The sequence below is a fragment of the Actinoplanes hulinensis genome (assembly GCF_019429605.1).
Taxonomy (GTDB): domain Bacteria; phylum Actinomycetota; class Actinomycetes; order Mycobacteriales; family Micromonosporaceae; genus Actinoplanes; species Actinoplanes campanulatus.
This window is the reverse complement of the sequence record NZ_JAHXZI010000022.1, coordinates 1-57,671: the sequence shown is the minus strand read 5'-3', so window position 1 is coordinate 57,671 and position 57,671 is coordinate 1. Positions and strand designations below refer to the sequence as shown.

At 71.5% G+C, this 57,671-nt stretch carries 47 protein-coding genes (1 of these 47 running past the window's edge); 27 read left to right on the top strand and 20 right to left on the bottom strand.

Annotated elements, in window-relative coordinates:
* Positions 1 to 528, bottom strand: the 5' portion of a protein-coding gene (locus tag KZ829_RS34185) for a hypothetical protein (RefSeq protein ID WP_220147981.1). It extends 306 nt beyond the left edge of the window; 528 of the gene's 834 nt are visible here — the first part of the coding sequence; its start codon is at positions 526 to 528; the stop codon falls past the left edge of the window.
* A 195-nt stretch (positions 529 to 723) separates the two neighbouring features.
* Here KZ829_RS34185 and KZ829_RS34180 point away from each other — a divergent pair, with 195 nt between their 5' ends.
* Entirely contained in the window at positions 724 to 1,083 is a 360-nt protein-coding gene (locus KZ829_RS34180; protein WP_220147980.1) for a response regulator, read from the top strand.
* Complete coding sequence (locus KZ829_RS34175) at positions 1,080 to 2,513, top strand: DUF7125 family protein (RefSeq protein ID WP_220147979.1); 1,434 nt, start codon at positions 1,080 to 1,082, stop codon at positions 2,511 to 2,513. Before KZ829_RS34180 ends, KZ829_RS34175 begins: the two co-directional genes overlap by 4 nt.
* An 11-nt stretch (positions 2,514 to 2,524) precedes the next feature.
* Here the strand turns inward: KZ829_RS34175 and KZ829_RS34170 are convergent, their stop codons facing one another.
* The gene (locus KZ829_RS34170) at positions 2,525 to 3,604 is read right to left on the bottom strand and encodes a peptidoglycan-binding domain-containing protein (protein WP_220147978.1); all 1,080 of its coding nucleotides are present in this window, start codon (positions 3,602 to 3,604) and stop codon (positions 2,525 to 2,527) included.
* 316 nt (positions 3,605 to 3,920) lie between these two features.
* On the opposite strand from KZ829_RS34170, the gene KZ829_RS34165 reads away from it, so the two are divergent.
* Both KZ829_RS34165 and KZ829_RS34160 read left to right on the top strand, forming a co-directional pair.
* Complete coding sequence (locus tag KZ829_RS34165; protein ID WP_308285776.1) at positions 3,921 to 5,699, top strand: ATP-binding protein; 1,779 nt, start codon at positions 3,921 to 3,923, stop codon at positions 5,697 to 5,699.
* 83 nt (positions 5,700 to 5,782) lie between these two features.
* Positions 5,783 to 6,070, top strand: a complete 288-nt coding sequence (locus tag KZ829_RS34160; RefSeq protein ID WP_220147976.1) for a hypothetical protein — start codon at positions 5,783 to 5,785, stop codon at positions 6,068 to 6,070.
* Between the two features lie 51 nt (positions 6,071 to 6,121).
* Here KZ829_RS34160 and KZ829_RS34155 read toward each other — a convergent pair whose 3' ends face one another.
* The 4 genes from KZ829_RS34155 to KZ829_RS34140 all read right to left on the bottom strand — a co-directional run bounded on the left by KZ829_RS34155 (position 6,122) and on the right by KZ829_RS34140 (position 11,758).
* Entirely contained in the window at positions 6,122 to 6,667 is a 546-nt protein-coding gene (locus tag KZ829_RS34155; RefSeq protein WP_220147975.1) for a chorismate mutase, read from the bottom strand.
* 93 nt (positions 6,668 to 6,760) lie between these two features.
* The gene (locus KZ829_RS34150; protein WP_220147974.1) at positions 6,761 to 7,723 is read right to left on the bottom strand and encodes a helix-turn-helix domain-containing protein; all 963 of its coding nucleotides are present in this window, start codon (positions 7,721 to 7,723) and stop codon (positions 6,761 to 6,763) included.
* 86 nt (positions 7,724 to 7,809) lie between these two features.
* Positions 7,810 to 11,442, bottom strand: a complete 3,633-nt coding sequence (locus tag KZ829_RS34145) for a S8 family peptidase (protein WP_220147973.1) — start codon at positions 11,440 to 11,442, stop codon at positions 7,810 to 7,812.
* Positions 11,443 to 11,524: 82 nt separating this feature from the next.
* Entirely contained in the window at positions 11,525 to 11,758 is a 234-nt protein-coding gene (locus tag KZ829_RS34140) for an alpha/beta fold hydrolase (protein ID WP_220147972.1), read from the bottom strand.
* Positions 11,759 to 12,893: 1,135 nt separating this feature from the next.
* Between KZ829_RS34140 and KZ829_RS34135 the strand changes: the two genes are divergently transcribed.
* Complete coding sequence (locus KZ829_RS34135) at positions 12,894 to 18,317, top strand: ATP-binding protein (RefSeq protein WP_220147971.1); 5,424 nt, start codon at positions 12,894 to 12,896, stop codon at positions 18,315 to 18,317.
* Positions 18,318 to 18,378: 61 nt separating this feature from the next.
* Here KZ829_RS34135 and KZ829_RS34130 read toward each other — a convergent pair whose 3' ends face one another.
* Both KZ829_RS34130 and KZ829_RS34125 read right to left on the bottom strand, forming a co-directional pair.
* Positions 18,379 to 19,023 carry a response regulator transcription factor gene (locus KZ829_RS34130; RefSeq protein WP_220147970.1) on the bottom strand — a complete coding sequence of 215 codons (645 nt, stop codon included), beginning with the start codon at positions 19,021 to 19,023 and terminating at the stop codon, positions 18,379 to 18,381.
* 6 nt (positions 19,024 to 19,029) lie between these two features.
* Complete coding sequence (locus KZ829_RS34125; RefSeq protein ID WP_220147969.1) at positions 19,030 to 20,250, bottom strand: sensor histidine kinase; 1,221 nt, start codon at positions 20,248 to 20,250, stop codon at positions 19,030 to 19,032.
* A 134-nt stretch (positions 20,251 to 20,384) separates the two neighbouring features.
* Here KZ829_RS34125 and KZ829_RS34120 point away from each other — a divergent pair, with 134 nt between their 5' ends.
* On the top strand, positions 20,385 to 21,437 hold the full coding sequence (locus KZ829_RS34120; RefSeq protein WP_220147968.1) for an alpha/beta hydrolase: 1,053 nt from the start codon (positions 20,385 to 20,387) through the stop codon (positions 21,435 to 21,437).
* Between the two features lie 504 nt (positions 21,438 to 21,941).
* Here KZ829_RS34120 and KZ829_RS34115 read toward each other — a convergent pair.
* On the bottom strand, positions 21,942 to 23,108 hold the full coding sequence (locus tag KZ829_RS34115) for an SUKH-3 domain-containing protein (RefSeq protein WP_220147967.1): 1,167 nt from the start codon (positions 23,106 to 23,108) through the stop codon (positions 21,942 to 21,944).
* A gap of 114 nt (positions 23,109 to 23,222) precedes the next feature.
* On the bottom strand, positions 23,223 to 23,915 hold the full coding sequence (locus KZ829_RS34110; protein WP_220147966.1) for an SDR family oxidoreductase: 693 nt from the start codon (positions 23,913 to 23,915) through the stop codon (positions 23,223 to 23,225).
* Positions 23,916 to 23,978: 63 nt separating this feature from the next.
* Between KZ829_RS34110 and KZ829_RS34105 the strand changes: the two genes are divergently transcribed.
* The 4 genes from KZ829_RS34105 to KZ829_RS34090 all read left to right on the top strand — a co-directional run bounded on the left by KZ829_RS34105 (position 23,979) and on the right by KZ829_RS34090 (position 27,421).
* The gene (locus KZ829_RS34105; RefSeq protein WP_220147965.1) at positions 23,979 to 24,638 is read left to right on the top strand and encodes an alpha/beta fold hydrolase; all 660 of its coding nucleotides are present in this window, start codon (positions 23,979 to 23,981) and stop codon (positions 24,636 to 24,638) included.
* A gap of 11 nt (positions 24,639 to 24,649) precedes the next feature.
* Entirely contained in the window at positions 24,650 to 25,384 is a 735-nt protein-coding gene (locus KZ829_RS34100; RefSeq protein ID WP_220147964.1) for a phytanoyl-CoA dioxygenase family protein, read from the top strand.
* Positions 25,384 to 25,698, top strand: a complete 315-nt coding sequence (locus KZ829_RS34095; RefSeq protein WP_220147963.1) for a hypothetical protein — start codon at positions 25,384 to 25,386, stop codon at positions 25,696 to 25,698. The genes KZ829_RS34100 and KZ829_RS34095 overlap by 1 nt, the downstream gene beginning before the upstream one ends.
* A 214-nt stretch (positions 25,699 to 25,912) precedes the next feature.
* Positions 25,913 to 27,421, top strand: coding sequence for a hypothetical protein (locus tag KZ829_RS34090; RefSeq protein WP_220147962.1), 1,509 nt, complete (start codon positions 25,913 to 25,915; stop codon positions 27,419 to 27,421).
* 248 nt (positions 27,422 to 27,669) lie between these two features.
* Here KZ829_RS34090 and KZ829_RS34085 read toward each other — a convergent pair whose 3' ends face one another.
* Positions 27,670 to 28,809 (bottom strand): hypothetical protein, encoded by a 1,140-nt coding sequence (locus KZ829_RS34085; protein ID WP_246636756.1) that lies wholly within the window; start codon positions 28,807 to 28,809, stop codon positions 27,670 to 27,672.
* Between the two features lie 241 nt (positions 28,810 to 29,050).
* Here KZ829_RS34085 and KZ829_RS34080 point away from each other — a divergent pair, with 241 nt between their 5' ends.
* The 5 genes from KZ829_RS34080 (at position 29,051) to KZ829_RS34060 (ending at position 36,453) form a co-directional block, all read left to right on the top strand.
* On the top strand, positions 29,051 to 30,322 hold the full coding sequence (locus tag KZ829_RS34080; RefSeq protein ID WP_220147961.1) for an ABC transporter substrate-binding protein: 1,272 nt from the start codon (positions 29,051 to 29,053) through the stop codon (positions 30,320 to 30,322).
* Complete coding sequence (locus KZ829_RS34075; RefSeq protein ID WP_220147960.1) at positions 30,319 to 31,215, top strand: carbohydrate ABC transporter permease; 897 nt, start codon at positions 30,319 to 30,321, stop codon at positions 31,213 to 31,215. Before KZ829_RS34080 ends, KZ829_RS34075 begins: the two co-directional genes overlap by 4 nt.
* Positions 31,212 to 32,036, top strand: coding sequence for a carbohydrate ABC transporter permease (locus KZ829_RS34070; RefSeq protein WP_220147959.1), 825 nt, complete (start codon positions 31,212 to 31,214; stop codon positions 32,034 to 32,036). Before KZ829_RS34075 ends, KZ829_RS34070 begins: the two co-directional genes overlap by 4 nt.
* A 27-nt stretch (positions 32,037 to 32,063) precedes the next feature.
* A complete protein-coding gene (locus KZ829_RS34065; protein ID WP_220147958.1) occupies positions 32,064 to 34,781 on the top strand; it encodes an exo-rhamnogalacturonan lyase family protein in 2,718 nt (905 codons plus the stop codon).
* 349 nt (positions 34,782 to 35,130) lie between these two features.
* On the top strand, positions 35,131 to 36,453 hold the full coding sequence (locus KZ829_RS34060) for a hypothetical protein (RefSeq protein ID WP_220147957.1): 1,323 nt from the start codon (positions 35,131 to 35,133) through the stop codon (positions 36,451 to 36,453).
* Between the two features lie 838 nt (positions 36,454 to 37,291).
* On the opposite strand, the gene KZ829_RS34055 is transcribed toward KZ829_RS34060, so the two are convergent.
* The gene (locus KZ829_RS34055; protein WP_220147956.1) at positions 37,292 to 38,485 is read right to left on the bottom strand and encodes an MFS transporter; all 1,194 of its coding nucleotides are present in this window, start codon (positions 38,483 to 38,485) and stop codon (positions 37,292 to 37,294) included.
* A 169-nt stretch (positions 38,486 to 38,654) separates the two neighbouring features.
* Between KZ829_RS34055 and KZ829_RS34050 the strand changes: the two genes are divergently transcribed.
* Positions 38,655 to 39,131, top strand: coding sequence for a SigE family RNA polymerase sigma factor (locus KZ829_RS34050; RefSeq protein ID WP_220147955.1), 477 nt, complete (start codon positions 38,655 to 38,657; stop codon positions 39,129 to 39,131).
* Between the two features lie 5 nt (positions 39,132 to 39,136).
* On the top strand, positions 39,137 to 39,802 hold the full coding sequence (locus KZ829_RS34045; RefSeq protein WP_220147954.1) for a hypothetical protein: 666 nt from the start codon (positions 39,137 to 39,139) through the stop codon (positions 39,800 to 39,802).
* Here the strand turns inward: KZ829_RS34045 and KZ829_RS34040 are convergent.
* The 4 genes from KZ829_RS34040 to KZ829_RS34025 form a co-directional block, all read right to left on the bottom strand.
* Complete coding sequence (locus KZ829_RS34040; RefSeq protein WP_308285775.1) at positions 39,789 to 40,661, bottom strand: phosphotransferase family protein; 873 nt, start codon at positions 40,659 to 40,661, stop codon at positions 39,789 to 39,791. The genes KZ829_RS34045 and KZ829_RS34040 overlap by 14 nt on opposite strands.
* Before the next feature lie 274 nt (positions 40,662 to 40,935).
* Entirely contained in the window at positions 40,936 to 41,400 is a 465-nt protein-coding gene (locus KZ829_RS34035; RefSeq protein WP_220147952.1) for an ATP-binding protein, read from the bottom strand.
* 43 nt (positions 41,401 to 41,443) lie between these two features.
* A complete protein-coding gene (locus KZ829_RS34030) occupies positions 41,444 to 42,610 on the bottom strand; it encodes a helix-turn-helix domain-containing protein (RefSeq protein WP_220147951.1) in 1,167 nt (388 codons plus the stop codon).
* 197 nt (positions 42,611 to 42,807) lie between these two features.
* A complete protein-coding gene (locus tag KZ829_RS34025) occupies positions 42,808 to 43,662 on the bottom strand; it encodes a LysR family transcriptional regulator (protein ID WP_220147950.1) in 855 nt (284 codons plus the stop codon).
* 69 nt (positions 43,663 to 43,731) lie between these two features.
* Between KZ829_RS34025 and KZ829_RS34020 the strand changes: the two genes are divergently transcribed.
* The 4 genes from KZ829_RS34020 to KZ829_RS34010 all read left to right on the top strand — a co-directional run bounded on the left by KZ829_RS34020 (position 43,732) and on the right by KZ829_RS34010 (position 46,805).
* Positions 43,732 to 44,601, top strand: a complete 870-nt coding sequence (locus KZ829_RS34020) for an EamA family transporter (protein ID WP_220147949.1) — start codon at positions 43,732 to 43,734, stop codon at positions 44,599 to 44,601.
* Positions 44,602 to 44,755: 154 nt separating this feature from the next.
* Positions 44,756 to 44,884 carry a hypothetical protein gene (locus KZ829_RS44240; RefSeq protein ID WP_281428309.1) on the top strand — a complete coding sequence of 43 codons (129 nt, stop codon included), beginning with the start codon at positions 44,756 to 44,758 and terminating at the stop codon, positions 44,882 to 44,884.
* A 172-nt stretch (positions 44,885 to 45,056) separates the two neighbouring features.
* Positions 45,057 to 45,395, top strand: coding sequence for a hypothetical protein (locus KZ829_RS34015; RefSeq protein WP_220147948.1), 339 nt, complete (start codon positions 45,057 to 45,059; stop codon positions 45,393 to 45,395).
* Positions 45,396 to 45,581: 186 nt separating this feature from the next.
* Positions 45,582 to 46,805, top strand: a complete 1,224-nt coding sequence (locus KZ829_RS34010) for a vanadium-dependent haloperoxidase (protein ID WP_220147947.1) — start codon at positions 45,582 to 45,584, stop codon at positions 46,803 to 46,805.
* Between the two features lie 130 nt (positions 46,806 to 46,935).
* Here KZ829_RS34010 and KZ829_RS34005 read toward each other — a convergent pair whose 3' ends face one another.
* On the bottom strand, positions 46,936 to 47,931 hold the full coding sequence (locus KZ829_RS34005) for a hypothetical protein (RefSeq protein WP_220147946.1): 996 nt from the start codon (positions 47,929 to 47,931) through the stop codon (positions 46,936 to 46,938).
* Positions 47,932 to 48,001: 70 nt separating this feature from the next.
* On the opposite strand from KZ829_RS34005, the gene KZ829_RS34000 reads away from it, so the two are divergent.
* From KZ829_RS34000 to KZ829_RS33980, 5 genes are all read left to right on the top strand, one after another.
* Positions 48,002 to 48,877, top strand: a complete 876-nt coding sequence (locus KZ829_RS34000; protein WP_220147945.1) for an oxidoreductase — start codon at positions 48,002 to 48,004, stop codon at positions 48,875 to 48,877.
* 18 nt (positions 48,878 to 48,895) lie between these two features.
* A complete protein-coding gene (locus KZ829_RS33995) occupies positions 48,896 to 49,483 on the top strand; it encodes a TetR/AcrR family transcriptional regulator (RefSeq protein WP_220147944.1) in 588 nt (195 codons plus the stop codon).
* 16 nt (positions 49,484 to 49,499) lie between these two features.
* On the top strand, positions 49,500 to 49,931 hold the full coding sequence (locus tag KZ829_RS33990) for a hypothetical protein (RefSeq protein WP_220147943.1): 432 nt from the start codon (positions 49,500 to 49,502) through the stop codon (positions 49,929 to 49,931).
* Positions 49,932 to 50,135: 204 nt separating this feature from the next.
* Positions 50,136 to 50,459, top strand: coding sequence for a DUF6223 family protein (locus KZ829_RS33985; RefSeq protein WP_220147942.1), 324 nt, complete (start codon positions 50,136 to 50,138; stop codon positions 50,457 to 50,459).
* A gap of 43 nt (positions 50,460 to 50,502) precedes the next feature.
* Entirely contained in the window at positions 50,503 to 51,528 is a 1,026-nt protein-coding gene (locus KZ829_RS33980; RefSeq protein WP_220147941.1) for a pectin acetylesterase-family hydrolase, read from the top strand.
* Here KZ829_RS33980 and KZ829_RS33975 read toward each other — a convergent pair.
* The gene (locus KZ829_RS33975) at positions 51,479 to 52,174 is read right to left on the bottom strand and encodes a response regulator transcription factor (RefSeq protein WP_220147940.1); all 696 of its coding nucleotides are present in this window, start codon (positions 52,172 to 52,174) and stop codon (positions 51,479 to 51,481) included. The genes KZ829_RS33980 and KZ829_RS33975 overlap by 50 nt on opposite strands.
* A complete protein-coding gene (locus KZ829_RS33970; RefSeq protein WP_220147939.1) occupies positions 52,171 to 53,298 on the bottom strand; it encodes a sensor histidine kinase in 1,128 nt (375 codons plus the stop codon). The genes KZ829_RS33975 and KZ829_RS33970 overlap by 4 nt, the downstream gene beginning before the upstream one ends.
* Before the next feature lie 246 nt (positions 53,299 to 53,544).
* Here KZ829_RS33970 and KZ829_RS33965 point away from each other — a divergent pair, with 246 nt between their 5' ends.
* Positions 53,545 to 54,822, top strand: a complete 1,278-nt coding sequence (locus KZ829_RS33965) for an MFS transporter (RefSeq protein WP_246636755.1) — start codon at positions 53,545 to 53,547, stop codon at positions 54,820 to 54,822.
* A 331-nt stretch (positions 54,823 to 55,153) separates the two neighbouring features.
* Here the strand turns inward: KZ829_RS33965 and KZ829_RS33960 are convergent, their stop codons facing one another.
* Positions 55,154 to 57,331 carry a HoxN/HupN/NixA family nickel/cobalt transporter gene (locus KZ829_RS33960; RefSeq protein ID WP_220147937.1) on the bottom strand — a complete coding sequence of 726 codons (2,178 nt, stop codon included), beginning with the start codon at positions 57,329 to 57,331 and terminating at the stop codon, positions 55,154 to 55,156.
* Positions 57,332 to 57,671 lie beyond the last annotated feature (340 nt).

The window sequence follows — 57,671 nt, the reverse complement described above, 5'->3', positions numbered from 1 at the left end:
ACGGACCGGCTCAGCGACGGCGGGCGCCGGACGGCCCGGGGTCGGCTTGATGACGACCACCGGCTGACTCGTGCCGGGCCTGTGCGGCTTCGGAGCACCCGGGCCGGGTTTGATGACGATCACCGAACGGCTCGGCGTGGCGACAGCAATCGGGCGCACCGGGCTCAGGTCGGCGATGGCCGGGCGGGTGACGGTGGGCGCGGGGGAACTCGTGACCGGCAACGGCTGAGTGACGGCCGGGGTGGAGAAACTCGGGACCGGCGGCTGGGTGACGGCGGGCGCGGGGGAACTCGCGACCGGCGACGGTTGAGTGACGGTGGGCGCGGGAGAGGTCGCGGGCGGCGCCGCCTGGGTGACGGTCGGCGCGGGCCTGACCGGGTTGCCCCGCGCATCGAGGATGCGCAACACGAACGCGTCGGCGTCGGGTGACGGGGTCGGGACGGGGAAGGGACCGCCACTGCGGGCGATGGGCGGCGGTAGCAGCGTCGTGATGACGGCGACCCCGGCGAAGGTGACGATCCTGCGCATCCGGGTGACCTCCTCGGGCTGGTGGGACGCAACCACCCGAGGCTAAGCCCTAATATCCGACAAAACGGTCATTACTCGCGTAAGTGCACTCCATGTGGGTGGCCCGGCCGTGACGCCCGTGCTCGATCGGCCCTGCTCCACGCGTACAAAAGGATAGGTTTCATCAGGCGAAACGCCTTTGAGAACGGGTGTGCGATGGCCAATGTCCTCGTCGTCGACGACGAGCCGGATCTGCGGTTCCTCCATCGCCGCATCCTGGGCCGCGCCGGTCACGAGGTGACGGAGGCGAGTGACGGCTCGGCCGCGCTGGACTCCGTGCACGCCACACCCCCGGACCTGGTGGTCACCGACGTGATGATGCCGATCATGGACGGGATCGAGCTGATCCACCGGCTGCGAACCGACCCGGCGACCGCGTCCATCCCCATCCTGGCGATCAGCGGCGACTGGCACCTGGTCACCGAGGCCGACATCGCGCTGGCCAAACCGTGCCTCGGCCGCGACCTGCTCGCCGCGGCCGACGAACTGCTGCAGAAGGGGCGTGAGAGGCGGTGACCCGACTGTCGACCGGGCAGAACGACCTGGACCTGGTGCTGGGCGGCGGCGGCTTCGAACCGGGATCGATGGTGGTCGTCTCCGGGCCGCCCGGATCCGGCAAGACCATCCTGGCGCAGCAGATCTGCTTCGCCGCCGCCACCGCCGAACACCGGGCCGTCTACTACACGACCCTGTCCGAACCGCACTCCAAGATGATCGAGCACCTGCGGGACTTCACGTTCTTCGATCTCGACCGGCTCGGCCCGCAGGTCGAGTACGTGCACCTGGGCGACATGCTGCGTGACTGTGCCGCCAACGCCCTCGCGCCGATGATCGACGAGGTGGTCCGCAAGGCCTTCGACGACCATCCGGCCGTGGTCGTCCTCGACAGCGTGAGGGTGCTGCGCGACTTCGTCAGCGGCCAGGACCTGCGCCGGGCCCTCTACGACCTGACCAGCCGGGTCGCGCACAGCGGGGCGGTGCTGCTGCTGCTGGGCGAGTACACCCCCGAGGAGGCGCAGACGTGCGCCGAGTTCGCCATGGCCGACGGGATCCTGGAGCTGTCCTACGTCTCCCGGGAGCCGATCGACCGGCGTGGGCTGCGGGTGGTCAAGATGCGCGGCGCCCCGCAACTGCAGGGCCGGCACACCGTCCACATCACCCACGACGGCGTGCAGGTGTACCCGCGGATCGAGTCGCTGCTGCCTGACGAGTTCACGCCGGCCGATGAGCGGATCCGCACCGGGATCACCGGGCTCGACGAACTGATGGGCGGCGGGGTGCCCCGAAGCGACGCCACCCTCGTGCTCGGGCCGTCCGGTGTCGGCAAGACCATCGGCTGCCTGCAGTTCGTCGCCGAAGGTCTCGCCCACGGAGAGCGCTGCCTCTACATCAGCTTCCAGGACACCGCCGAGGAACTGATCGGCATGACCGCCCGGCTCGGCTGGGACTTCGGCTCGGCCCGGCAGGACGGGCGGCTGGAGATCTCACACGTACCGGTGGGGAATCTCGATCTGGACGGGCTCGCCGCGGTGGCCCGCCGCAACCTGGCCGAGGGACCCACCACCCGGATCGTGATCGACAGCCTGGCCGAGATGGCGAACACCGCCCGCGAGGTCGAACGGTTCCCCGCCTACCTGCGCAGCCTGCTCGGCATCATCCGGACGGCCGGCGCGTCGCTGTGGGTCACCAGCGAGACCCGCAGCATCGGGCCGATCGAGGAACCCCTGGCCGGGCTCATGTTCCTGTTCCACAACGTGATCCAGATCCGCTACATCGAGCACTGCTCCGAGATCGGCCGCGCCATCAACATCCTCAAGATGCACAACAGCGACCACGAGCACGCCATCCACGCGTACCGGGTCACCGGCGCCGGTGTCGCGGTCGGCGACCGGCTCGAGCGGGTGACCGGCATGCTCGGCTGGAGCGCCCTGAACGACTGCCGTTAGGCGACGACCGGTCAGGGCGGCGACACCGACGGAGCCGGGGAGGGTTTCGTCGCGAGGGCGTGCTCGACGGCCGCGATGGTGGCCGCGTCCACGGTTCCGGTGGGCTCGACCCCCAGGTCCTTCTGGAACGCCTTGAGCGCCTCCGTCAGCTCGTCGGTCCAGGTGCCGTCGACCGGCCCGGTCCAGAACCCGGCCAGCTTCAAGGTCTGCTGCACGGCCGCGGTGGACGCGATCGCCTCGTCGGCGGCCGCACCGCCCTTGGCCCGCAGATCGCTCTGCAACGCCGCGTCGGTGGCCTTGTCGACGGTGCCGGTCTCGGTCAGGCCGTGCGTTCTCTGGAGGGCCCGCACCGCGTCGACCGTGGTCGGACCGTAGACGCCGTCCACCTCGGCCCTGTAGTAGCCGGCCGTGGACAGCGCCTTCTGCACGGCCAGGGTGTAGTCGCGGGCCCGGCCTCGCTGCTCCCCGGTGGCGCAGCCGGCCTCGCCCAGCAGGTCCAGCCAGGACATCTCCAGCGCGACGGCCGCCGAGTTGAACCGCTCCGACGCCTGCCGCAGCGGTGTCTGGTCGGCGATGCCCTCCTGCGCAGCGGTGAAGTCGGCGTCGGCCTGCTTCACCCGGCCGGCCGTGGCGTCGGCGACGGACGCCCGCGGCTCGGGCGTCTTCGACGGCGACGGGGCGGGCGGCAGCGACGCGCCGGCGCGGGCGGACGCCAGAGCCGCGGCCGCCTCGGCCAGCTCCTTCTCGGCGTCCGCGACCGCCTGGCGGGCCTCGGCCAGCTTCTCGGCCGAGGTGACCACCTGCGACCGGGGTTCGGCCAGGTCCGCGCCGGCCTCCTTCACGTCGCCGACGGTCGGTGCGGTGCCGGTGATCAGGTCGCCGTACCGGTCCAGGGCGGTCACGTAGGAGGAGGTGGTCCGGCAGAAGGCCTCGCTCTGGCCGGCCAGTTCGGCCTGCGCCCCGGCGAGGGCCTCCTGCGCGTCGGCGAGCTGCCGTTCGGCGATCGTCACCCGGGCGTCGCCGTCGCCGCTGCCGCATCCGGGTACCGCGAGAATCCCGGCGAGGAGCAGGATCGGTACGCGGGCCCGCATGTCAGCGGCGGTCGTTGCGCTTGCGGATGATGACCACGACGCCCGCGACGACCAGCAAAAGGGGTAGGACCAGTCCCCACATCAGCATTCCGTTCATGCGCCGATCGTCGCAGTCCGCCGACCGTTCCCGGATCATCCCGGCGGGATGAGGAGGCGCAATGACACGATCGGCCGTTTCCCGGCGGGTGCGATGAGGCGGGAATAGTCTTCCGGTATCCGGCGAGACTGGGGGCGGAGGGCTGCCGACATGAGGCCTCTGAGACCGGCGTCCGAGGCATCGGCCGGGCCGCGTTCGCCGCACCTCATGGTGGCCTTCGTGACGGTCACCGTGCTCGCCGTCGTCTCCGCGCTGTCCCCGCCGCACATGCTCCTCTTCGGCATGGTGGCCATCGGGACCGCCTTCGCCGCCGCCTCGGCGAGCCCGCGCGGGGTGCTGGCCGTCGGCTGTTACGCGTTCGCCGCGGCCTTCGCCGTCTCGACCTGGCAGGGGATGCTCGGCACCACCGATCAGATCCTGCGGCTGCTGCTGGTCGCCGCGATCATCCCGATCAGCTGGGTGATCGCCGCCCACCTGCGGCTGCTGCTGCGGGAGACCGCGGAGGCGGCCGGCGAACGGGGCATGCTGGCCGCGATCGTGGAGCAGGCCACCGACGCGATCATCGTGCTGCACCTCGACGGCACGGTGCTGAAGTGGAACGCCGGCGCGGAGAATCTCTACGGCTACCGGGCCGCCGAGATGGTCGGTGAGAAGTTCAGCCGCGTGCTGCCCCCGGAGCGGCTGCCCTACTACGAGCGATCGCTGGCCGAGGTGACCGGCGGGGAGAACACGATCGTCGACGAGGCGCCGCGGATACGCAGCGATGGCACGACGTTCCTGGTGTCGATCGCGTCGGCGCCGATCCGCGACGAATCCGGTGAGGTGATCGCTGTGGCGGCCACCGAACGCGACATCACCGCCACGAAACGGCGCGAGACCGAGGAACGGCAGGCCCTGGAACGGACCGCCCAGGCGGTCCGGATGGAGAGCCTGGGACAGCTGGCCGGCGGGGTGGCGCACGACTTCAACAACCTGCTCGCCATCATCCTCAACTACGCCGACTTCCTCACCGAGGAGGTCACCGCCGACGGCCGCCGGGATCTCGACCGCATCCGCGACGCCGCCGGCCGGGCCCGTTCCCTGACCAGCCAGCTTCTGCTGTTCGCCAGGCAGGAGCCGACCCAGGTCGAGAACGTCGACCTCAACGAGGTCGTCAGCAGCTCCAGCGAACTGCTCAGCCGCAGTATCGGCACGAACATCCGGCTCGTCTGCCGCACCCACGGCCAGCCCCTCCCGGTACGCGCGAACCGCGGCCGCCTCGACCAGATCCTGCTCAATCTGGTCATCAACGCCCGCGACGCGATGCCCGACGGCGGCCTGGTCGTCGTCGGGACCGACCGGACGGCCGACGGCGGCGCCCGGCTGTCGGTCACCGACACCGGCTGCGGGATGACCGCCGAGGTCCGCGACCGGCTCTTCGAACCGTTCTTCACCACCAAACCCGCCGACCAGGGCACCGGGCTCGGCCTGGCCACCGTCTACGGCATCGTCGAGGACGCCGGCGGCCACATCGGCGTCGAATCGTCGCCGGGGGCGGGCACCACCTTCACCATCGAGCTGCCGCGGGCCGACGGCCCGGCGCCCGAAGCGGCCGGGACGTCGGTGACGGGTCCGTCGCCGGGTCGCGGTGAGCACGTGGTCGTTCTCGAGGACGAGGATTTCGTACGCGACGCGGTGATCCGGATACTGCGGGAGAACGGTTTCCGAACCACCGTCCTGCACGAACAGGATCCGGCCGCCGCCGTCCTGGACGACGCCGCCCTGCTCATCGCCGACATCGAGCTGCGCCACAGCTCCGGACCGGAGGTCGCCGCCCGCCTGCGCCGCCACCACCCCGGCCTGCGGGTGCTGTTCATGTCCGGCTACAGCGAACGGGACCTGCGCGACCGCTACCAGCTCGACGGCTCGGCACGGATCATGCCGAAACCGTTCACCGCCGTCGAACTGCTCGCCGCGGTCGGCGACACCCTGGCGTCCACCGCCGGCCGCCGCGGATGACAGGGCGAGGACGGTGAGGGCGCGGTCCGGCATCCCGAACGGTTCCGCTTTCGTGGGGCGACGGCAACCGGCACACTCGGGGGATGACGAAAGGGTTCGAGGTCACCGGACCGGCGCCGGTACTGCGGTTCTCGGTACTGATCAACACCGCTGACGGGGATCGGGTGACCGACGGCGGCGAGCAGTTCATGGAGTTCCGCTTCAAGAATCCGACGACCCTCGGCGGGCGTCCCGTCGTCGCCGTCTGGAACGAGACGGCGGGCGCTCAGGTCACCGGGCACGTGACGATGCTCGGCGGCGACATCGTGATCAGGGTGCGCGCCGACGTCGCGGCCGAGGCGCCGTCGTTCGCCGTCACCGTCATCGGTTGATGCCACCAGTTCATCGGCGGCGGCGCGGCCTGCACGCGTGGGCCAACGGGATCAGCCGGTGCAGACCGGGGCGATCGCGCCGTTCAGGGCCCGCTCGTGCAGTGGGTCGAGCCGGTGCCGGCGGTCGGCCGCACGTTTCGCGCTGACCAGCAGTTCACCGCATTGCCGGGTGGCGGCGCGCAGATCCTCGGTGGCGGCGAGCCGGCTGATGAAGGCGGCGGTGATCCGGTCCAGGTGCGGGCGCACCTCGGTGGCCAGGTCGGGTCGATGCTCCGGGGCCCGCTCCGGGTGCCGGGCCCACCGGTCGAACAGGCCGCGCTGCACCGCTTTGCCCGCCTCGATCTGCGCCCGGAAGAAGGCGACCGTCCCGGTCGCGTCCAGCCCGGCCTCGGCTGCCATCGCGGCGGCCCGGTCGAGGACCTGCCGTTCGCGGACCGGATCCTCGATCGGCTGGTCCGTGCCGAACTTGGCGGCGGCGACCCGGTCGGCCAGCAGCAGACGCTCGGCCGAGAGGTTGACCAGCGCGTTCAGATCTCTCGACGGCGGCAACGCGGTCGTCACCGCCGCGGTCAGACCGACGACAAACAGGTATATCACCTTCATACCTTATCGTCACAATTTCATAGACCGCCGGCCACGACGACGTCGCCGTGACAGGGCCTGGCGCCGCAGGCCGGGTGAGCGCCGCCGTCAGGTCCAGTCGTGGCGGGCCGCGTGCCACCCGAGTTGCATGCGGGTCTGGACGCCGGCCAGGTCCATCAGGTGCCGCAGGCGCCGTTGCAGGGTGCGCAGCGAGAGGTCGAGCTGGGTGGCTACGGCCTGATCGGTGAGCCCGGCGAGCAGCAGGGCCAGGATGTTGCGGTCCAGCGCGGTGAGCACGTCCGCGGCCGGCTCGCCGAGGCCCGCCAGGTCCAGCGGGTGGGCGTGGCCCCACACCGTCTCGAAGAGCGCGTCCATGGCGGTGAGCAGCCCGGACCGGTGCAGCAGGACCGCGCCCGGCTCCTCACCGGCGGCGACCGTCAGCGGCACCAGGGCCAGCTCGTCGTCGGCGAGCATCAGTTTGATCGGCAGGGACTCGGTCACCCGGATCTCGACGCCCTGGCGCAGCGACTCCATCGTCTCGGCGACCATGCCGGGGGACGACAGCGCCGGCTGGTCGATGACGACCCGGTAGCGCACCCCCTGGGCCACCATCTGCGACTCGACCGGGTTGGCGCCGGGCGGCACGGCCACGAACGGGGTGGTGACGAAGGTCCGGACCTGCCGCCGGGCGGCGTGCTGCACCTGCGCGAACCGGTGCCGGATCGCCTCGACCCCGGTGACCACCTCGATCAGCTCGCTGATGGTGCGGCCGGCCATCGCCTTGCGGTGTTCCTCGGCGAGGTTGACCAGGGCCAGTTCGGCGTTGCGCAGCTCGGCCCGCCGTTCGCTGATCATGGCGCCCAGCGCGACCGCCGGGGGCGCCGCCGCGAAGACGCCGTCGGGTGTGGACTTGACCAGCCCGCACGCCGTCAGCCGGCACAGCGCGTCCTCGATCACGGCGACCGGGAATTGCAGTGCGACGGTGAGTTCGGCCAGGTCGGCCTGGGCGCGACCGGCGAGGACACTGTAGACCGACTCGTGGTCGGGGCTCAGGCCCAGAGCGGCGAGCATCGGTGGCCGTCTCCTCTCCACCCGGGGGTGCGGAGAGGATATGCCGGGCCCCGGGACGTCGCCGTCCCAGGGCCCCGCGAGTGGGATCATCGGAGGCCGTACGCCCGAATGATCTCCTGGTTGATGCTGAACCCGGCGTCGGTGGCCCCGGAGGCGCGCACCGAGAGGAAGCCGCCGGGCTGCCTCGGCAGTCTCAGCGTGCTGGTCCACCAGCCGCCGTCCTTGCGCAGCGCCGCCTTCTGCCAGGTGGCGCCGTCGTCGTAGGACACGTCCAGGCTCACCGAGGTGACGGTGCCGGTGTCCGGGCCGCCGCCCGCCTGCTGGATCGGCTTCACCCGGATCTTCTGGGTGCTGCCGGCCGGGATGTCACCGTGTGTGTCGGTGCCGAGGCGGTACTCCATCTGGAGCAGCGCCATCGGCTCGAAGCGGTCGGAGTCGTTGGAGCTGGAGACGAAGTCCCATTCGGTGTGGGTACGGGTGGACAGCCGCCACTGTTCGGCCGGCCGGGAGGCGTCCAGGACCAGGTGGTACGGCAGTGTCCCGGACGGCACCTCCTTCCACTGGAGTGACGACGACAGCTTGTTCTCGTGCAGCAGTGTGCCGCCCTGGTAGAGCTTGAGGTTGGTGGGCACCGAACCCCACTCCAGGTTGCCGCCGTATTCGAGGGTGTCCCCGGACGGCGTCCAGGCCTGCACGTTGATCGTCATGTAGTCCTGGTAGCGGCTGTTCTGCACGGCGAACGTGCGGCTGAACGCGGGCCGGATCGCCGGGGCGAACCAGTCCAGGCGGGTGGCGCCCTTGGCGTACGTGTTGCGGTTGGTCGAGACGGTCCAGGTGCCCTGCGCGTGCGCCTCGGACCAGACCTGCCCGGGGGTGACCCATTCGGTACGGGTGGACGGATGCCACTCCCGCTCCGGGAAGCCGAGCCCCGGCAGGAACGTCACGTCGTACCGGCCGCCGCTGCCCTCCACCGGCTCGGTCGGGTTGTAGTAGTGCGCGTCGATCCGGGTCAGGTCGGTGGCGCGCGGGTGGTAGGCGAGCGGCCTGTTCGGCACCTTTCCGGTGTAGGTGCGGGTCAGGTCGTAGAGGTAGGTGGCGTACGGGACCTGGTTGGTGGCGATGTGCCGCCGGCCGGACCTCGCCAGCTCGATGAGGCGTGCCCCGGCGTCGCGGTGCACAGTGGCGACCGGGATCGGCGAGCTCCCCACCACCTCGTTGAGGATGCCGGCGCCGTCGTTGACCACCAGGAGCAGCTTCGCTCCGGCGGCGACCGCGGCGGCGGTCCGGTCGACGGCGCTGATCGCGTCGCTGCGGGTCACCACGACCGCTTTGCCCTCGGCGTCCGGGTATTCGCCGGGAGTGCCGGTGCCCGCGTGGACCAGCGGCAGGACGTCCCGGCCGGCGGCGAGGGTGCTGCCCGGCTGCACGGTCGTGTCCAGCGGCGGCAGGCCGAGCGCGCCCAGGCTCAGCATCGGCTCGCCCTTGCGCCACCGGTTGACCATCGTGAACTGCACGTCCTCGACCTGTTCGGTCGGCGAGACGTAGACGTCGTCGTACCGGACCGGAATCAGGTACGCGTCCCGGAAGCTGTCACCGCCGGGGTAGGTGACCGTGTAGTCGACCCGGCGCTGCCGGTCCTCGGTGCGCTGCGGCGTCGTGGTCTCCAGCAGGCGGGCCTTGCTCGCGTCCAGGGCCACGGTGGCGGCCTTGCCGTCGAGCACGGTCTCCGGGTCGACCAGGATCGCGTAGCCGAGGGAGTCGGCCCGCTCACCCTTCACCTCGAGGAAGGACTCGACCGTGTAGGTGCCGGGCGGCATCCGCAGCGTCTGCTCACCGGTGATGGTGTAGATGTACGGGTAGTACTCCCCCGCCTGCTTGATCACGACGTTCGAGGTGGCGGGCTTGCCGTCCCGGCCGACCAGCTTGACGGTCAGGTCGTAGCGCTCGTCCTCTTTGATCAGACCCAGCGACGTCCGCGTGACGGCCGCACCGGTCGCGGCGTCGGTGCCGACCAGGTAGCCGGTGTAGCGTCCGACGCCCGGCTTGGTCGGGTCACCGCTGACTCCGACCGTGGCGGTGCCGCCCGCGGGCACCGTCACGGAGGTGCCGCCGAGTTCGAACGGGCCGGTGGCGGCCAGGTTCAGAGTGACGTCGCCGGTACCCGTGTTGGTGAAGGTGACCTGCTTGGTGACCGGCTCGTCGGTGGGCTCGTGCGGCCAGTCGAAGTTGCCGAAGAACACCGAGCCGGTCGCGCGGACCTGCCCGTTGACGGCGGCGGCCACGTCGACCCGGCCGGTGCCGACCTCGTACGGCGTGTAGTCGGGCAGCGCCTTGGCGCTGCTCATCAGCGCCTCCTTGAGCTGCGGGCCGGTCCAGCCGGGGTGCCGCTGGGCGAGGATCGCGGCCGCGCCGGAGACGTGCGGGGTGGCCATCGAGGTGCCGCTGATGCTGCGGTACAGGCCGCTGCCACTGGTCATCTGCTGCGACCGGGCGGCGTTGATGTCGACGCCGGGCGCGGTGATGTCCGGCTTGAGGGCGCCGCTGCGGATCAGCGGGCCGGTGCTGGAGAAGTACGCGAGCCGGTCCTGCTTGTCGACGGCGCCGACGGTGAGCGCGCCGGCCGCCGAACTCGGGGTGCCGATGCTCTCCGGCCCGCTGTTGCCGGAGGCGATCACGAACAGGGTGCCGTACCTGGCGGACAGGGTGTCGACCGCGACCGCCATCGGGTCGGTGCCGTCCGACAGCGTCGGGTCGCTGAGGCTCATGCTGACGATGTCGGCGCCGGACTCGGCGGCCCACTGCATGCCGGCGAGCACCCAGGAGTCGAGCCCGGAGCCGCTGTTGTCGAGCACCTTGCCGACGATCAGGTCCGCGCCGGGCGCGACGCCCTTGTCGAGTCCGCTGGAGGCGGCGCCGGTGCCGACGATCGTCGAGGCGACGTGGGTGCCGTGGCCGTTGACGTCGGAGGTGTCCTGGTCGGGCACGAAGCTGACCTTGTCGTCGATCTGGCCGACGAGGTCGGGGTGGGTGGCGTCGATGCCGGTGTCGAGGACCGCCACCGTCACGCCGGAGCCGTCGTAGCCGGCCGCCCACGCCTCGGGCGCGCCGATCTGCGGGACGCTGTCCTTGAGGGTGGCGGTGACCTTCCCGTCCAGCCAGAGCTTGCCCGGCTTCTCGCCCAGGGCGGTCCAGAACGGGCGGGTCTGGCTCTTGTCCACGGTGAGCGCGGCGGCGCCCACCGTCCGCAGGTCGCGGACCAGTTTCGCGCCGCGCGGGACGGCCGGTGCGACGGTGCGGGCGGCACCCGCGGGCGCGGTGCTGATCACCGGCACGACGCCGGTCCTCGCGTCGTCGTACCCCATCTCGAGCAGGTCGGTGACGTTGAACAGGCGGCGGTCCAGCCGGTCGGCGCTGAGCAGCGGCAGCACCTCGTCGGGCAGGACGAACAGGTCGTCGCCGCTGCGCTGGAGCCGGACGCCGCCGGGGGCGCCGTCGGGCCGCTCGACGTCGACGGTCTCGGCGCCGCCGTCGGAGCCTCGTACGGTGACCACGTCACCGGTGATCAGGGTGATCGTGTGGGTGTCGGTGGTGACGGTCTTCGTGGGTGTTCCGGGGGCGGCCGCGGTGGCGGGGGCCTGCACCGCGACGGCTGCGCCGCTGAGCAGACCGGCCGCGGCGACGACGGCCAGCAGCCGGCGCCGCATCAAGGGGGAAGACATGCAAGGAGTTCTATCGGTACGGTCGACGCCGGTGAATACCTGACGGTGGCGGAGTCACGCCAAGACACGACTCCGCCACCGCTCAGAGCCGAACCAGGTCGGCGAGCAGTTCCGGAAGCCCCGGAGAGCAGTAGACGTGCCCCATGCCCGGCACGAGGCGCAGCTCGGCGTGCGGGATGGCGGCCGCCAGCGCCGCACCGTGGGCGAGCGTGAGGACCGGATCCTGGTCGCCGTGCACGATCGTCGTCCAGGATCGCCAGCGCGTCGCCCGCCAGGTCGGACAGCCCGTACGGATGCCGGTCGAAGTCGACGACACTGGAGAGCCCGGTGTCGCGATGGTCGTACCGGATCACCTGCGCACCACGCTCGACGAGCCGGTCGACCAGCGCGTCCGGGCAGGTGAAAACCCTGCGCCGACGATCCCATGACCAGCAGGACGGCGGGCCGGCCGGGATCCCCGGTCCGCTCGGTCCACAGTCGCAGCGGTCCGGCGGTCACCATCGTCTCGGTCATAGCCGGCGACGGTAGGCGATCAGCCGATCGTCCGCCGCCGATTTCCGCGCCAGGACCGGATCATTGATCATCGCCGGCAGGACGCGTCACCCGGAGCGTTCTTGAACGATTTACCACCGCTGTGGGTGGCCAATCGTTCAAGATCGCATAACGTTGGCATCCAACACGCGAACTGGCGACTTGACATCCACGCCAGGCGATCGATGGAGAGACTCTCCGGCCACCTCGATCTTTCGCACGCGCCGGTGAACGGGGGCCCTCGCTCACGCGGTGTTCCGGCCAGGGCGAGCCTTCGGCAGTGAGCGCACACAGAAGCCGCCACGTGGGCGGCCGTCGCGTCCATATGCCACGTAGGCGACCACGACACTGCCGCCGTGTGCGCCCACCCCTGGTGTAAGCGCGATCACCCGGCCCGGGTGACAGGCGTCACGGCCGGAAGCGGGCGGACCCCGCGCCGGGCTCGAGTGACAGCGCCCCGCGCCGGGAGGCGTCCACCGCTTCATGCGGAATAGCTCGCGCGGCGATTCAGTCGGCGGGCGCGCTGGGGGCCTGGAGCCGCCGCGGGGTCGCGTGGCGGGTCACGGGGCGGGGAACGTGCGGTTGCGGGGTGCGCGGAGCGTACGAAAAGAGAGTTTTGGCCTTTTCGGTGACGGCACCCAGGGTGAGTGGCCCGCCGGTTGAGGGGTATCGACAGGGGCCGAGGACACCCGACCGTGCGGGATAGTGTTTCCGCTGCTCTCGGTATGGGCCGTGCATCGGATCCGGGTCTGGACGATCGAACGATTGCACCCCGGTCTGGCCATCAGGCACAACGCTGTTTGTGGGATTCCTACAAACTACGGTGCCCGACATGCATGATCCGGCGTATGGCTCGAACGGACGGTAGCCGAGAGGGTTGAGGCGAAGGAATCTGACGGGGCTGCAGGGAGGCTCGGCAAGTGTTCAGGCGTGTCGCGATCATCAACCGTGGAGAGAGCGCGATGCGCCTCATCCACGCCGTACGGGATCTGTCCGCGGAGACCGGGACCCGGATCGAGACGGTCGCCCTCTACACCGATGAGGACCGCACCGCGACGTTCGTGCGAGCGGCCGACGTCACCTACTCGCTCGGTCCGGCGGCTGCCCGCCCGTACCTCAATCATGGCCTCCTCGAGGAGGCGCTGAGGGCGACCGGCGCGGACGCGGCCTGGGTGGGCTGGGGTTTCGTCGCGGAGGATCCGGTGTTCGCGGAGTTGTGCGACCGGATCGGGGTGACGTTCGTCGGGCCGAGCGCGGAGGCGATGCGCAAGCTCGGTGACAAGATCGGCTCGAAGCTGATCGCCGAGGAGGTCGGCGTTCCGGTCGCTCCGTGGAGCCGCGGCGAGGTCGCGACCCTGGAGAACGCGCTCCGCGCCGGTGACGAGATCGGCTACCCGCTCATGCTGAAGGCGACCGCCGGCGGCGGCGGCCGCGGCATCCGCCGGGTCGACTCGGGCGCGGATCTGACCGACGCCTACGAGCGGACCAGTCAGGAGGCGCTGCGGGCGTTCGGCTCGGGCGTCGTCTTCCTGGAGCGCCTCGTGACCGGCGCCCGGCACGTCGAGGTGCAGGTCATCGCGGACGGGCAGGGCACCGCGTGGGCGCTGGGCGTGCGCGACTGCTCGGTGCAGCGGCGCAACCAGAAGATCATCGAGGAGTCGTCCTCGGTCGTGATGGCGCCGGAGCAGGCCGCCGAGCTGAAGGCGTCCGCGGTCCGGCTGGCGCTGGCCGTCGGCTACAAGGGCGCGGGCACGGTCGAGTTCCTGTTCCACCCGGGCGAGAAGCTGTTCGCCTTCCTCGAGGTGAACACCCGTCTCCAGGTCGAGCACCCGATCACCGAGATCACCACCGGCACCGACCTGGTGAAACTCCAGCTGCACGTGGCGTCCGGCGGCAAGCTGACCGGCACGCAGCCGCCCGAGCAGGGGCACGCCGTCGAGGCACGGCTCAACGCCGAGGACCCGGACCGGGACTTCGCGCCGTCGCCGGGCCGCATCGCCCGCCTCGAACTGCCGGCCGGCCCGGGCATCCGGGTGGACACCGGGGTCAGCGAGGGCGACACCATTCCGGCGGCGTTCGACTCGATGATCGCCAAGATCATTGCGTACGGGCGGAACCGTGACGAGGCGCTCGGCCGCCTGCGCCGGGCGATGGCCGAGACCACGGTCATCATCGAGGGCGGCTCCACCAACAAGAGCTTCGTGCTGGACCTGCTGGACCAGCCCGAGGTGATCGACGGCTCCGCCGACACCGGCTGGATCGACCGGGTCCGCGCGCAGGGCCGGCTGGTCAGCCACCGGCACTCGGCGATCGCGCTGGCCGCCGCCGGCATCGAGGCGTACCAGGACGAGGAGGACGTCTCCCGGCGGCGGCTGCTCACCACCGCCCACGGTGGCCGTCCGCAGGTGCAGCACGACAGCGGCCGTCCGCTCGACCTGAAGTTGCGCGGTGTCGGCTACCGGGTGCAGGTGTCCCGGCTGGGCGCCAAGCGGTTCCGGGTGGGCATCTCGGCGGGCGGCGATTTCGCGTACGCCGACGTGGTCAGCGACCGCTTCGACCAGCACAGTGGCCAGATGCTGGTCAACGGTCACCGGTTCCGGCTGGTCACGGCCACGCACGGCCCGATCCACACGATCGAGGTGGACGGCGTCACGCACCGGGTCAGCCGGGACGAGGGTGGCGTGGTCCGCTCCCCCGCCCCCGCCCTGGTGGTGGCCACGCCGCTGGCGGTCGGTGACGAGGTGGAGGCGGGAGCGCCGATCCTCGTGCTGGAGAGTATGAAGATGGAGAACGTGCTGCGGGCTCCGTTCAAGGCCCGGGTACGCGAGTGCCCGGTGGCCGTGGGCAGCCAGGTGGAGACCGGCGCGCCGCTGATGCGCCTGGAGCCGCTGGACGACTCCGCCGCCGAGGAGGCCGCCGACGCGGGCGCCGCCGTCGAGATCGAACTGCCCGCCGCGTCCGGCTACTCGGCGGACCGCGGGCTGGAGGATCTGCAGGCGCTGCTGCTCGGCTACGACGTCGACACGGCCGCGGTCAAGGAATACCTCGTGGCGCGTGCCGAACTCGGCCACCGGCCGCTCGACGGGGAGATCGAGCTGCTCACCATCGCCGCGGATCTGCTGGAGCTCAGCCGCAACAAGCCGGGCGAGGACTGGAACCCCGAGCCGGGCGACGCGGTGCACAGCCCCCGGGAGTTCTTCCACACGTACCTGCAGAGTCTGGACGCCGAGCGGGCCGGGGTCACACAGGGCTTCCAGGACCGGCTCACCCGGGTGCTGGCCCACTACGGGGTGGACGGGCTGGAGCGTACGCCGGCTCTGGAGGACGCGGTCTTCCGGATCTTCCTGGCCCTCCAGCGGTCGGCGGCGAGCGTCGGGATCGTGACGCAGATCCTGCGCCAGTGGATCGCCGGGAACCCGCCGCAGGAGCCGCTGTTCGAGCGGTCCGGCATCGCGCTGGAGCACTTGATCGAGGCTACGCAGGTGCGGTTCCCGTCGGTGTCCGACCTGGCCCGGGGCATCGTGTTCCGGTGGTACGCGCAGCCGCTGCTCCGGCGTACCCGGGCCGAGGTCTACGCCTCGGTCCGCGCCGACCTGCGGCACCTGGACCACCACCCGGACGCCCCGGACCGGGCGGCCCGGATCCAGAGCATGGTGGCCTGTTCGGAGCCGCTGGTCCGGTTGCTGGGGCAGCGGATCGGGCGGCCCGGGCGGGATCATGTTCCGCTGCTCGAGGTGTTGACGCGCCGGTACTACGACAACCGTGGGCTGTCGCCGTTCGAGACCCGTTCGGTGGGCTCGCTGCGTTTCGTGACGACGTCTCACACGGCTGACCGGGTTACCCGGGTGGCCGCCACCGCCGTCGACATCTCCGACTTGTCGGATTCGCTCGCGGCGCTCGGGCCTCTCGACGCCGACGTGGCCGACATCTATGTGTCCTGGGACTCGCAACCTTCCGCCGAGGAGATGGCGCATCACCTCGGTTCGCTGTTCGCTTCACTCCCGGTCGCCGGGGTGCGGCGGGTCACCACCACTGTGGCGGGCACCAGCGGTGCGGTCATGCACCACCATTTCACCTTCCGTCGCGATAATTCGGGCAATTTCGTGGAGGATCGGCTCATCCGGGGCTTGCACCCGCAGATCGCGCTGCGCCTCCAACTGGAACGGCTCCGCGAGTTCGACCTGACCAGGCTGCCCTCCACCGACGAGGAGATGTACCTGTTCAAGGCGGTCGCCAAGAGCAACCCGGCCGACGAGCGCCTGATCGCCATGTACCAGGTGCGCGACCTCACCGCGCTGCGCGAGACCGACGGCCGCCTGGTCGCACTGCCCGCACTGGAGCAGGGCGTCACGCTCACCCTGGACGCGATCCGCAACATCCAGGCGCAGCGTCCGCAGAACAAGCGGTTCGACACCAACCGGATCATGATGTACGTCTGGCCGGTCACCGAACTCTCGCTCGACGAACTGAACGCGCTGGTCCAGCGGATCCTGCCGACCGCCAGCGGCGCGGGCCTGGAGGAGGTGCAGTTCATCGCCCGGCAGCGGCGCTCCAGCGGGGAGCTCACCGAGGTGTCGGTGCGGATCACCCTGGAACCGGGCAACGGGGCGCAGCTGCACGTGGGCGAGCCGTCGACCGAGCCGGTGCAGCCGCTCGACGACTACCGGCAGAAGGTGCTGCGGGCGGCGCGGCGCGGGGCGGTGTACCCGTACGAGCTGACCGGTCTGCTGGGCAGCTTCACCGAGTACGACCTCTCCTCGTCCGGCGTGCTGGAGCCGGTCGACCGGCCGAAGGGGAGGAACTCGGCCGCGATCGTCGCCGGTGTGGTGACCACGCCGACCGAGCGCTACCCCGAGGGCGTCACCCGTGTGGTGCTGCTCGGCGACCCGACCAAGTCGCTCGGCGCGCTGTCCGAGCCGGAGTGTGCCCGGGTCATCGCCGCACTCGACCTCGCCGAGACGATGCGGGTGCCGCTGGAGTGGTTCGCCCTGTCCGCCGGCGCCCGGATCTCGATGACCTCCGGCACCGAGAACATGGACTGGGTGGCGGCCGCGCTCAAGCGGATCGTCACGTTCACCCAGGCCGGTGGCGAGATCAACATCGTGGTGGCGGGCATCAACGTGGGCGCCCAGCCGTACTGGAACGCCGAGGCCACGATGCTCATGCACACCAAGGGCATCCTGGTGATGACGCCGGACTCGGCCATGGTGCTCACCGGTAAGCAGTCGCTGGACTTCTCCGGCGGCGTGTCGGCCGAGGACAACTTCGGCATCGGCGGCTACGACCGGGTGATGGGCCCCAACGGGCAGGCGCAGTACTGGGCGCCCAGCCTGCCGGCCGCCCGTGACGTGCTGATGGCCCACTACGACCACACGTACGTCGCGCCCGGCGAGGCCGGTCCGCGGCCGGCGACCACGTCCGACCCGATCACCCGGGACGTCTCCGGCTTCCCGCACACGGTCGCCGGCAGCGACTTCGCGACGGTCGGGCAGATCTTCTCGGCGGCCCACAACCCGGACCGCAAGAAGGCCTTCGACATCCGTACGGTCATGCGCGCCGTGTCCGACCAGGATCACCCGGTGCTGGAGCGGTGGGCGGGCATGGCCGACGCGGACACGTCGGTGGTGCAGGACGCGCACATCGGCGGCCGCCCGGTCTGCCTGATCGGCATCGAGTCGAAGTCGGTGGCCCGGCGTGGGTTCCCGCCCACCGACGGCCCGGACACGTACACCGCGGGCACCCTGTTCCCGCGTTCGTCGAAGAAGACCGCCCGGGCGATCAACGCCGCCTCCGGCAACCGCCCCCTGGTCGTCCTCGCGAACCTGTCCGGTTTCGACGGCTCCCCCGAGTCGATGCGCAACCTTCAGCTGGAGTACGGCGCCGAGATCGGCCGGGCCATCGTCAACTTCGAGGGCCCGATCGTCTTCACGGTCATCTCCCGCTACCACGGCGGCGCTTTCGTGGTCTTCTCGAAGGCCCTGAACCCGAACATGACGGTGCTCGCCCTGGAGGGCTCGTTCGCCTCGGTGCTGGGTGGCGCCCCGGCCGCGGCGGTGGTCTTCTCCGGCGAGGTCAACAACCGCACCGCCAACGACCCGCGGGTCAGCTCCCTGCAGGCCCAGGTCGCGGTGGCGGGCGGCGCCGAGCGTTCCGCGCTCAACGCCCGCCTGGCCGAGGTCCAGCAGTCGGTGCGGGCCGAGAAGCTGGGTGAGGTGGCCGCCGAGTTCGACCGTGTCCACAGCATCCAGCGGGCGGTCGAGGTCGGTTCGGTCGACGCCATCGTGAGCACCGCCGAGCTGCGCCCGCGCATCATCGAGGCCATCGAACACGGCCTCAAGGGCTGATCTCCGTGACTCCGGCGTGGGGGGGGGGGGCGGGCCCCCCCCCCCCCCCCCCACGCCGGAGTCAGTTCTGCAGGTAGCGGATGACGGCCAGGACCCGGCGGTGGTCGGTGTCGGACGGCGGCAGGTCGAACTTGTTGAAGATGTTCGTGACGTGCTTCTCCACCGCCCGCTCGGTGACGCGGATCGCGGCGGCGATCGCCGTGTTGGTGCGGCCCTGCGCCATCAGCGCCAGCACCTCACGCTCGCGTGGGGTGAGCTCGGCGACCAGATCCCGGTGCCGGGTACGGCCGAACAGCTGGGTGACCACGTCCGGGTCGAGCGCGGTGCCGCCGGCCGCCACCCGGTGCAGGGCGTCCACGAAGTCGTCGAGCTTGGCGACCCGCTCCTTCAGCAGGTAGCCGACCCCGTCGGAGCCGCTCGCGAGAAGCTCGGCCACGAACGCCGTCTCCACGTACTGCGAGAAGATCAGCACCCCGGTGCCGGGCCAGTCCCGGCGGAGCCGGATCGCGGCGCGCAGGCCCTCGTCGGTGTGGCTCGGTGGCATCCGGATGTCCACGATCGCCACGTCGGGTGGCTGCGCGGCGACCGCCTCGAACAGCGCCGGAACGTCCTCCACCGCGGCGAGCACCTCATGCCCCCGAACGGTCAGCAGCTGAGCGAGGCCCTCCCGGAGGATCGCGGAGTCCTCGGCGATCACGATGCGCATGTCTCGTCAGGGCCTCTCCGTAGGTGCCGGGCAGGGGATCTCGACGGTGACGGTGGTCGGCCCGCCGGCCGGGCTGTCCAGCGACAGCCGCCCGTCGACGACCCGGATCCGCTCGGACAGCCCGGCGAGCCCCCCACCCGCCCGCAGGAAGGCGCCGCCGCGCCCGTCGTCGTGGACCCGCAGCCGCAGAACATCCCCCTGAAGATCGACTCGAATCGTAGCGGCGGCCGCCCCGCTGTGCCGTCCCGCGTTGGTGAGCAGCTCACACACCGTGAAGTAGGCGATGCTCTCCACCGCCGGCGGTGGCCGCCGGGGCAGGCCGACCTCGACGGTCACCGGCACCGGGCTGCCGGCCGCCACCGTGGCCAGCGCCGCGTCCAGGCCGTTGTCCAGCACCGGCGGATGGATCCCGCGGACCAGATCGCGTAGCTCGGACACGGCCGTGGCGAGGGTGTCCTGCGCGGTGTCGACCGCTTTGGCGACGCTCTCCGGCGGCGCGTCGGCGGCGATCAACTCCCGGACCATCGCCAGGTGCATCCCCACCCCGATCAGCCGGGCCTGGGCCCCGTCGTGCAGGTCCCGCTCGATCCGCCGCAGGGTGACGTCGGCGTCCTTCACCGCACGGTCGCGGGACTCCTTCAGGTCGCTCATCCGCTGACCGGCCCGGCTCGGCCCGAGCAGCCCACGGATCAACAACCGTTCGCCGACCAGGACCAGCCGCACCATCCAGGGAGCCAGCAGGATGACGACCGCCCCGAAGACCCAGGTGACCGGCACCCACCCCTGGAAGGCGTGCTCCTGGAACGGGAAGAAGGTCAGCGTGGCGAATCCGTACACATAGCAGCCGGCACCGACCAGCAACGACAGTGGCGCCACCACCACCTTGACCAGCGGGTATGCCAGGGATTTCCAACCCGCCGGATCTCTGAGCACGGCCCGCCGCCACCCGAACGCACCGGGGCCGGCCGGTGACCGGGCCGGCGCCGGCACCCGCTCGCTGATCAGCCGCGCGGCCAGACCGCGGCGGCGGGCGCTCAGGCCCGCGGCGGCCCGCAGCACCCCGGCCAGCAGCCACAGCCCCAGCGGAGTGATCGAGAGAACGGCCCCGACGAGGGTCGAGAACAGCAGGAGGACGGCGCTGACCAGATCGATCGGCAGCACCAGCAACAGGTAGGCCAGCTCTCGCCACGACTGCGGCTCGGCGATGGCGGTCACTTTCCTTCTCATCGCCAGCCAGCATTCCCGCTCGGCGCAACCCGGCGCCATGGGGTTAGCTGCCGCCCGGGTAGCCGGTTTTCCGCACCATCGGCAGAGAGCCTGCCCGACTGTGCCGGAACCCGCCGCTGACCAGGCTGAACGGCATGCCTCGCCGTCTGGTCACCCCTCGCAAAGCCGTCCTTGCGGCCGCCCTCTCCGGGCTGGCCCTCCTCGGCGGCTCCGTGCTCGGCCCGGCCCGCGCGACACCGCCGGCGACCCCGGTGGGGACCGCCGGCTGGCTCGCCGATCCGCTCGCTCCACCGGACCCGGTCACCGCCACCCCGGCCCGGGTGGCCGCCTTCTTCGCCGGCCTCGCACCGGACGACGCCACCGCGCTCACCCGCCGCTTCCCGCGGGTCACCGGCAACCTCGACGGCGTGCCGGCGGAGTTGCGCTACCTGGCGAACCGGCTGGCACACCCGGAGGCGGCGGACCGGCAGATCCTCGGGTTCGACGACCGGGCCGACGGGCGCGTCATCGAGGTGCTGGGCGATCTGGACACCGCCGGCCGCGTGGTGATCCTGGTGCCCGGTGTGGACACCGATCTGGCCGGGTTCGACACCGGTCTCGGTGGCGTCCGGCGCCGGGCGCCCGCGTGGCAGGCCCGCCGGCTCCACGACCGGGTCCGGGCCGCCGACCCGGGCGCCCGGGTCGCCGTGGTGGCCTGGCTGGGATACGACCCGCCCGAGGGCATGGGCCGGGACACCGTACGGGAGGATCGCGCGGCCGACGGGGCGCTGGCCCTCCAGCGGTTCGCCGACGGCCTGGTGCTCGGCCACGCCGACCGGTCGATCGTCGTGGTCGGGCACAGTTACGGCTCCACCGTGGCCGGTCTCGCCGCACCCGGGCTACCCGCGCAGGTGACCGACATCGTCGCGCTGGGCAGCCCCGGCATGGGCGTCCCCGACCGATCCGGCCTGCGCACCGGCGCCCGGGTGTGGGCCTGCGCCTCCCCCGGCGACTGGATCCGCCGCGTCCCCGGCGTACGGATCCTCGGCCTCGGCCACGGCCGCCTGCCCTCCGACCCCGAGTTCGGCGCGCTGCCTCTGCCCTGCGACGACGTGGACGGGCACGACGGCTACTTCGAACCCCACACCACCGCTCTGCAGGCGCTCGCCGACCTGGCGGCCACCCTCCCGGACGGCGACCCCCGATGATCCTGGACGCGTTCGAACTCCTGGCCCGCTGGGGCCGCGCCCGCTCCTCCTTCGGCTCCCCTCCGGCCCACGCCGCCCGCACACCATCCGGGAGCGGCCCGGCGGCGCCGGCCGCGGGCACGTTTGCCGCCATCGGATGCGGACGAACGCCCGGCGCTCCGGGGCCGCCCCATCCCCACCGGTGGTCGACCCTGTCCGGTTGGTCGTGGGCGCTGTCCCGGAGCATCCGAGGCAGCCGGGGATGGGCGGATCGGCATCGGTAGGGTCGCGTGCGGGGAGTGAACCGAGCACGGAGGACGGATCTCGGTGACGGTCGGAACCCGGCAGGCACGGGCGTGGTCGCCGCGGCGTACGGTGGTCGCGTTCGGGCTGGTCAGCCTGACAGCCGACATGGTCTGACGGGGGTGCGCGGTCGATCTACGGCCCGCTGTGAAACCCGACCGTGTGCACCCACCCGACCGGGGAGGGTGGATCTCGATCACGAAAGGGCTGTGGACGCGGCCATCACCAGGTGCCGTCGTCGTGGACGCGGGGCGGCAGCGTACCGGTGATCAGCGTGGTGAGCGCGGCACCCATGTCCGCGCCGAGATACCACTCCCCGCCATGGTCCAGGGAGAACACCCGGCCCCGCTCGTCGATGGCGAGGACGGTTTCGCCGTCGCCCTCCACCCCGAGCGGGAACAACGGCACCCCGAGGACCTGCGCGAACGCCTCCAGCGTCTCGACGGTTTCGGCCGCCATGCACGGGTCGACGGCGAACATCCGCCGCCGCAGCGCCACCCCGGGCCCGTCCTGCGTGACGTACAGGCCGGCGAACTCGGCCAGCGCCCGCGACGCCGCCGTGAAGATCCGGTGGCTCACGCCGTACCCCGCATGGTTTTCGATCCGGCGCTCCGCCGACCAGCCCGCGCCCCGCAGCACCTCGGCCACCTGGTCGCTGAACTCCCACGACGACGCCGGACCGGAACCGGCGGCCGGGCCCGGCCCGGGAACGAACCGTGGCAGAAGGCCCTCCTGGCCTTGCGCGGCGGCGTCGGGGCTCAGCCCGAGATAGTCGAGGAACAGCATGACCGGCAGCCCGGACCGCAGCCGGCTCCCGCTGAGCGGATCGCCTTCCTCCCGGATCCGGTAGGTCTCCAGTCGCGCGCCCCGCACGAGTTCCCGCAGCTCGGGCAGGGCCATCAGGGGCAGCCCGGCGGCCCGTCGGCCGTTCTCCTCGGCGTGGAACAGTTCGGAGAACACCACGGCTTCCGAACTCCGCTCGGCCCCACGCTCGCGATAGTGGGCGGGCATCGTGCCGAAGAACGTTTCTACCGCGGGATGCAGCGGCTGGTCGGTGTCGGAGCGCAGGCTGAGCGCGACCCGGCCGCGGCCCGCGATGGTGAGCCGGCTCATCGTCGCCGGGTACCGTCGCGGGCCGGCCGGCGCCGGCGCGGGCCGGAAGTCACGCATGTACCACGCGGCCAGGTTGGCGGGCGGTAGCGTGCCGCCGATCACCAGCTCGCCGGTGTCCCGGTCGAGGATCATGCTGGGTGGCCCGTGCCCGCTGCGGGTCCGGGCGGAGATCACCCAGCCGCGGGCGAATTCGTACAACACCGCTTCGGCTCCCGGGCAGACGTCCTCGACCCACTTCCGCGCCAGGTCTTCCGCATCCGTCCTGGTGATCGCCATGCCGCCCACTCTGCTATCCCCACGCAAACTCAGGGTCGTCGATACGCCAACGGCCGCCGCTCTACGGATGACCGTCGATCGCCGGCGTGCCGTTCACGTCGAAGAAGACCGGGGTCATCGCACCTGCTCGAAGCGGAACTCCCGGATGAAGCAGTCCCGGGGCTGCCCGACCGCGAACATCACGCAGTCGACCACCGACCGGGCGGTCAGGGCGCTCCCAGCCGCACGCGGCCCGTCCTGCTCGAAGTCCGGCGGGAACAGCGAGATCACCCGGATCCCCTCGGGCCGCAGCCGGTGCGACAGGATCCCGGCAAACCCGGCCTGCGCGTGTTTCGCCGCATAGAACGCGGGATGCGCGTCGGAGCGATGATTGCCGGGCTCCCCACAGCCGGAGATCATGTTGACGATGTCCGGCCGCTCCGACCGGCGCAGCAGCGGCAGCAGGCGCTGCGTCAACAGCACGGTCCCGGTGGCGCCACCGGCGATGATCTGCTCGACCTCGTCATCGGAGATCTCGCCCTCCCGATACTGCGCCGCGTTGTTGACCAGCACGTCGATCCGGTTGGTCCGCCCGGCCACGGCGTCCGCGAACTCCCGCACCGAGCCCGGGTCGGCGAGATCGCATCGGAAGGCCTCGGCCCGCCCGGCCGCACGCTGGTTGATCGCGTCGGCGGCCCGCGAGGCCGCACCCTGGTCACGGGCGGAGAGGAACACCCGGGCGCCGCGCGCCGCGAACGTCTCGGCGAGGAGCAGCCCAGTGTCACGGGCGGCTCCGGTGACCACCACCCGCATGTCGTCGAATTCCATGTTGATCACTCAATCACGCGGTCACGGGCAGAGATCCGGTGACTCGCGTCATAGCCTGGACCGATGGCCACCTTCGTACTGATCCACGGCGCCGGTGACGTCGGCTGGTACTGGCATCTCGTCGAAGCCGAGCTCCGGAAGCGGGGCCACGACACGGTGGCCCCCGATCTGCCGTGCGACGACGACACCGCCGGCCTGTCCGAGTACGCCGACACCGTGACGGCCGCGGTCGGCGACCGTACCGATCTGATCGTGGTCGGTCAGTCGATGGGCGGCCTGGTCGTCCCGCTGGTCGGCGAGCGCCTGCCGGTGCGGATGCTGATCCTGGTGGCCGCCATGATCCCGCTGCCGGGTGAGTCCCCCGCCGACTACTGGACCGCCACCGGCTACGCCGACGAGGCCTGGGACCGGTACGACGACGAGATCGCCCTGTTCTACCAGGACGTCCCGCCGGATCTGGCCGCCGAGGCGGTCCGCCGCTCGTCCCGCCAGTCCGAGACCCGGATGTCCGAGCCGTCCCCGCTGCGCGCCTGGCCGGATGTGCCGACACGGGTGCTGCTCTGCCGCGACGACCGCATGTTCCCGCCCGCCTACCTGCGCCGGGTCGCCACCGAACGCCTCGGCATCACCCCCGACGAGATCGACGGCGGCCATACTCCGGCGCTGAGCCGCCCCGCCCATCTGGCGGAAATCCTCGACGCCTGCGCCGCGTCCACCCGGTAGTTTCGGGGCCCATGGAGAACGGCTACGTCATCCTGCCCCGCCTGCTGTCCGATGAGGAGCTGGCCGCCGCCGTCCAGCACGCCGACGACCTGCTGAAGGACGCCGCCTGGAGCGACAACGACTTCGACGGCCGCCGGACCAGGCGGGTGTACGAGCTGCTCAGCCGGGTCGGCGCGTTCGAGCCGCTCCTCACCCACCCACGGGTGCGGGCCCTGGTGACCGAGGGCCTCGGCGAGGTCCACCAGTTCGGGATGCTGTTCCTGTCCGCGGTGGACCCCGGCCAGGGCGCCCAGGCGCCGCACTTCGACGCCGGTGTCTACCCGCTGCCGCGCGACGTGGAGGCCGAGGTCAACGTGATCTGGGCGCTCGACGACTTCACCACCGGGAACGGCGCCACCCTGATCGCCCCGGGCAGCCACCTGTGGCCGGCCGGCCGCCGCCCGCGCCCGGACGAGCTGATCCCGGTGGTGATGCCCGCCGGCAGCGCGGTCGTCTACAGCGGCCGCCTCTGGCACGCGGCCGGCCACAACCGGGGTGAGGCGACGCGGCGCGCCCTTATCTGCGAGCACGTCCTGCCGTGGCTGCGCCCCGCCGACAACCACACCCTCGCGACCGGAGTCGAGGGACTACGGTCGTTGTCCCCGGAGTTGCGCCGCCTGGCCGGTGTGGCGCCGGCGAGCCCGTACCACGGCTTCATCGGCGGCCAGGACCCGGAGCAATGGCTGCATCGATCCATACTGGGGTGATGACGCGGCGCCGCTTCTGGACAGTGACGGCTCTCCTGGCCTGCAGCCTGCTCCTTGCCGCCTGGACGGTGTTCCTGCTGCGGCTCGGCCTCGACCGTGCCGACAGGGCGTCGAGCGTGGCGAGCGCCGTCCTCACCTTCGTCTTCGGCGCCGCCGGCGTGTGGCTGGCCTCGGCCTCCCGCCCGCAGCCATCCCCACCCGAGCCGTCCGGACAGACCCAGATCAACACCGCCAAGGACCAGGGCAAGGTGTACGGGGTCCAGCACGGCAACATGATCATCGGCGACGCGCCCCGGCCGCCCGATGGCCGATAGGACCCCGGCCCGCCAGGTCAACACGGCCCGCGACAGCGGCACGGTGTTCGCCGTCCAGGACGGCGACCTCCATGTCCACCAGCGCATCGGCACCATTTCATCGACGAGCTGGAGTTCGGCGAGGCGGCGTTGCCGGGTGACGGGCAGCCGAGCCGCCTGCTGAACGCGAGCCGCGCTGACCAGAGCTCTCGACTATCCGGCCGCGGTGGTGGCGGTGCAGTCGACCGCGGTGGCCGACAGTCCGGCGGCAGCCACGCGGGTGCTCGACGACCATGCCATGGTCTATCCGCCGCAGGATCCGGACACCCGTTTGGAGCCGCTCTACCCGGATCGGCTGGCCGAGGACTTCGTGGCCCTGCAAACCCCGGGTCACGGCGTCCCCGCTTTCCACCCCGATCCGTGGGCCGGCAGCGCGCTACGCGACCTGATGAGCGCGGGTCCGCGAGGCGTCAGCACGGCGCTGCCGCTGCTGGTCGAGGCGACCCCACGGTGGCCGCACCTGGTGGACCGCCTGCTCGTGCCGCTCCTACGGGAGCGGCCCCAGTTGGCTATCGAGGGCGGCGCCCCGGCGCTGCTGGCCATCGCGGCCGCGCGGCAGATCCCGTTGGATGTCCTGACCTCGATCGAGACCCTCCTGCCGAGCGATCCACCGGACGATCTGTGCACGGGGATCGCGGCCATCACCGAACGGCTCGTCAAGGACCTGGCCGGCAACAGCATCGATGCGGTGCAGGCGGTCCGGGTCCTGCAGAGGCTCGGCTCGCGGCTGTTCGACTCCGGGCGTGTGACCGAGGGCCTCGCGTTGCTCGTCGAGGCGGTGGCCGCGACCCGGAGACTGGTCGCGGAGAACCGCGCCGTACACGCGAGACGGCTGGAGTTCTCGCTGCGCACGGTCGGGCGTGCCCACATCCGGGTGATGAACTGGACGGATGCCGCAGCGGCACTGGGCGAAGCGATCGGACTGTGGAGCAGCGATGATCTGGGAAGCGCACTGTCCGGGGCGGAGATCGCGACGTGCCTGTCGGAGTTGAGCCTGGCTTTGTGGCACACCGGTGAAGGGTCGGCTTCGCTGTCGACCCGGCACCGGGCCATCGCACACCTTCGCCGCCTGGTGACCGCCCACCCCGATTATCGGATCACCCTGATCCGGGCGCTCGTGCAGCAGGCGGAGCAACTGCGCCGCGGCAAGCACGGACAGGCCTCGCTGGAGGCGCTGGACGAGGCGGTCGACCTGCTGCGCGCTGTGGCCGGCGACGGGGCGGGGCTCGAGGTCGACCTCGCCGCCGCGCTGCTCGGCCGGGCGAAGACGCTGACGGCGCTACGCCGTCTGGTCGAGGCACAGCACGCAGCCTCCGGGGCGGTCCGCATTCTGCGGAGCCACGCCGGTCTGAACATCTCTTACGACCAGGATCTGGCTCGCGCCCTGGAGGTCGAGACGACAATCCTCGCAGCCTTGCGCCGATTGCCGGAGGCTATCGATGCGCAGGCGAAGGCCATCGGTATCCATCGGCGTCTCACCAGGATCAACGCCACGCGGTACGGCTTACCACTCGCGACCGAACTGGTGGATTTCGCCCGCCTCTGCCTGGACGCGGGTCAACATCAGGACGGTCTGGACGCTCTGACCGAGGTGGTCGGCCTGCTGGAGAAGGGCCTTTCCGTGGCTTCCGGCGAGGCCTCGCGAGGAACATCATCCGGCACCTCGTCTGCTATCACGAGTTGACGGCGACCACCTCGGTGCTACACGTGACCGTGATGATGCTGGCCACCACGTCGGAGAAGGAAGTCGCGGACTACCTCGATCACGCCCCGCCCAAGACCGTTGCGGCGATTCTCGCCCATAGCCGATTCGGCCTGTCCCAGAACCTCGTACTGGGTTACATGGATCGGGGCCTCGCCGACAAGGTTCGGATCCTGCGGTGGGAGATCCTCCGTGGGCGGCCCGATCGGCCCGGACCGCCCACGGAGAGATCAGCACCAGGTCAGGGTTGAGTTGACCCGTGTGACGTTGGTGACGACGTTGTTGGAGCCGGTGCACGGGCTCCACCGGATGTTCGTGTTGCTCACCGTCAGGTTCCTGAAGGTGATGTTGGCCGACGGCGCGAACTCGGTCCGCGACGAGATCCGGACCTCCCCGCCGCCGCTGATCGTTCCGGACACCCCGGCGATCGTCACGTTGTAGCAGTTCTCGACGAGCACCGAGTTGTTGCCGGTGTTGGCGATGTCGACCCGGTCGATGACCGCCCCGCCGCTCTCCGAGACGCAGAAGACGCCACGCCCGCCACCACGGGCCTTGACGGTTCCGACGCGGATGTTCGTCGGGTAGGAGCTGCCGATCCGCCCGTTGCGGTTGGCCATCCGGAAGGCGGCGTAGCCCGTACCGGTTCCGGCGTTCTCGGCGTCGACGGTGCCGACCGTGGCGTTGATCGTCTGGTTGAGCAGCAACCCGGACTCGCCGACGCCGCGGGCCGTGACGGTGCCGATCGTGATCCCGTCCACGCCGTAGGTCTCCACCGCGTGCGAGCTGGCGCCGGAGACGTACACGGATCCGATCTTGATGTTCTTGGCCATGACCGCGGTGTTGCCGTAGTTGTCGATGCGCACACCGAGGCCGCGGGACAACCGCATGTCGATGACGCCGAGGGTGAGGTTGTTGACGCTGCGGGCGAAGATCCCGTAGAGCGGCGCCCCGGTGACGTTGAGGTGCGCGACCTCGACGTCGGTGGTGCCGCGGGTGTAGATCGGGGCGTAGTCGCCGCTGCCGCTGCCGGTCACGTTGATCGTGCCGCACACGTCGATGAGCGTGTAGCTGGGCAGCGAGATCCGTGATCCGGCGCTGATCGAGCCGGATCCTCGTACGAGGACGTTCTGTTTCGAGGTGCGGCTGGGCAGGGCGCTGACCGCGGCCTGGACGGCGGCGCGCATGTCGGTGCCGGTGTAGACGGTGGAACCGCCCAGCTTGGAGGTCCAGGTGCTGCCGCTGAGGACGGCGCTGGCCTGGTAGGTGAGGGCGCCGCAGTCGGCCGCGCTGGCCGTTCCGGTGCCGAGGGCGATGCCGCCGGACGCGACGAGCACGCCGGCAGCTACGAACAGGGGGATACGGGGACGCATCGGGTGCTCCGGTCTCTGATCGGGGATGTCCGAGATGAGCGTTCGATCCGCTGAATGTTAGCGATAACTTGGAACCTGTCAAGGTTTCTCGCGCGTTTCACGCAAGCGCTTACGTAAAGACTACTACCTATGGAAGTGTGGCGTTGACGTGCGGATGATCCGCGTGCAAAGCTGCCGAAACTATCGAGCATCATCAATCGCAGCTCAGGCTGTGTATGAAACGTTTTAGCTGGAGGATGCAATGTCGGTCAGCAGGCGCGCACTCCTGCGCGGCGGTATCGCCGGGCTAACCCTGGCCGGGCTCGGCGGATGCGGCGACGACGGTGAGAGCGGCGGCAAGAAGACGCTGCGGTTCGCCTGGTGGGGCAGCGAGGAGCGGGCCAAGCTCACCCAGCAGGTCGTCGACCTGTACGTCAGCAAGCACCCGGACGTCGAGATCAAGACGACGTACGCCGCCTACGACCCGTACTTCCAGAAGCTGGCCACCGAGATGAGCGGCGGCAACGCCCCGGACGTGCTCCAGATGGGCGACCGTTACCTGCGTGAGTACGCCGACCGCAACACCCTGCTCGACCTCACGCCGCACCTGGGCAGCAAGATCCAGACCGCGGATCTGGAGCAGAAGCTGTTCCCGGCCGGCAACCTCGGCGCCCAGACGTTCGGCCTGCCGATGGGCCAGACCACCCACGTGCTCCAGTACGACGCCAAGCGCTGGGAGGAGGCCGGCGCGAAACTGCCCGCCGACGGCTGGACCTGGACCGACCTGAAGGACGCCGCCGCCAGGGTGTCCGCGAAGTTCGGCCCGAAGGTGAGCGGCCTGAGCGACCCGTTCGGCATCGAGGACTGGTTCGGCGACTGGCTACGCCAGCAGGGTAAAGACCTCTACACCGCGGACGGCAAGCTCGGCTACACCGAGGCCGAGATCGTCGCCTGGTGGAAGCTGGGCGAGGAGTTCCGCGCCGCCAAGGCCCTGACCCCGCCGGAGGTCACCGCCAACACCACGCTCACCCCGTTCCCGCGCAAGGAGTCGACCGCCGAGTTCTGCCCGGACAGCACCGTCGGCATGACCTCCTGGGACACCTACGGCAGCGAGTTCTCCCTCTCGCACTTCCCGACCGCGGGCAACGGCATCGGCCAGTTCACCCAGCCGCCGATGATGCTCAGCGTCGCGAAGCGCACGAAGAACCAGGACGCCGCGCTCGCGTTCGTCGACTTCTTCCTCAACGACCCGGAGGCCGGCGCCATCCTCGGCATGGCCCGCGGCCTGCCCGCCAACCTCAAGATCCGCGAAACGCTGGCATCCACGCTGACCGACGAGTGGAAGGCCGTCGCCGCCTACGAGGCGAAGGTGTCGCCGCAGCTCCTGCCCGCTCCCCCGCCGCCGCCGAAGGGCGCCGGCGTGGTGAAGACCCAGTTCCAGCGGATCTACGACGACGTCATGCACGGCAAAGCCAAACCGGAGGAGGCCGCGCCGCGCCTGATGAGCGAGATCCAGCAGGCCCTCGGCGCATGACCACCGTGCTCGAGCGACCACGCACCAAGGTCAAGACCAGATCGAAACCGGTGCGACGGTACGGGGAGAGGCCGTCGATCGCCTACCTGTTCCTCTCGCCGTGGGTCGTCGGGGCGGTGTTCCTGACCGCCGGCCCGATGGTGTGGCTGCTCTACCTGTCGTTCACCGACTACGACCTGTTCACCGCCCCGCAGTGGGTGGGCCTGGACAACTACGTGCGGATGCTCACGGTCGACCCGCACTTCTGGAACGCGGTCTGGGCCACCACCAAGTTCGTGGTCATCTCGGTGCCCGCACAGCTGATCGCCGCCCTCGGTGTGGCCATGCTGATCAACCGCAGGAGCCGGGCGCAGGGCTTCTACCGGTCGGCCTTCTACGCCCCGTCGCTGCTCGGCGCGAGCGTGAGCGTGGCCCTGGTCTGGCGGGTGATCTTCCACGACTGGATCGGCCACCCGGACCGGGCCCTGCTCGCGCTGGTCCTGCTCGCGGTGTGGCAGTTCGGCGCCCCGATGGTGATCTTCCTGGCCGGGTTGCAGCAGATCCCGCAGGAGTACTACGACGCCGCCGCGGTGGACGGCGCCGGCCCCTGGCGGACCTTCCTCAGGATCACCGTGCCGATGCTGTCGCCGGTCATCTTCTTCAACCTGGTGCTCGACACGATCCGCGCCTTCCAGGTGTTCACCGGCGCCTACGTGGTCAGCAACGGCACCGGCGGCCCCAGCGACTCGACCCTGTTCTACACGCTCTACCTCTACGAGAAGGGATTCGTGGAGTTCAAGATGGGCTACGCCTCGGCCATGTCCTGGTTCCTGCTCCTGGTCATCGCCCTGATCACGGCGCTGCTCTTCCGTACCGCCAAGGGTTGGGTCTTCTACAGCGGAGACGAGTCGTGAGCCGGCGGCTGTGGCACCCGGCCGTGATCCTGCTGCTGATCCCGCTGCTGTACCCGATCGTCTGGCTGGCGTTCGCGTCGTTCAAGTCCGGCTCGGAGATCGTGCAGAGCCTGGCGCTGCTGCCGGAGGAGTGGATCCTGGACAACTACCGGGCGCTCGGCGACGACCTGGCCGGAGTGTCCGCGGGGCGGTTCTTCGTGAACTCGACGATCGTGGCGGCGAGTTGCGCGATCGCCAACGTCGCCAGCTGCTCGCTCGCCGCCTACGCCTTCGCCCGGCTGCGGTTCCGGCTGCGCACGCCGCTGTTCGCCTTCACCCTCGCCACGATCATGCTGCCGGTGCACATCGTGACGATCCCGCAGTACTCGCTGTTCCAGAAACTCGGGATGGTCGACACGTTCTGGCCGCTGATCCTGCCGAAACTGCTGGCCACCGACGCGTTCTTCATCTTCCTGATGGTCCAGTTCATGCGGACGATCCCGCGCGAGCTGGACGAGGCGGCCCGGCTGGACGGCTGCGGCTCGATCCGGATCTTCGGGTCGGTGGTGCTGCCGCTGGTCCGGCCGGCCCTGGTCACCACGGCGATCTTCACGTTCATCTGGACCTGGAACGACTTCTTCACCCAGCTGATCTATCTGTCCTCACCGGAGAAACTCACCCTCCCCCTGGCCCTGCGGCTGTTCATCGACACCACCGACTACAACGCGTTCGGGCCCATGCTGGCGCTGTCGGCGCTGGCCATCGTGCCGATCCTGCTGTTCTTCGCCGCGTTCCAGCGGCTGCTGGTCGAAGGTTTCGCCACCTCGGGCCTCAAAGGCTGATCCCCCACCCGAAGGAGCCGGTGCAGCATGCCCGACATCTCCCGACGTACGTTCGTGCGCGGTCTCGCCGCCGCCCCTATGGCGCCGTACATCCCTTTCGAAGCGCCCGAATCGATCCCCGCCGCTGTCACCGCCGTCGTCCCCGCGCCGGAGACCGTGACGCTGAACTGGCTCGAAGGTAGGCCCGGCACCAACGTCGGCAGCACCTGGGGCGTCCCGTGGCCGAAGGGCGCGGTCCCCGCCGACTCGCCGTTCTCGCTGGCCGCCGCCGACGGAGCCGCTGTCCCGGTACAGAGCTGGCCGATCGGCTACTGGCCGGACGGGTCGCTGAAGTGGAGCGCGCACGCGCTGCCCGCCGATGCGCCCGTATCCGATTCCTACACGTTGTCGCGGTCCGCCGGAGTGACCGGAACCCGTGCGGTGGCGGTCACCGAGGCTCGCGAAACGGTCACCGTCGACACCGGCGTCGTTCTCTTCACCATCGGACGGCGCGGCTCGGCGCTCATCCGGTCGATCAGCCGGGGCGGCACCGAGATCGCCAATGAACTGGAACTGATCAGTCTGCGACAGACCACCATCGAGGATGACGACGAGCGGCGCGGCTCCCGGGAGAGGCTGACCAGCTCGATCTCGAAGGTGACGGTCGAGCAGCGGGGTCCGGTCCGGGCGGTGGTCCGGATCGAGGGCGACCACCGGCGGCGCGGGAGGTCGTGGCTGCCGTTCATCGTGCGGCTCTACTTCTACGCCGGGGCCGAGCACGTGCGGGTGGTGCACACCTTCCTGTTCGACAGCGAGGGGCAGAAGGAGTTCATCGCCGGGCTCGGCGTGCGGGTCGGGGTGCCGATGCGCGACCAGCCCCACGACCGGCACATCCGGCTGTCCGGCGACGGCGACGGGCTTCTGCGCGAGGCGGTCAAAGGCATCACCGGCCTTCGCCGGGACCCCGGAGCCACGGTACGCGCGGCGCAGGTCGCCGGCGAGAAGCTGCCCGACCCGGCGACCTGGGATCAGCGGGTCACCACCCGGTTGCAGTACATCCCGGCGTGGGGCGACTACACGCTCAGCCAGCTCAGCTCCTCCGGCTACACCATTCAAAAACGGACCAGGGCGGGGTACGGGTGGGTCGGCGTCGACGCCGGACAGCGGGCCGCCGGGTTCGGGTACGTCGGCGGGGTCAGCGGTGGGCTCGGGTTCGGGATGCGGGACTTCTGGCAGAAGTACCCGGCACAGCTCGACATCCGGGGCGCCGACACCGACCGGGCCACGGCGACGATCTGGATGTGGTCGCCGGACGCCGGGCCGATGGACACCCGGTTCTACCACGACGGGATGGGCCAGGACACGTTCCCGGAACAGCTCGAAGGCCTCAACATCACCTATGAGGACTACGAACCCGGGTTCGGCACGCCGTACGGCGTCGCCCGTACCACTGAATTGATGTTCTTCGCCCTGGCCGCGACGCCGCCCGCCGAGCGTCTCGCCGCGCTGGCCCGGACCGTCGTCGCTCCGCCGCAGGTCGTCGCGCCGCCCGCGCACCTGGCCGCGTCCGGTCCGTTCGGCGGCCTGTTCAGCCCGGTCGACCGGTCCACACCGGCCCGCGCCAAGGTCGAGGACCGGCTCGACTTCCTCTTCGACTACTACCGCGACCAGACCGAACAGCGCCACTGGTACGGGTTCTGGAACTACGGCGACGTCATGCACACCCCCGATGTGGACCGGCACGTGTGGCGCTACGACGTCGGCGGGTACGCGTGGGACAACTCGGAACTGTCCCCCGACCTGTGGCTGTGGTTCGCCTACCTGCGCAGTGGGCGGGCCGACATCTTCCGGTTCGCCGAGGCGATGACCCGGCACACCGGCGAGGTCGACGTCTACCACCTCGGCAGATGGGCCGGGCTCGGGACGCGGCACGGGGTGCAGCACTGGGCGGACAGCGCCAAGCAGCAGCGGATCAGCACCGCCGTCTACCGGCGGATCTTCTACTTCCTGACCGCCGACGAGCGGGTCGGCGACCTCATGCACGAGCTGGTCGACTCGGACCAGACGTTCCTGGCGCTCGACCCGCTGCGCAAGATCCGTACGGAGCCGTACACGCCGGACCCGCACGCCCTGTCGATCGGCCTCGGCACCGACTGGAGCGGCCTGGCCGCCGCGTGGCTCACCGAATGGGAGCGGCGCGGCCCGAAGGCGGCCGTCGCCGAGAAGAAGCTGCTGGCCACCATGCGGACCATCGGCCGGATGCCGAACGGGTTCGTCACCGGAAGCGGCCTCTACGACATCGACACCGGCGAGTTCGCTCTCGCCCAGAGGACGGTCAGCGTGTCGCATCTGAGCGCCATGTTCGGCCAGGTGGAGGTCTGCGCCGAGCTGATCGGCCTGGTGGACCTGCCGGAGTTCGAGAAGGCGTGGTTGCAGTACTGCCGCCTCTACAACGCCACCCGCGCCGAACAGACCGCCGAGTGCGGCGCCCACTTCGGCACGCTGATCCTCAAGCAGGGCCACTCCCGCCTGACGGCCTACGCGGCGGCCCGCCTCGGCGACGCCACCCTGGCCGCCCGGGCGTGGACCGAGTTCACCGCCACCGACGGCTACACCGACGCCTCCCCGTGGCAGACCACCCACCTGACCGGCCCGGCCGTCCTCAACACGGTCGACGAGGCGCCCTGGGTCGACACCAACACCACCGCCCTGTACGGCCTCGCCGCCATCCAGAACCTGGCCCTCGCCGCCTCCGCCCTCCCCTAGCCCCGCCGTGGTCCAGCCGGCCCTCAGGGCTGTCTCAGCGTGCGGGAGACAGCCCTGGCAGCCAGCTGGATCTTCGCGGCTGGCCGTGGGGCTGTTTCGGAGGGGCGAGACAGCCCTGAGGGCCGGCTGGACCACCGATCTGCGCCCGGCGGGCGCGGCACAGGCGGGAGTGGGCAGCCAGGTCGCGTGGCAGGGCGGAACTGTCCTGGTTGAACGGGACGGGGTCGGGCGTACCGGAAATGGTTTCGATCCTCTGGAAGTCGCTGGGAAATGCCGGAGCGGAGGATGATCATCGCGCGTGCGGTCCGGCTAGCCTCGGCCGCGAGAAGGCCACCGGGGGGAGCGGGCGATGAGCGCCGAGATTCAGCTGATCAGTGACGGGGATGGCCTGGCGGTCATCGGGGCGGCGACGGATGTCGAACGTTTTCTCGTCTCGGAGGGGCTGCCGTCGCCGAAGGACCTCGGCCTGCCGCGGCTCAAGACCGTCGCCGGTGTCGCGTCCGCGGTCGCCAAGGCGGGTTCGGAGATGTCCGCCGAGTCCGGTCGCTGGGTGCAGTTGACGCGGGAGTCGGCGGATCTCGTCCACAAGTACGGGCTGCGGCAGAACGCGGCGAACAAGCTCTTCACCGGCGTGCTGAAGGGCGACAGCGGACAGATCAGGGGATTCGTCGAATTCGCGCAGGGACCGGGATCGTTTCTGGCCAATCCGGCGGTTCTGGCCGGGGTGGCGGGAATCATGGCGCAGGTCGCGACGAAGCAGAAGATGGATGAGATCGCCGATTATCTCGCCAAGATCGACGAGAAGGTCGACGACGTGCTGCGCGCCCAGAAGGACGCCGCCCTGGCTCGCATGATCGGCGTCGCGTTCATGATCGAAGAGACCATGATCATCCGGGAGCGGCGGGGACGGGTCGACGACATCACCTGGTCCAAGGTGCAGGCCGCGCCCGCGACCATCGCGGAGACCCAGGCCTACGCGTTGCGCCGGCTCGACGCGCTCGCCGAGAAGCTGGAGAGCAAATCCGCGATCAGCGACCTCGCCACGACGGCCCGGGAGGCGCGGACCAGGGTCGGCGAGTGGCTCGCCGTTCTGGCCCGCAGCTTCCAGTTGCAGGACGCGATCGCGGTGCTGGAACTCGACCGGGTGCTGGACGCGTCCCCGGAGGAACTGCACGGGCACCGGCTCGGGCTGCGGGACGCCCGGCAGAACCGCCTCGATCTCATCGCCCGCAGCACCGAGCGCCTGCTCGACCGGATGAACACGGCCGCCGCCCGCGCCAACGAGCAGGTGCTGACGAACCCGCTCAGCTCCCCGGCCGTCGTCGAGGCGAGCAACCATGTGGCGTACGGCATTCACGACTTCCGCGCACGGCTCGGCATCGAGACCGGCGGCCGGTCGGCGCGGGCCCGGCGGTGGGTCGACGCGGCCGTGGAGGTGCGGGACAGCGCCCTCGAAACCGGCGCGAAAGGACTCGACGCCGCCATGAGCACCGGCGCGAAAGGACTCGACGCCGCCATGAGCACCGGGGCCAAGGGGCTCGACGCGGCCATCGGCATCGGGGGTGAGGCCCTCGACAAGGCCGGCGCGGTGACGAGCATGCTCTCCAGCGGATTCGCCGGGCGGCTGCGCAAGCTGCGCGGGGACGACGGGCAGCGCGCCATCGAGTCCTGAGGTACGGCCCGTTTCGCGGGCCGTACCTCAGAGGTCACGCTGGGCGGGTGGCTGCGGTCCTGCTTCCCAGGCACGTGGGTTGCCCGCTCCCGGCAGCCGTCATCCACGGTCTGCCGGGAGCCGCTCACCGTGACCGTGGTGGTGGGTGCGTAAAGGTGCGTGGCAGATCGGTGGTGCCTGTTTCTCGGTTGCGGATGGCCGCGATGTCAGGTCGCATTCGGAGGGCTGCGGCGTCATTCCGACTCGCCGGCGATCTTGGGTGATGGTGGCTCCCGGGCCGATCTTGATTCCTGGTTGCCGTCCGGCAGCCAATCACCGCCCATGATCCATTTCCCCTGGCAGACCTTGGGTCATCGGATACATCCGGACAGCCGCGATCGCCCAAGGTCGCGCCGCTCGACGACAATTGCCCAAGATTTACTTCGATGTCTGCGGATGGCTTGAACGGCCTGCGGTGACCGGCCGAACCTCGCGGCGAAGGCAGGAAACACGCGAACAGGCAACCTGACATCCACGCCAGACGACAACGAGCGACCGGCGTAACGGGAGGGAGCGGGCAACCCGGGCGCCTGGGAAGCAGAACCGCAACCACCCGCCCAGGGTGACCGGCGCAGCAGCCGAGAGCGGGGCCGGCGGCACATGAGGAAGTCTCGGGAGGACCGGCCTGCCCGCGCACCGATCTCCGCCCGGCGGGCGCGGCACAGGCCGGAGTGGGCAGTGAGCGCGCGCCGACCGGACGGGACGGTCCAGATGAGGCGGGACGAGGTCACGCGTACCGCAAAAGGGAACGAAACGCGGACCTCGACCACGAAGGACCTCTAGCGTGTCGCGTACCGGATCACGCTTCTCGGAGCGGGCGCCAGGCACCCACGGTGATGAGCGCCATGATGACGGCGGCGATCCAGAACGGTGCGGTGATCGACCACATGCCCGCGAGGAGGCCGCCGAACAGGGAGCCGAGCGCCGCCCCGCCGGTCTGGATGAGGAGGTAGACGCTGGACACCCGGCCACGGAGGTGGTCGGGAACAGCCCGCTGCCCGATCGTCGCGGTGATCACGCCCCACACCATGGTGTGGACGCTGAAGACGATCAGGACAGCGCCCGCTACCCACGGTGACGTGGTCACGGCCAGTGTCAGGTGGACGAGCACCTCGACGATCAGCCCGGCCCGCAGCACGGCGCCGTTGCCGAAGCGGCGGCTCAGGCGGGTGGCGACGCCCGCGCCGAACAGGCCACCGACCGCGAAGGCGGTCAGCAGGATTCCGTAGCCGACCTCGTGGAGGCCGAGGCGGTCCCGGCAGTAGACGACGAAGACCGCGAACGCCGCACAGAACGCGATGTTGCCGACGCCCATGCTGATCGCCGTCGCCCGCAGCAGCCGGTGCCGCCACAGCCAGCGGACACCGGCGCCGATCTCACGGCGGAGCGAGGTGCGTTCGTGCTGCTCGGACGGTGGGACCGGGCGGATGCCGGCGAGTAGCGCGGCGGACGAGGCGAAGGTCAGCGCGTCCAGGCCGAACGGCACCGCCGCCGAGATCACGAACAGCCAGGCGCCCAGCGGCTTCGCGATGAACTGGTTGACGCTGAACGTGGCGCCGAGCCGGGCGTTGGCGCTCGGCAGGTGCTCCGGGGCGACGATCGCCGGGATCAGGGCGCCCATCGCGGTGTCGGCCAGCGTCTCGCCGACGCCGAGCAGGAACACCACCAGGTAGACGACCGGGATGGTGACCGTTCCGGTGGCGATGGTGGCGGTGAGCACGGTCAGGGCCACGGCGCGCAGCAGGTTCACCACCACGGCCGTGGTCCGGCGGTCGAGGCGATCCACCCACGCGCCGCTGACCAGGGCGATCAGCAGCCACGGCAGTTGTTGGGCGAAGACGGCGCCGGCGATCAGCGACGGATTGTCACTGATCGAGGCGACCAGCAGCGGGCCGGCGGCCATGGTGACGCCGTCGCCGATGTTCGAGATCGCGGATGCGGTCCAGAGACGGTTGAAGTCCGCGCCGATTCGCGCGGAAAGAAGGGCACGCAAAATAGCTCCTCAAGCCAGGAAAGAGAAAAGTGGCGAGGAGCCGGCCGGGCAGCGGGTTACGCGGCCTGCTCCTCGGGCGAGAGAGCGGCCGTGACCATGGTGAGAAGCATTTCTCACTCCCTTCTACCGGGGCTGCAACAGATCCGGCGTCCGGAAGTGTATTAGAGGTATGAGGGATACGGGGTTCGAGACCTTCGTGCGGGAGAGCGCCGCCGGGCTGCTGCGGCTCGGCAACGCGCTGACGCTCGACTCGGCTGCCGCCGAGGATCTCGCCCAGGAGACCCTCATCCGTGTGGGCACGTCCTGGTCGCGGGTGCGCAGGGACGGAAACCCGGTGGGGTACGCGCAGCGCACGATGATCAACCTGTTCCTGAACGAGCGGAGGCGACGCCGGGCGATCCCCGTCGCCACGGTGCCCGACACGGCACGGGAGGACGCGGCGCTCGCCTCGATCGAGTCGTCCGCGGCGATCCGGCAGATCCTGGCCGGGCTGCCACCGCCGCAGCGGGCCGCGATCGCGCTGCGCTATCTGTGCGACCTGCCGGACGAGGAGATCGCCGCGGTGCTGGGGTGTGCCACGGGCACGGTGCGGTCGCACCTGTCCCGCGGTTTGACGACGTTGCGCGGCCGGATGACGCAGGGGTGAGCGAGATGCTGTCCAAGTCCGATTTCGATCTGCCCGTCCCAGCCGGGTTCGCGGAGCGGGTGCGGCGCGGGGTCCGCCGGCGCCGCCGTCTGCGCGTGTTCGCCGTGGTGGGCTGTGTGCTGCTCGGCCTGGCCGGGATCTCGGTGGCGGCCTGGCCGGAGCCACGCCGGGCGCCGGTGGAGTCCGCCGCTCCCGCCGTGGGCGACGTGGCCGGTTTCCGGATCGGCTACGCGCCACCCGGGTTGCGCCTGGATCCACGGGTCAGCAGCTCGGTGCACGCGGTGACGGAGAACCTGCTGGTGAACGACGGCTCCGAACCGGGACCGGGTCAGGCGAGCGCCGTGGTCACGATGCGGATCCTCGTCAAGGCGAACGGCGGGAACTCCCTGTTCATCACCGTCCTGCAGCCGTTGCAGACGACGCCACGGGCCGACCGGGCGACGATCACCCGGTGGCTGTCCACCTGGTCCACGATCGGGATGGAGCAGGTCGGCGGCGAGTTCGCCGTGCCGACGGGGACGGCGCGCCTGATGCGGGGGCAGACCACGGACGGGCCGAAACACCAGGTGCTGATCACCACGGCGGACGGCACGGTGATCGACGTGGGCGGCAACACCGAGCTGACGGCGGCCGAGTTGACCTCGGTCGCCGCCGGGCTCACCCGCGGCTGAGACGACTGTCCAGCCAGGTCAGCAGGTGGTGGGCCTGCTCCTGCTGCATGCGGCGCAGGCGGGGCGGGCCGGGCAGGTCGCAGTCACGCCAGGCACGGCTCGCGAGACCGGCCAGGGCCACGTCGATGTGGTCGGCGGGCGTGTCGTGCCAGCAGGTGCTCTTCAGAAAGAGTTCCGGGTCGTGCCCGTCGGCGGCCAGGTCGGGCAGGAGCCGGACCAGGTCCATCCAGCCCGGCGCGGTCCACAGGTGGGTCCAGTCGACGATCCACAGGCGGCCGCCGGGCTCCCGGATCACGTTGTCGCGGCGCAGGTCGCCGTGGTGCAGGGCGGTCCCCGGGACGAGGACGTCCAGCCAGCGGTCCGCCAGCTCGGCGAGACGCTCGACCGGGACGGTGATCGGCGGCGGCTTCCCGGCGCCCAGGATCCGCCAGTCGGCCATCAACGGCACAAAGGCTTCGGCGTACGGGGTGGTGCACCCGATCGGGGACGGGTCCAGACGGTCCCGCATCCGCTCGACGACTCGCCGCAGGTGGTCGAGGTCGTCGCCGCTCCAGTGGGTGACGGTGTCGCCGTCGACGACCTCGAAGGCCTCGATCGACCAGTCCCCCACCGTCTGGGCGGCGATCAGCCGGGGTCCGAGGTCGCCGGCCGCACCCGCCAGCGGAACGGCGGGGCCCTCGCCGCCGGGCGCGGCCTTGACGAACAGGCGGCGGCCGTCGCTGCCGGTCACCAGCGAGGCGATCGACGGTGTGAAGCCGGCGGTGGCGGGTTCCTCCCGGGTGACGCGGCCACCGAGCAGGCCGGCCACCGCCTCCCGGACCGGCCGGGGCGCGTCGGCCAGCAGGGGGCGGGTGTCCACCGTGGTCACCCTAGTCCGGCCGGTCCCGCCTTGATCACCGGGCACCTGTCCCGGTTCCCGTGGTCGCCCGCCCACGTCATAGCGGCAGGCCGGGCACACGGACGGCGCGACGTGAGCGCCTGCCGGACCGGACAGCGCGGGCGGCGGATGGCAGTGGGGCAACCGACCAGCAGGGTCAGCACTGAGTCACCGGCCTTGAGGCGGCGCTGGCGACCAGCCGGACGGTCCCGATCGGGTGCTCGTGGCCGTACCCGGGAATGGGTTGTGGGGGTTGTCAAGGCACGGGCATGGCGCTGATCGCCGGCAGAGGTCGCCGCGCGGGTTCGGGGAGGAGGACGGCCCAGACGGTCTTGCCGGTTGGGGTGCGGTCGGCGCCCCAACGGGTGGCGGCGGCCTGGACCAGTTGGAGGCCGCGGCCGCGTTCGTCGAGGGGGACGCCGCGGCGGACGCGGGCCATCATGCGGAGGCGGGGCAGGCGCGGGTCGCCGTCGGAGACCGCGAGGTGCAGGCCGTCGCCGTGGCGGGTGACCGTGACGACGAGAGCGGTGGCGGCGTGCTCGACGGCGTTGAGGACCAGTTCGGACATCACCCGCCGGGCCGGATGCAGCAGGCCGGACAGCTGCCAGACCATGCACACGTCGGCGACCAGGGTGCGGGCCAGGCTCGCGGCGTCCGGGTCCGGCGCCAACGCCACCGTACGGCACGGCGGCTCCCCTGGTGTTCCGCTCGGAATCATCATGCGGGAACGGTAAGCCCGCCGGCGGCCGGGCGTATTAGTGGAATCAATCGCGGACTCCGGCCCGGCCGGCGAGCCCTCGCATCCTGCTGTCACGGCCGAACCGGGGACGCGACAGCAGGATGCGCAGGGCTTCGCGGGCGCCGGTGGACGTGGCCACCTGCTGCGGCGCGATCGTCTCGGCGCGGTATAGGGCGCCGGCCGCCTCGTCCTCCCTCCCCCGGCCCTGGAGCAGGGCCCGGCAGAGATCGATGAAGTACGAGGACCGGCGGTGCGCCGAGGACACCGCCTCCGGGCGGAGGTCCCGCGGTGCGGCCCGGCCCTCCCCCAGTGCCACCAGGACGGCGAGACGCCACATCCCCACGTTGGTCGGGCCGAAGTTGAACCGGTCGCGCCGCTCCCCGGTGTGCGCGGCGACCGCGGCGGCCTCCTCAAGGTGGGCCCACGCCACCGCGGAACGGCCGGAGCGGGCGGCCATCTCGGCGCTGATCAGGTGGTGCATGCCGTAGGCGCTGGCGGCCGCGGGATCGGCACCGACGTATGGGGAGAGCCGGTCGATGCCGTCGGCGGCGACCCGGCCGGCGCCCTCGGTGGCGGAAACCGCCCGGATGCGGGCGTAGCTGGCCAGGCCCAGGTACTCCGGCTCGCCGAGCTCCTCCGCCGCGCGCATGCCCACTCCGGCGACCGCCAGGGTGAGATCCGGATGACCCAACTGGACGCCGGTGCAGACGGTGCTGTGACAGACCTCCACGATGCGGCGCCGGTGCAGCCGCTTCGCCCGGCCGGTGACGGTACGCGACCGCGCGGCGAGGACGGTGAGCATCTCGGCGAGCGCGGGAACCAGCAGGTCGTACCGGCACGCCTCGAAGTACCGGTCCAGCACCGCCGTGTCGATGTCGCCGCCGTCGTCACCGGCCGTGATCTCAGGGACCGCCATGGCGATGACCCCACACCGCAGTCGCTCGATCGCCTCGGCGCTCACCGGGGAACCGGGATGATCCTCGTCGGGCCGGCCGGTCAGCTCACCGACCGAGATCTGGAGAGCCCGGGCCAGCGCCTCGCGGGTGGCCCGTCGTTCCAGCGGTGCCAGCCCGCTCTCGATCTGGGCGACGTAGCCCTGACTGAAACCGGCCAGTTCGGCAAGCACCCGCTGGGTGAGGCCCCGGCGCAGACGCCAGCGGCGAAGCCTGGCCCCGGCATGGTCACTGTTCACGACATCCCCGATCGAACGGCGGCGCGGAGCCCTGGCCGGCCGCCCCTGAGCAGACAGCTACCGGGCCGCGGCCCGGCGGACAGTGCGTGCGCCCTTCCCGGTGGCCGTGCGCCGTGGTCGCCCTGTCCGGCTGGCTGTCAGAGCTGTCCCGAAGGGCCGACTCCAGGTGAGGTGCGGTTCGGTCGAGCGGGCGCCGATCAATGCCTCAGCAGATCGCGCAGCAGCGTGGCCAGGGCGGGGACGGCCGGATGGGTCGGTGGTTCGCGCCAGGCGAGGTGCAGTTCGATCGGGCGCGCGCCGGTCAGCGGGAGGTAGGTGACCGCCGGGTGGGGATGCATGGCCGCGGTCGCGGTGCTGGTGACCCCGGCGGTGCGGCCGGCCGAGATGGCGGCCAGCCAGTCGTCGGTGTTGGCCACCTCGACCGTGATGGCCGGGGTCGCGTCCGGTGGCCACAGGTCGAGGCTGGTCGTGCCGGTGACCGTGTTGATCGCGATGGCCCAGCCGGCCAGGTCGGTCAGCGTCAGGCTGGGGCAGCGGGCCAGGTCGCTGTCGGCCGGGACGGCGGCCACCCGCTCTTCGGTGGTCAGCAGTTCGGTGTGGATGCCGGGCGTCTCGCCGGGGTCGCGCAGCACCGCGGCGTCGGTTCGGCCCTGGGCCAGTCCGGCGGTGCGGTCGTCGACCCGCAACAACCGCAGTGGGATGTGTGGATGCGTCTGCTGCCAGGCACGGAGGAGGGTGGTGGTGTGTTCGCCGAGAGCCGACCAGGCATGACCGAGCCGTAACGGCCACGTTCCGGCGCGCGCCGGGTCGAGGGCCTCGTCGACGGCGGCGACCGCCGCGGCCGCCCGAGCCCGGAAGGCCTCCCCCGCCGGGGTGAGTTCCAGGTGATGGGTGGAGCGGTCGACGAGCCCGACGCCGAGATGCTCCTCCAACTGGCGCAGCGTGCGGGACAGCGCCGGCTGGGTGAGGTGCAGCCGGGCCGCGGCACGGGTGATGCTGCCCTCGGCGGCGATCGCCAGGAAGGCGCGGAGATGCCGTAACTCGGCGGTCATAACCGGGAAGCATAACCACTGCTCGATCAGCATTTCCGGGCCGCCGGGCGGGCGCATAGCGTCGGCGCCATGAGGGCGGGAGTGGGCCTCGTGCTGGGCGGGGCGATGTCGGTGCAGTTCGGGTCGGCGGTCGCCGCGCTGCTGTTCCCCCGGGCCGGGGCGGCCGGGGTGGTCACGTTGCGGCTGCTGATCGCAGCCGTACTGCTGCTGGTGGTGTGCCGTCCCCGCCCGCGCGGGCACAGCCGGGGCGACTGGGCGGTGGCCGCCGGGTTCGGGATCGCGCTGGCCGGCATGAACACGCTGTTCTACCAGGCGATCGACCGGATTCCGCTGGGCCCGGCGGTGACCCTCGAGGTACTCGGCCCGCTCACGCTGTCGGTGGTCGCCGCCCGGCGCCGGGCGAGCTGGCTGTGGGCGGGTCTGGCGCTGGCCGGGGTGGCCCTGCTCGGCTATCAGGGCTTCGGCCGGCTCGACCCGGCCGGGTCGGCATTCGCGCTGGGTGCGGGCGTGATGTGGGCCGGGTACATCGTGTTCAGCGCCCGTGCCGGGCAGCGTTTCCCGAAAGCCGACGGGCTGGCCCTGGCGATGGGCGCGGCGGCGCTGCTCAGCCTGCCGCTGGGCGCCCGGCCACACCTGCTGGAGCCGGTCACCCTCGGCCTGGGTACGGTGGTGGCGCTGATGTCGTCGGTTCTGCCGTACACGCTGGAGCTTCGCGCCCTGCGCCGCCTGCCGACCTCGACCTTCGCGGTGCTGATGAGCCTCGGCCCGGCGCTGGCCGTACTGGCCGGCTGGACCGTCCTCGGACAGCGCCTGTCCGCTCTCGAACTGGTCGCCGTAGCCCTGGTGATCGCCGCGAGCGTCGGCGCGGTCCGTACTTCCCAGCCCACTCCCCGGCCCGCTCTCTCCCCTGAGACCAGCCCCGCCCTCCTGCCCGACTGACGCCCGGGTGAGATCGCACGGAAGCCATGACGTGCGGCCGCACCCGGGTGACAAGGCTTGCGGGGAAGCACGCTGACTTCCGCGTGTGCGCCGACCGGGCAGCCTGCTCTCGGTCGCTTCGGAGGCCTACGAACGCGGCACCGGGTCGCCATGGGTGCATGAGTCGCCCGTCTCCTACGAGACCGGCAGCAACGAGGACGGATGGTCCGGTTCCCGTCCACCCCCGCTCATGCGGGTGCTGCTCGGTGTGGCCCGGCTGCTTCCCCGCCGGGAGGAGCGGTAGGCGCGGCATCCATCACGGCCGGTTCGCGGACGGCGTACCGGATCAGGCCGGGAAATTGATCTTGCCGGCAGTCGGGCGGGCGGCGGCGAAACGGGCAGCGAATCGGGCGGGCGGCGGCGAGGCGGGCAGGCCGGCGGCGGTTTCTGTCATACCGGCCGGGCAGAATGACGGCGTGACGCCATCAGCCGGGGACCTGCTCGCCGCCGTCGTCGCCCGCGCCATCGCGGACTTCGCCGGTCGTAACGCGTTCGTGCGTGGCGGCAGCGCGGTCCACGCCGTCGCCACCGTTCGCTGGCTCGGCGAGCTGGAGGTGCCGGCGCCGCTCTGCCACGTCGGGGTCAGCGGGGGCGAGCTGGCAGCGCTGCGGCCCACCACGGCTGCGGTGACCTGCCGCCGCTGCCTGCGCAAACAGGGCGCCGACGAGCTGGCGGCCTTCCCGCACACCGAGCAGCTCACCCTCTTTCCCACTCGGCCGAAAACTGGAGCAGACCGTGCTTCTGGTGACCGTTGACGGTGGCGACGAGGCCGTGGGGACCATCCAGGGCGGCGGCGGCCAGGTGGGCGGCGGCGCCGGGAAGGCGCAGGAGGGTGAGCCCGAACGACTACCCGGACTCCAACAGAGGCGAGTCGGGTCCCTTACACATGGACGTTCGGCGATTCCTGTGTGGAGGACGCTGAGCGGCGGGAGGCGAGAGCCATGCGAAAGCTACTGATCACCGTCCTGGTGGGGCTCGTGGGAGCCGGGGCCGGCGCGCCCGCGGCGGCGCGGACCGGGGAGCCGGACATCGATGTGGTCGCCTCCTGGAACGGGCTGGCGCTCGACGCGGTCCGGGCCGCGCGGGCGACGGACGCCGACGCGGCGCGACTGTACGCGCTGGTGAACGTGGCGATGTTCGATGCGGTCAACGGGATCGGCGGCCGGCGGGAGCCGGCCCTCATCGGCGGTCACGGGCCGCGGCAGGCGAATCGGCAGGCGGCCGCCGCGGCGGCGGCGCACGCGGTGCTGACCCGGACGGATCCGGCGCGGGCGGCGACCTACGACGGCGAACTCGCCGCCGACCTGGCGGCGCTGCGCCACGGGGTGGACGACGGGGCGGCCTGGGGACGCCATGTCGGCGAGGCGGTCGTGGCGGCCCGTGCCGATGACGGGTCGACTCCGGTGGAGTCGCAGGCGGCCGGGTCCGGGCCGGGTGTGTTCCGGGCGACCTGGCCGGGCGTGCAGTACCGGAACGTGCGGCCCTTCGCGGTGGCGAATCCCGGGCGGTACCTGCCGGGGCCGCCGCCGGCGCTGGACAGCGCGGTCTACGCGGCCGCGTTCGCCGAGGTCGCGGTGGTCGGTGACGGCCGGATTCCGGCGCCCGAGTCGCTGGCGACCTACCAGTTCTGGTCGCTGCCGGCGGGGTCGAGCCAACCGCCGGGTGAGTGGTTGCGCATCGCGTCGACGGTCGCGGCCGAGCGGCATCTCGGTCTCTCCGATGAGGTACGCCTGGGCGCGCTGATCTCGATGGCGCTGGCGGACACGACGGTGGTGACCGTGGGGACGAAGTACACGTACCGGCATTGGCGGCCGACCACCGCGATCCACGAGTCGGCGACCGCCCCGGATCCGGCGTGGGTGTCGCGGGCCGGCAGTGTGGGCAGCTCCCCGGAGTACGTGTCGGGCCACAGCTCGTACAGCGGGGCGGGCGCCACGGTGCTGGCCGGCTTCTTCCACACCGACCGGATCGCGTTCACCCACGCCACCGATTCGGCGCCGGGCGGGACCGCCCGTTCGTACCCGGGCTTCTCGGCGGCGGCCGCCGAGGCGGGACGGTCGCGGGTCCTCGGTGGCCTGCACTTCGATTTCAGCAACCGGGCCGGGCTGGAGATCGGCCGGGCGGTGGCCCGTGAGGTGCTGGCCACGAGCCTGCGGACACGATGACCGCCGGCCGCTGCGCATCCGAGATCGACGTCCGGCTGATGGACGTGCACCGGCTCTGCCTGCCGGACGGCTGATTCGATGTGGCGACCGGCGGTTTCGTCATCCACCTGGGCGGGCGGCTGATGCGGAGTCACTGCATGGCGGTCGCCGCCGGGTGGTCGAAGGATGCGGGGCAGCGGAAGACGTACAGGTCGTAGCCACGGCCGAAGGCCACGCTGACGAAGTCCGGGGACGCGTCCGGGTCCTCCTCGATCGGCCGCCAGCTGCAGTGCCTGCCGTTCCAGTCGGTCGAGGCCGCGGTGAAAGTCAGGGTCATCGCGGCCCCGCAGACAGAGCAATTCATCGGGTACGGGTCGGTCAGCGACCATCTGGCGAACCCGCCGACCTTCCAGCCCGGCGCTTGCGACAGTGCGCTCTGATAGTCGAGGAGTTCGTCCTCGTCCTCCAGTTCCTCGTCCCGGGCGTCGAGCCGGTCCCGCAGGTCCTCGGGAAGCAGGTCGGCGTACTGGTACTCGCGCACCTGCTCCGGATGCACCACGCAGGGATCCGGCAGATACATGTCGCTGATCACCGCCGGTTCCGGGGCCGTCCGGAGAACCTGTCCGATCGTGGCGCTGTCCCGCCAGTAGAAGAACACCTTCGGGCTGTAGTGGGCGTCCTCGTGGTCGACCGGGCACCACAGCACCTGGAGCAGGTCGGTGCCGTCCGGCCCGGCGTAGTCGGGGATGTCCTTCCGGTACAGCTGGGCGACCGGCATCAGCGGGATCGGCTCCTCGAGCAGGTCGTCCAGTTCGAGGTCCTCGTCGGCATCGACCTCGGCGCGTTCCGCCGCGGTGAGGAACTCTCCGCCGGGCAGCGCCGGCCGGGCCCAGGCCTCGGCGAGGATCTCCCGCTTACGGCGCTCGACGGCCGGCGTGGTCAGGTTGTGCGGGCCATGGGCGCCCGCGTCGTCGCATACCGGCCACGGCTCGTCGGCGGGCCACAGCAGCGGGCCTCCGACCGAACTGTCGGCGACGGTCGGCTCGCCCGGCCGCGGGTGCAGGCGGGTCGCGGTGGTCGAGTGTTCCCGCAGCTCAGGGAAGAGCTGAGTGATGTCGAGGGGCCGCGGAGGCGTGGTTCGGGACATAGCCGGTGATCTTAGTGTCAGTCGGTGTACGATACCGTTCCGTACAGCAGCTTTCGAGAGGGGCAACGGCATGGCGGGAATCGTGGTGGTCACCGGCGCGGCCGGCGGCATCGGCTATCACACGGCGCTCGGTCTGGCGCGGCGCGGGACAGGCGTGCTGATCGCGTCCCGCGACCGGCGGCGGGGCGAGGCGGCGGCTGAGCGCATTCGCTCCGAGGCGGCCGGGCACAGCCCGGAAACGGCCTGGTGGGAGCTCGATCTGGGCGACCTGGCATCGGTCCGGCGGTTCAGCGAGCGATTCCATGACGCGTACGATCGTCTCGATCTCTTGATCAACAATGCCGGCGTGATGGCGCTGCCCCGCTCGGTGACCACCGACGGTTTCGAGCGTCAGCTCGGCGTCAACCATCTCGGGCACTTCGCGCTGACCGGCCTGCTGCTGCCCGCCCTGCTCACCACCGAAGGGTCCCGGGTGGTGACCGTGACGAGCGGCCTGCACCGGCGTGGCCGGATCGCCTTCGACGACCTGATGAGCGAACGCCGCTACGGGAAGTTCCGTGCCTACTGTCAGTCCAAGCTGGCCAACGTGCTGTTCGCGCTGGAGCTGGGCCGCCGGACCCCACTGACCAGCGTGCTCGCCCACCCGGGGGTCGCGCACACCGATCTCGCCCGTACCGGGAATCGGTTTCGATCGTTGCTGATCGCCGCGGCCCGGGTGGGGGCGCAGTCGGCGGAGGACGGCGCGCTTCCGCTGTTGCACGCCGCGATCGCCACGGACGTGCGCGGGGGCGAGCTCTACGGCCCGGACGGGCCCGGCGAACGGCGCGGGAAGCCGGCCCGGCTGGAGGTCGCGGCGCAGGGCCTCGACGAGGAGGCCGCCCGCCGCCTGTGGACGATCTCCGAGGAGCTGACCGGTGTACGGTACGGTACGTTCGTCCAGCATTGATCCGTCTTGGAGGGCGGTTTGCCCCAGTCCCCCGCCGCCCAGCACCGTCTGGATCCGGCGCGTGAGCAGGCCATCCTCGACGCGATCCGGGAGCTGCTGACCGAGGTCGGCTACGACCGGATGTCCATCGACGAGGTGGCCCGCCGGGCCCGGGCCAGCAAGGCCACCATCTACCGCCGCTGGGCCGGCAAACCCGACATGGTCACCGCCGCCCTGCACGGGATGATGCGGGAGCGCCCGGCGCTGGCGGACACCGGAACGCTGCGCGGTGACCTGATCGCGGGCCTGACCATGTTCTGCCGGGTGTACGAGCGCAAGCACCCGTACGTGCTGGCCCTGTTGTCGGCGATCCGGGCCGACCCGTCGCTGGGCCGGCTGCTGCACGAGCACGTCCTGGCGACCGGCACGGCCGAGGCGGAGATCGTTCTCGACCGTGCCGTCCGCCGCGGCGATCTGCCGGCCGCCCCGGACACCGGGGTCGTCGTCGAGGTGTGCAAGGCGATGCTGTGGCACCGGCTGCTGCTCACCGGCCTGCCGCTCGACGACGCGTGGGTGGTCCACCTGGTCGACGACATCGTCCGTCCGCTGCTGGGGTCTCCCTGGTGAGCGTAGGGTGGCGCCCGTGACTCTTGTGATCGATGAGAACAGCCGCAACGGCGGACAGTTCGCCTGCCAGTGCTGTGACAGCATCGCCGACCGGACGTGGGCGTTCGTCAACGACGAGAACGACGCGGTGGCCGTCTACTTCGCCAGCTGCTACCACCACAACGGGGTGCACGAGGCGTGGATCGACGCGATCCTCGGCACCTGGGGTGAGGGCCGCACCGACGACCACATCACGTTCGGCTGCCGGGTCGGCCCGGTCGAGGGCCAGACCACGCCGGCCGCGACGCTTGTCGATGGAGGTTCGGCCGCGCCCGACGACCCGATGTTCGGGCGGAAGCTGAGCCGCACGGACGGGCTCGCCCACCCGCGGATCGCCGAGTTCTGGAAGATCGTCGACACCATCCTGGAGAAGGACGACCTGGTCCGGGGCCACGTCTACGGCGCGTGAAGCGGGCCGGGCGGCCGTGATGGAATAGCCGGCGTTCCGCACTCTCGCCGACCAGGCGGTTCCCGCCTAGAGGACAACCACGGGGGTACGCCGTCCGCGCGCCCTACCCCCGTGGTGGTACACCAGGTCCCAACTCCGGCCTGACGATCCGTGCCCCTCCCGTTCCTACGCTCCCCTGTATCGGTTTCGTGAAAGGGGAACGTGATGGGTGTTCAAGAGGTACTGGCCGCCGGGGTGTACACGATGAGCAGCGGCCGGATCGTGGCCGGCGTGGCCGCCGTCGCCGGGCTGGCCGGGGTGATCGCCGGTGGCCGCGCCCTGGCCCGCCCGGCCCGCGGTTTCGCCCTGTTCTCGCTGGCCGCGGCCGTGGTCGCGCTGGTGGGCGGCGGGTTCGTGGCGGCCACGTCGGACAGCGGCATCGGCACCGGTAACGGGCGCGGCGGAGCGTATGTGGCGATCGTGCTCGGCGTGATCAGCCTCGTGGTCGGCGGGCTGGCCATGGCCCGCTCGCGGCGGGTCGGCGTGTAGGCGTTGACCGGGCGGAAACCTGTCGCCCACGATGCTGCCCGCCATGAGGATTCCGCGTTTCGTGGCGGCGCTGGCGGCCGCCCTGCTGGCGCTGCCGACGGCCGCATGCAACTTCGAGGACACATCTCAGGCCATGGAGTGGACGAAGGTCGTGCCGGCGGGCGACTGCCACTGCGCCGACGGCAGCCCGTTCGCGTTCTGGGAACGGCGGGCGGACACGGCCAGGGTCGTCGTCTTCCTGAACGGCGCCGGCGTCTGCTGGGACGCCACGATGTGCGAGTTCACCGGTGACCGTGGGGAGAACGACTTCTACGACTGGAACATCAGCGGCGTCGAGCCGTCGAACCGGGAGGGCATGTTCGACCTCGCCCACGACGGCAACCCGTTCGCCGGGCACTCGTTCCTGTACGTCAGCTCCTGCACCGGCGACGCCCACCTGGGAGACCGGACCCAGGAGTACGCGCCGGGGCTGACCGTCGAGCACCACGGCCTCGCCAACGGCACGGCGGCCATGGACCACCTCGCGGCGAACTATCCGGGCGCCGAGCAGGTGGTCCTCATCGGCAAGACGGCGGCCTCGGTGGCCGCCCCGTACTACGGCGGGCTCATCGCCGACCGGCTGCCGAAGGCGAAGGTCACCGTGTTCGGCGCCCAGTCCGGCGCCTGGCCGGACAACGCCGACTTCAGCGCCCGGGTCCTCCGGGACCGCTGGGGCGTCGACCCGGTGCCGGCGGCCGGTGTTCCCGGGTTCTGGATCGAGGCCGGAAAGCGGCACCCGGAGCTGGTGCTGTCCCGGTTCGACTTCGCCTACGACCCGTCCGCGGCGGCGGAGCTGGCCCCGTGGGCGAGCGGCAGCCTGCTGGAGACGATCGACCGCAACGAGGCGGCGATCGAGGCGGCCGGGGTGACCCTGCACAGCTACACGGCGCCGGGGGCGGACCACGGGCTGTTCGAGTTCGAGAAGTTCTACGAGATCGAGGTGGACGGCGTCAGGTTCGTCGACTGGCTCGGCGAGCTGGTCACCGAGGGGCCGCCGGCGGACGTCCACTGCTCGGAGTGCGGTCCGTAGACGCCACCCAGCCCGGGACGATCAGACCCGATTCGTACGCCAGGATCACCAGCTGGGCCCGGTCCCGCACGCCCGTCTTGGTCATGATCCGGCTGACGTGGGTCTTCGCGGTGGCCGGGCTGAGCACCAGGTGGGCGGCGATCTCGTCGTTCGACAGGCCGGCCGCCACCAGGGCCATCACCTCGCGCTCCCGGTCGGTGAGCGCGCTCAGCCTCGGCCCCGGGTCCGGGTGGGTGGCGCGGGCGGTGAACTCGGCGATCAGGCGGCGGGTGATGGCCGGCGCGATCAGGGCGTCCCCGCGGGCGACGACCCGGACGGCGTGGATCAGCTCGGCCGGTTCGGTGTCCTTGACCAGAAAGCCGCTCGCGCCGGCACGCAGTGCCCCGTATACGTACTCGTCCAGGTCGAACGTGGTCAGCATGATCACCCGGGCGCCGGTGATCTCCCGGGCGGCGGCCAGCCCGTCCAGCCGTGGCATCCGGATGTCCATGAGCACCACGTCCGGCCGCAGGTCCCGCGCCAGGCGGACGGCCTCGGCCCCGTCACCGGCCTCACCCACCACCTCCAGGCCGTCCTCCCCGTCGAGGATCGACCGGAAACCGGCCCGGACGAGCGTCTGGTCGTCCGCCAGCAGAATCCTGATCATGACGGCACCCGGTCGGGGCTCAGCGGAAGACGCGCGCTGACCCGGAACCCGCCACCGGGCCGCGGGCCGGTGGCAAGCGTTCCGCCGAGCGCCCGCGCCCGCTCCCGCATCCCGAGGATCCCGTTCCCCGGGCCGGCGTCCCCGCGCGGGCCGAGGCCGTCGTCGTCGATCTCCACCAGGACGTCGGGCCCGTCCGGCCGGATCCGGACGACCGCCTCCCCCGCGGCCGCATGCCTCGTCACGTTGGTGACCGCCTCCTGGACGATCCGGTAGGCGGCCAGATCCACCTCGGACGGCAGCGGTCTCGTCTCGGTGACCTCGACGCGGATCTCCAGGCCGGGGGCGGTCAGCTCGCCGAGCCGGTTCAGGCCGGGCGGCGGGGTCAGTGGCGCCTCACCGTCCTGCCGGAGCGCGTTCAGCGCGGCGCGCAGCTCGCGCAGCGTCTCCCGGCTGGTCTCCCTGATCGTGGTGAGCGCCTGCTCCGACCGGGCCGGGTCGGGCCGGTGCAGGGCGGCGCCGGCCTGCACGTTGATCAGCGACAGATGGTGGCCGAGGACGTCGTGCAGCTCCCGGGCGATCCGCAGCCGGTCCTCCGTGGACCGGTGCCGGGCCTGCTCGGCGGCCCGCCGCTCGGCGGCGGCCGTGCGGGCCTCCACCTCGGCCAGATAGGCCCGGCGGTTGCGGGTCACGCCGGCGATGACCGCGACCAGCCACCCGGCGTGCAGGAAGGTGGCGCCGTTCCCGGACACGCCGGTCCGGGTGAGACTGTCGGCGGCCGCGAAGGCCAGCACCGACGCGCCGCCCAGCCCGATGGCGACCGCGAGATGCCCCTCGTCCACGACGGTGTAGAGCGCCACGACGAAGACCAGCATGATCGGGCCCGGCTGCTGGAGCAGGAACCCGTAGGCCGCGACCGCGGCCAGCGCGACGACCCCCACCACGACCGGGAAACGGCGACGGAGAAACAGAAGACCGGACGAGACGAGTACGGCGAGGAGCGCCGCGAACTCAGCGGCGGTGTCGAGTCCGCCCGACTGCACGACGAGCCCCGCGACGCCGATGAAGGCGACCGCGGGCACCAGGACGGCGTCGGTCCGCCGGCCCCGTGACCGCCACCCAGCCATGGCCCGAGCGTAGCCCAGCCCGCCATCCGACCGAGACCCCGAGAGCGGCCTCGGCGTGCCCGGCCACCGATCTCAGCCCGGCGGGCGCTGCACCGGCCGGAGTGGCAGCGAGATCGCGCGGCAGGGCGGAACTGTCCGAATGAGGCGGGACGGGGTCGGGCGTACCGGAAAGGTCTGGAAATTCGGATGACACCACGGCGGGCAGCGGCGAGCATCGGCGGGCCCGGACCGTTGGAGGGGAATCACTTGTTCTCGTCGTACCGCCGCCTGTTCGCTGTTCCGGGCGCGGCCGCCTTCACCTTCGCCGCGCTGCCGGCCCGGATGGCGATCTCGATGTTCGGGGTCAGTGTCGTGATCATGGTGGCGTCGCTGCGGGACTCGTACGCCCTGGCCGGCTCGGTCTCGGCCGCGGGCCTGGCGGTGACCGCCCTGCTCGCGCCATGGATCGCCCGGTGGGTGGATCGGTACGGGCAGTCCCGCGTGGCGGTGCCGACCGCACTGTTCTCCGCGTCCGGCGCGGCGGCCCTGGTGATCTGCGCGGGCGCCGGCGCCCCGGCGTGGACGCTGTTCGCCGCGAACATCGTGGCGGCCGCGAACCCGAATGTCGGCGCGATGGTCCGGGCCAGATGGGTGGCCCTGCACCGGGACCGGCCGGATCTGCTGCACACCGCGAACGCGCTGGAGCAGACCATCGACGAACTGTGTTTCATGACCGGTCCGGTGATCGCCGCCCTCCTGTGCACGGCGGTGGCGCCGCAGGCCGGCCTCACCGTGACGATCGTGCTGTTCGTGACCGGTTCGCTGGCGCTGGCGGCGCAACGGCGCACCGAGCCGGCGGTGCACGGCGTGCGGGAGCGCGGCCGGTCGCCGCTGCGGCAGCGGGGCGTTCCGGAGATCGTGGTGACGTTCCTGTTCACCGGCGCGGTCTTCGGCAGCGTCGAGGTGGTCACCGTGGCGTACGCGGAATCGCTCGGCCACCCGTCGGCGGCCGGTGTGATCCTGGGGCTGTTCGCCGGCGGGTCGGCGGTCGCCGGGCTGGCGTTCGGGACGCTGAAGGTGCGCGGCGTGGCGGCCGCCCGGTTCCTGATGTGTGTCGCGGCGATGGCCGTGCTGATCCAGCCGGTGCTGCTCGCCGGGAATCTGTGGGCGCTGGCCATGGTGCTGTTCGTCGCCGGGCTGGCCACCGCCCCCACGATGATCACGAGCATGACCCTGGTGCACGAGCTGGTGCCGTCGGCGCGGATCAACGAGGGCATGACCCTGACCGTGACCGGCCTGCTGATCGGTGTCTCGGCGGGCGCGTCGATCGGCGGCTGGACGGTGGAGACGGCGGGCGCGCGCGGCGGGTATGTCACGCCGGCGGTCGCGGCCGGGCTCGCGCTGGTGGCCGCGCTGATCGGTTTCGGCCCAGCAGTGCTCAGGTCGAGGCGCACACCGGTCGCCGTCGCGGATCCGGGCGCGGCGGTCGCCGATGGGGCACGGGAGGGAGCGGAGGCCTCGGCGAGACGCGACGCGGCCGAATAGGCCGTAGGCGGGGTCGGCGGTCATCTGATAGGCGGTTCGGCAGACCTCCAGGAGCCGCCGCGTCCAGTGCGGCTGTCGCGGATCGGCCAGCGAGGTGGTGTCCCGCAGTTCGACCAGGAGCGCGCCCGCCTGCCGTACCGCCTCGATGTCCTTCTCCTCGACGCCCTGGCGCAACAGCTCCTCGGCCCAGCGCTCGTTGTGCCCCGGATCGTCGGTCACCGGCTCATCGTCGCAGCCCTTCCGGAGTTCCGGAACCGTGATCGGCCGCCGCACCATGACGGCAGGACTCGGAGGCTGTTCCGCTCGGGACAGCCCGGCGGCCGGCCGGGGTTCAGGGCAGCGGGACGGTCCCGGGGGTGGGGCTCCAGCTCTGGAGGGCCACCACCGTGCCGGCCCGGCCGTGGCGGATCAGGTCCAGCACCGCGGTCACCGCCTCGTCCGGTGTCGTGAACGGCTGGTCGGTGGTCAGGCACATGATCCGTACGCCGTCGCGGTCCGCGGCCCGGTCGGCGGTGAACCGGACCAGGGCGGGGGTGTCGGCGGAGGCCGACGGGACCACGTTGAGGATCGCGCCGCCGCCACGGATCCGCATGGATTCCCTGGTCAGGTCGGTCAGGTGCATCTCGGCGGTCCGGCCCGGCACCGGGCTGGGCCAGCCACCGGCGCCCGCGTTCACCAGGACCACCGGGCCGCCCCACTCGTCGGCCACCGCCACGATCCGCTCCAGGTAGCCGGGTTGGCGGACATCCGGGCGTACGGCCTGGGCGGGCACACCGTAGCTCCGGGCCTGCGCGGCGCAGGCGGCGGCGCTGTCGGCGTCCAGGTCGGCGGCGAGGATCCCGTACCCGGCGCCGGCCAGGCCCAGCGCGATGGCCCGGCCCAGGCCGGCGCCGGCCCCCGTGACGACGGCGATGCCGGTCTGCTCTCCGGGGAGGGACTCCGCCACGATCGGTTCCGTGTAGTCGGGGTCGGCGATCACGGCCGGGGTGATCACCGGCTGGCCGTAGACGACCGGCTGTCCCACGGGGGCGACCGCAACGGGCTGGATCACCGGCGCGGCCGCGACCGGCTGAACCACCGGCACGGCCGCGACCGGCTGGGCCGGGGCGGGCTGAGGGACGGCGGACCGCCCCTGCCGCGCCGCGGCAGTGGTGCGAGCGGGCGGCGGCACGACCGCGGCACGTGCTGGCGACGGGGTGGCGGCGACGCTGGCGCGTACGGGTTGAGGTGCGGCGACGGGCGCCGGTTGCGGAGATACCGCCGGGGCCGGGCGCGCGGCGGCGCGCCCGGCCTGCGGACGGGCGCCGGGTGTGGCGCGGCCCCGGGCGTAGGTGCCCTGCCCGGTGGGCGGGCGCTGAGGCTGCACCGTGCTGCGGGCGGCCGCCTCCTCGCGGGCCCGCTGGGCGGCCTTCTCCCGTTCCTGTGCCCACTTCTCCTGCTCGCGGACGGCCTTCTTACGGGCGCCGGCCTCCTTGCGGTCGCGCAGCGCCTGCCGGAGACGGTCGCCCAGACCGGGTTTCGCCGGGCCGGCAGCCTGCGGGGCGTTCCTCGCCGGCGCGCCACCGGAAGGTGCGGCGGCGGACGAGCCTCCCTTGCGACGCCGGAGGGCCACCGCGGCGACCAGCACGATCAGCAGGACCAGCAGCAGCCCGGGCCGGTCGAGCAGGTAGTTCAGCAGTCGCCCGAGCAGGCGCAGGGCCGCGAGGAACAGGTTGCCGAGGAAGGCGAAGAAGGTGCCGACCGCGCCGTCGGGCAGCGGGCCGAACACCCGCATGGCGGAGGCGATCAGCGCCGCGAGGGCGGCCACGGCGGTGAGTGCGATGTTGAGGACGGGACGGCGCGCCTCGATGCGGTCGCCGGCGGCACTCTGCACGGTCGCCGCCAGGGACATGCCGGCCGCGAAGACCATCGGCAGCACCCAGGTCAGGTACATCGGGGCGATCAGCGCGAGCTGCCCGGCGGCGAGGATCAGCAGGCCCACCTCGACGGCCAGGAACAGCCCGAAGCCGAGGATCAGGCCGACCGGGTACAGGTGCCAGGGACGGCGTACCCAGCCCAGCAGGCGGCCGAGCCGGGTCGGCGGCCCGGCGCCGTCGCGCCGCATCCGCACGGCGCCGATCAGGACGACGAACTGGAGGATGCCGAAGATGCCGAGGAAGACGCCGGTGAACGAGCCGTCCAGGATCACCGGCCGGTCGCGCCAGGCGAGCATCTGGAGGCCCATCGTGAACAGGACCGCCATGACGTAGACCGCTGTCGAGTAGCCGAGGGCGTACCAGAATCCGGCCATCGTCGTGCCGCGCCCGGAGATCTGCGCGGTGGCGCGGTCGATCGCGGCGGTGTTGCCCGGTTCGAAGGCCCAGCGCATGCCCAGCAGGTAGGCGACGACGAAGACCCCGAGTGGGAACTGTGGCGGGAGTCCGTCGAGTGCCCAGAATCCGGCCAGGTGCAACAGCACGGCGACCCCGGCCATCACGGCCAGTGATCCCCGGTTCCCCTTGTCCGCCATGTCGGCTTCCCTTCGCCCGATCACAACTCGTCTGGCGAACGGGATTCGCGGCCGGCGCCCCCACGGATTGCCGTACGTCACTGAACTGACACACATCGCGCCTGCGCTGCGGCAACCGGACGGTGACCCACGCGCACCGGCCCGGCAATCACCCCCACCCACCCCAGGCCGAAGTCAACGGTGAGCCCGCAACACACTTCCCCGGAAGGACCGATCTTGCGCCAGCTTCTCCGCCGCATCGCCGCGACCGCCCTCATCGCCCCGGTCGCCGCCGGCACCGTCATGATCGCGTCCCCCGCCGAAGCCGCCCCCACGAAGCCCAGCACGGTCGCCCTGCAGA

Coding starts and splice junctions, on each gene's coding strand:
- KZ829_RS34180 (WP_220147980.1), top strand. CDS start 724: ATGGCCAATGTCCTCGTCGTCGACGACGAGCCGGATCTGCGGTTCCTC.
- KZ829_RS34170 (WP_220147978.1), bottom strand. CDS start 3,604: ATGCGGGCCCGCGTACCGATCCTGCTCCTCGCCGGGATTCTCGCGGTA.
- KZ829_RS34160 (WP_220147976.1), top strand. CDS start 5,783: ATGACGAAAGGGTTCGAGGTCACCGGACCGGCGCCGGTACTGCGGTTC.
- KZ829_RS34150 (WP_220147974.1), bottom strand. CDS start 7,723: ATGCTCGCCGCTCTGGGCCTGAGCCCCGACCACGAGTCGGTCTACAGT.
- KZ829_RS34145 (WP_220147973.1), bottom strand. CDS start 11,442: ATGTCTTCCCCCTTGATGCGGCGCCGGCTGCTGGCCGTCGTCGCCGCG.
- KZ829_RS34130 (WP_220147970.1), bottom strand. CDS start 19,023: ATGCGCATCGTGATCGCCGAGGACTCCGCGATCCTCCGGGAGGGCCTC.
- KZ829_RS34125 (WP_220147969.1), bottom strand. CDS start 20,250: ATGAGAAGGAAAGTGACCGCCATCGCCGAGCCGCAGTCGTGGCGAGAG.
- KZ829_RS34120 (WP_220147968.1), top strand. CDS start 20,385: ATGCCTCGCCGTCTGGTCACCCCTCGCAAAGCCGTCCTTGCGGCCGCC.
- KZ829_RS34115 (WP_220147967.1), bottom strand. CDS start 23,108: ATGGCGATCACCAGGACGGATGCGGAAGACCTGGCGCGGAAGTGGGTC.
- KZ829_RS34110 (WP_220147966.1), bottom strand. CDS start 23,915: ATGGAATTCGACGACATGCGGGTGGTGGTCACCGGAGCCGCCCGTGAC.
- KZ829_RS34105 (WP_220147965.1), top strand. CDS start 23,979: ATGGCCACCTTCGTACTGATCCACGGCGCCGGTGACGTCGGCTGGTAC.
- KZ829_RS34100 (WP_220147964.1), top strand. CDS start 24,650: ATGGAGAACGGCTACGTCATCCTGCCCCGCCTGCTGTCCGATGAGGAG.
- KZ829_RS34095 (WP_220147963.1), top strand. CDS start 25,384: ATGACGCGGCGCCGCTTCTGGACAGTGACGGCTCTCCTGGCCTGCAGC.
- KZ829_RS34085 (WP_246636756.1), bottom strand. CDS start 28,809: ATGCGTCCCCGTATCCCCCTGTTCGTAGCTGCCGGCGTGCTCGTCGCG.
- KZ829_RS34080 (WP_220147961.1), top strand. CDS start 29,051: ATGTCGGTCAGCAGGCGCGCACTCCTGCGCGGCGGTATCGCCGGGCTA.
- KZ829_RS34075 (WP_220147960.1), top strand. CDS start 30,319: ATGACCACCGTGCTCGAGCGACCACGCACCAAGGTCAAGACCAGATCG.
- KZ829_RS34065 (WP_220147958.1), top strand. CDS start 32,064: ATGCCCGACATCTCCCGACGTACGTTCGTGCGCGGTCTCGCCGCCGCC.
- KZ829_RS34060 (WP_220147957.1), top strand. CDS start 35,131: ATGAGCGCCGAGATTCAGCTGATCAGTGACGGGGATGGCCTGGCGGTC.
- KZ829_RS34050 (WP_220147955.1), top strand. CDS start 38,655: ATGAGGGATACGGGGTTCGAGACCTTCGTGCGGGAGAGCGCCGCCGGG.
- KZ829_RS34045 (WP_220147954.1), top strand. CDS start 39,137: ATGCTGTCCAAGTCCGATTTCGATCTGCCCGTCCCAGCCGGGTTCGCG.
- KZ829_RS34035 (WP_220147952.1), bottom strand. CDS start 41,400: ATGATGATTCCGAGCGGAACACCAGGGGAGCCGCCGTGCCGTACGGTG.
- KZ829_RS34025 (WP_220147950.1), bottom strand. CDS start 43,662: ATGACCGCCGAGTTACGGCATCTCCGCGCCTTCCTGGCGATCGCCGCC.
- KZ829_RS34020 (WP_220147949.1), top strand. CDS start 43,732: ATGAGGGCGGGAGTGGGCCTCGTGCTGGGCGGGGCGATGTCGGTGCAG.
- KZ829_RS34010 (WP_220147947.1), top strand. CDS start 45,582: ATGCGAAAGCTACTGATCACCGTCCTGGTGGGGCTCGTGGGAGCCGGG.
- KZ829_RS34005 (WP_220147946.1), bottom strand. CDS start 47,931: ATGTCCCGAACCACGCCTCCGCGGCCCCTCGACATCACTCAGCTCTTC.
- KZ829_RS34000 (WP_220147945.1), top strand. CDS start 48,002: ATGGCGGGAATCGTGGTGGTCACCGGCGCGGCCGGCGGCATCGGCTAT.
- KZ829_RS33985 (WP_220147942.1), top strand. CDS start 50,136: ATGGGTGTTCAAGAGGTACTGGCCGCCGGGGTGTACACGATGAGCAGC.
- KZ829_RS33980 (WP_220147941.1), top strand. CDS start 50,503: ATGAGGATTCCGCGTTTCGTGGCGGCGCTGGCGGCCGCCCTGCTGGCG.
- KZ829_RS33975 (WP_220147940.1), bottom strand. CDS start 52,174: ATGATCAGGATTCTGCTGGCGGACGACCAGACGCTCGTCCGGGCCGGT.
- KZ829_RS33970 (WP_220147939.1), bottom strand. CDS start 53,298: ATGGCTGGGTGGCGGTCACGGGGCCGGCGGACCGACGCCGTCCTGGTG.
- KZ829_RS33960 (WP_220147937.1), bottom strand. CDS start 57,331: ATGGCGGACAAGGGGAACCGGGGATCACTGGCCGTGATGGCCGGGGTC.